The following is a 48,575-nucleotide window of genomic DNA, read 5'->3' on the forward strand; positions in this document are numbered from 1 at the left end:
GGCCGTCAGGCCGCCCATGCCGAGGCCCTGGACGACGCGCGCGCCGAGCAGCTCGGGCACGTTGCGCGAGAAGCCGGCCACGACCGAGCCCACGACGAACACGACGATCGCCGTCTGGACGAGCGCCTTCTTGTTGAACAGGTCGGACATCTTGGCCCAGATGGGCGTCGACACCGTCATGGCGAGCAGCGACGCGGTGATCACCCACGTGTACTGGGTCTGGCTGCCCTCGAGGTCGCTGATGATGGTCGGCAGCGCGTTGCTGACGATCGTCGAGGACAAGATGCCCGTGAACAGCGCCGCGAGGAGGCCGACCAGGACCTCCAGGATCTGCCGGTGCGACATCTCCGGCTCTGCGGTCGACACCGGCGGCGGTGCCGTGGTGGTGGTGCTCATCGTGTTCCTTCCGTGGCGCCCGGGGGCGCAGGTCGTGCGTGGTTCGTGGGACGCGGCGCTCAGACGAGCGCGGGCGTCGGGGGTTCTGCGGCGTGGGCGTCGGTGCCCTCGGCGAGGCGGTCGGCGAGGTGTCCGACGAGGCGGGCGGCGCCGTCGAGGTGCTCGGCGTCCCAGTCCTGCAGGATCTCGGCGAGGCGGTCGTTGTAGTACGCCGTCATCGCGTCGAGGCTGCGGGCGCCCGCGGAGGTCAGGGAGACCAGGCCGGCGCGGGCGTCGGCGGGGTCGGCCCGCCGGGCGACGAGCCCGCGCTCCTCCAGGCTGGTCAGCTGGCGGCTGATCACCGAGGCGCTGAGCCCGAAGCCGCAGGCGATGTCGCCGGTGCGGGCCTCGCCGTGGCGCTCGATCCAGCGCAGCACGCCGACCTCGGTGCGCCCGAGCTCGACGCCGGCGGCGTCGGTGCGGAAGCGTCCGGACTTCAGGGCCCGGGTCAGGCGCATCAGCGCCTCGAGCAGGTGCTCGGTCGACCTCTCCTGCTGCTCCACGTCACGTCTCCGTCCACTTGGTTGCTGAACACAACGATAGAAGCGTTGTGTTCAACACGCAACCAATACTGCGGTGAGACGGTTCACACCGCACGCCGGGAGGCGGCGGGAGGACTCAGACGTCGAGGGTGTCGACCCCGAGGGTGTCGATCACCGGCGACGGCAGCGGGACGGGGCCCGCCGAGCGCGACAGCTTGGCGTCGGAGTGGGCCCCGCAGCCGTGGTCGAGCGCGACGACGCGGCCGTCGTCGTTGGCCATGCCGTTGGCGCAGACGCCGAACTCCAGGCCGAGCGGGCCGGCGAGGCGGACGGTGAAGCCGCAGTCCGAGCACCGGCCGGGACTCTGCTGGGCCAGCGGGACGTCGGGGCCCTGCTCACCGTCGTGCCAGCGCTGGGCGGCGAGGTCGCGTCCCTCGAGCGACAGCACCCACGCCCGTCCCATGCCGACCTCGTCGGCGACGGAGCGGACGGCCGAGGTGTCGACGAGCGGCTCGGTGGCCGGGTCGCCCGCCGTGAAGCCGGGCACCAGGCGCAGGTCGTCGGCCTCGGGGGGCAGCAGGTCGCCGGGGCTGAGGTCGCCCGGGCGCACGCGCTCCTTGTAGGGGGTCCAGGACGGGGCGACGATCGCCTCGTCGCCGGGGAGCAGCACGATCTCGCAGACGGTGACGGTGCGCTGGCGCGAGGCGCGCGCGACGGTGACCGACCACGTCCAGCCGCGGTACCCGGCCTGGGTGGACGCGAACACGTGGGTGACGAGGCGCTCGCCCTCGCGGCGGATGGCCAGGTGGTCGCCCACGACGTCCGCACCGACCTCGTCGACGAGGTGCTGGCGCGCGATCGGGGCGGCGTCGGCGCACGCGGCGTCGACGCGCGGGTCGCGCGTGGGGGTGGTCGGGTCGGCCATGACGCGATTGTCGCGCACCGCGCCAAGCAGGCGCCACCGGGGCGCGTCACGCCGGATCGGTCGTCGGTGCGGCAGGATGTGCCCGTGGACGAGCAGCCCCCTCCCCCGCGCTCGGACGGGCCCTCGGACCCGCCCGGACGCGCGAGCCGCGCCGTCCGCGCCGGAGGTCGGGCGGCCCGGTCGGTGGGACGCGCGTCCACCGGCACCGTGCGCCAGGCACGTCGCTTCACGCAGGCCAAGGGCGCGGGCGAGAGCGGCCTGTCGCGGCTGCTCGAGATGCACGCGTTCAACACCGCAGGAGACGCCGCCGTCGCGGTGTCGCTGGCCGGCACCCTGTTCTTCACCGTCCCCACCGGCGAGGCCCGCGGCCAGGTCGCGCAGTTCCTGCTGCTGACGATGCTGCCGTTCGCGATCGTCGCCCCCGTGATCGGGCCGTTCCTCGACCGGTTCCGTCGCGGGCGTCGATGGTCGATCGGCACCACGATGGCCGTCCGCGCGTTCTGCTGCTGGGTGATGTCGACCGCCGTGCAGGACGGCTCGTACGCCCTGTTCCCCGCCGCGCTCGGCTGCCTGGTGGCGTCCAAGGCCTACGGCGTGACGCGGGCCGCCGCGGTGCCGCGCGTGCTGCCGCGGTCGTTCACGCTCGTCAAGGCCAACTCCCGGATCTCGCTGACGGGCACCATCGGCGCGGCGGTGTCGGCACCGCTCGCCGTGGGCGCCGCGGCGATCGGCGCCGAGTGGGCGCTGCGGTACGCGTTCGTCCTGTTCGTGGTCGCGACGGTGCTCGCGGTGCTGCTGCCGTCGCGCGTCGACTCCTCGGCGGGCGAGGAGCCGGTGGCGATGTCGTCCCTGCGCGGCGACAGCGACACCCGGCGCCGCCTCGGCATCACGTTCGCCGTCGTGCACGGCCTGCGCTGCAACACCGGGCTGAGGTTCCTGTCGGGCTTCCTCACCATGTTCATGGCGTTCGTCCTGCGCGAGTCGCCGTTCCCCGGGTGGCAGCCCACGGTGCTGATGGGGCTGGTGATCGGCGCGGCCGGCGTCGGCAACACCGCCGGCGTGCTGCTCGGGTCGGTGATGAAGTCACGCCGGCCCGAGACCACCGTGCTCGTGGTGCTGGCCGTCGACGCCGCCCTCGTCACCTTGGCGGCGGTGGTGTGGGCGCTGCCCACGGCCGTCCTGCTCGGCCTGACGGTGGGCGTCTGCCAGTCGCTGGGCAAGCTCAGCCTCGACGCCCTGATCCAGCGCGACGTCCCCGAGGCCGTGCGCACCAGCGTCTTCGCCCGCTCCGAGACGCTGCTGCAGCTGGCCTGGGTGGTGGGCGGGTTCCTCGGCCTCGGCATCGGCCTGCAGACCCCGCAGCTCGGCCTCGGGGTCACCGCCGTGATCCTCGTCGTCTGGTTCGGCCTCGTCGCCAAGGGCTCGCTCGGGCGCATCGACGCCGACGCCCCGCGGCGCGTCAGCTAGCCGTCCTGCCCTCCCCCGCGTGCGCGGGGCGGTGGGTCAGGCCTCGAGCTCGTCGGCGAGGGCGCGCAGGAGCGCGGCCGTCGGCTTGGCGGTCTTGGTGTCGGGGTGCCGGCCGTGGCGGTAGCCCTCGCCGAGGCCGTCGAGCAGGCCGATCAGGTCCTCGACGATGACGACCATGTCCTCGGGGGCCTTGCGGCGGGCCTTGGCCTGGGTGCGCGAGACCGACGGGGCGCGCTCGAGCAGCCGCACCTGGAGGGCCTGGTCGCCGCGGCGACCCTGCGCGATGCCGAACTCGACGCGCGTGCCGTTCTTCAGCGTGGTGACGCCCTCGGGCAGGGCGTCGGAGCGGACGTAGACGTCACCGCCGTCGTCCTGCGACAGGAAGCCGAAGCCCTTGTCGCCGTCGTACCACTTGACCTTTCCGGTAGGCACCGCTGACCCTCGTCTCCGCTCGTCGTCCCGGCGCCACGTCGGCGCCGACCCTCACCCTATCGACTCCAGGAGCTCGGGGAGGTCGAGGAGGGAGTGCAGGACGACGTCCGCGCCTGCGCGCTGCAGCTCGACCCCGCTGCAGGGCCCGGTGGTGACGCCCACCGCCGTGACCCCGGCGGCCAGCGCCGCCTCGACGTCGTGCACGTGGTCACCGACGTAGGCCGTGGCACGCTCCCCGCGCAGCGCGACGGCCTTGCCCTCGCGCCACAGTCGCCCGTGGACGGCGTCGAGCTCGAGCCCGAGGTGGTCCAGGTGCCGCCGGGCGGCCGGCGCGTTCTTCGCGGTGACCAGCACCGTGCGTCCCCCGAGCGCGCGGACGGCGGCGAGCGCCTCGTGCGCGCCGGGCATCGTGCCCACCGCCTCGACGGCCAGCTCGGGGTACAGCTCGCGGTAGCGGTCGGCCAGCGCGGGCACCTCGTCGGCCGGGAACCAGTGCGCCAGCTCGGACTCCACCGGCGGCCCGAGCCGCGAGGTCACCAGGTCGACGTCGATCGCCACCCCGGTCTCGGACGCGAGCCGCTCGTACACGGCGCCGATCCCGGGGCGGGAGTCGATCAGGGTCATGTCGAGGTCGAAGCCGACCACCAGGGGCGCTGCCACGCCCCCGACCCTAGACGCGGCTCACGGGCGCTTGGCGCGCTCCTCCTCGCGGTCGCGCTGCGTGCGCCGGACGGCGAGCAGCTCGGCCAGACGGACGCGCGCCGCGCGCCGCCGTCGGACGGACAGGTCTGCATGGCTCATCGAGGCCCCCCGCGATGACTCGGTGTGGGTTCGACCCTAGGACGTGCCCGGGTCAGGTTCGGTTGCATCGGCTGGCGGGTCGTCATGCCGTCCTCCGGACGAGCACGACGCGGCTGCGGACGGCGAGGCCGGACACCAGCGCCGCGAGCGCCGGCACCCCGAGCGCCACGAGGGCGAGGAGCGGCCAGGGCACCACGTGCACGGTCGTCCCGACGTCGCCCGTGCCGTACCCCTGGGTGAGCGACGTGGCCGCCACCCAGCCCGGCACGATCCCGAGCACCACGCCCAGTGCCGCACCGACCGTGCCGACGACGAGCGCCTGCGCGGCGGCCACCGCCCGGCGGGTGCGCGGCGCGGCGCCCACGGCCGACAGCGTCGCGAGGTCGGGCCTGGCGTCGCTCAGGGCGAGCCCGGTCGCGGTCAGCGTCCCGATGAGGACGAGCAGACCGCCCGCGACGCCCAGGCTGAGGAACTGCAGCGTGTAGGTCTCGGTGAACCCGCGCTCGACCAGCATCGACTCCGAGACCGGGTCGCCGTCCACCTCCAGCGCGCCCAGCGCCCGCACGTCGGCCGCCGACAGGGGGCCGTCGCGGACGTCGGTGACGACCGACTGCGGCACGGCGGTGATGCCGAGCGACGCCGCCTCGGCGCGGGACACGACGCCCGTCGCCACGACCGGCCGGTGCCCGCGCGGCACGTCGACGACGGCCGTGAGGTCCGCCCCGGCCGCGGGCGCGACCACCCGGCGCTGGGTGGCCCGCGAGCCGTCGCCGCGGTAGACGTCGGCGACCAGCGTCACCTGGTCCTCGCCCCCGAGCGAGCCGCGGGGCACGAGCACGCGTCCGGCCTCCAGCGCGTCCGTCGACGTGGCGTCGAGGCGCACGCCCATGGCGGCGAGGTCGTCGGCGTCGGCCACCAGCACTCCCCGGTCGCCTCCGCTGCCCGCCGCGTCGTCGCCGTAGAGGTAGGTGCACTCGGCCTCTCCACGGCAGGCACCGCGGGCGACGCTCCACGTGGTCTCGGTGGTCTCGTCGTACCGGGACGCGGGCGTCACCGCGACCAGCCGGCGCCCGGGCAGCGCCCGGCCGGCCTCGGCGACCAGCGGCCCGCTCGCGACGTCCCCGTCGGACAGGCTGATCTCCGCCTGGCCCGACGGCAGGCTGTAGACGTAGTCGCGCTCGTTCTGGGCGAAGTCGCTCGCCGACCCGATGGCCAGCGCGGTGATGCCCGCGACCACCGCCATCACGGCGGCGACGGCCGGTGCGCTGCGGGCGCGCTGGCGCGTCGCGTCGCGGACGGCGATGCGCAGCGCGAGGGGCAGTCGTGGGGCGAGGCGTCCGACGGCGCCGATCGCCAGCGGGACGAGGAACACCGCGCCCACGACGAGGACGACGGTGCCGAGCGCGACGGTGATGCCCCGGTCGCCGGCGAGTGCGGGGCCCGCGACCACCAGGCTGAGGCCGACGACCACCATCGCCACGCCGAGCACCGGCCATCCCGGCGCGGGGCGCGGGTCGTCGGGGCGCTCGGTGAGGGCGGCGACGAGGTCGCGCCGAGCAGCCTGCCGTGCGGGCACGACGGCGGCGACGAGGGCGGCCACGACGCCGAGGACGACGGCGAGGGTCGCCCACCCCCACGGGACGTCGAACGGACCGCGGACGGTGTCGACGAAGCGGTACGCGACGGTGAAGGCGAGCGGGGTCAGGGCGACGCCGAGCACCGCACCGAGCACCGCGGCCACGCCACCCAGCACGAGCGCGCCGGCGAGGACGACGCGGCGCAGGTCGGCCGGCGATCCGCCGCCGGCGGCGACGAGGGCGAGCTGGCGACGCTGGTTGCGGGCGCCCACGGCGAAGGCGGGTCCGGCGAGCAGGGCCACCTCGATCACGATGCAGGCCACCACGAGCCCGTTCACCGTGTCCTGGGCACTGCTGCTGTACCCGTCCGAGGGGTCGGCGACGCCCGACGGCGGGTCGAGCACGACCGCGCGCGAGGTGACGACGTACCCGTCCTGGTTGAGCGACTGCACGTCCGCCCAGGTGACCGGGGCGGACCGGCCGACGAGCAACCCCTGCTGGACCGGGATCCCGGGGTCGGCGGGCACGGTGATCGCGTCGAAGGTCGGCTCGGTGACCACCACGCCCGCCTCCGGCACGTACCGGGGTCCGGTGACGCCCACCCCGACGACCCTCAGCTCGCGGTCGCGCACGGTGAGCGTCGAGCCCGGCTCGTGGCCGGCGCGCGCGATCGCGGGCGAGACGACGACCTCGTCGTCGGCCCGGGGCAGGCGGCCGCTGTCGAGCTCCACCATGCCGCGCGTCAACGGGTCGGCCAGGTCGGTGGCGAGCACCTGGACGTAGGTCGTGCCGCCGTCGCGGCCGGCCCCAACGATCTCGGAGTCACCCACGTGGACCGGCACGACGTCGGCGTCGAGCCTGCGGCCGAGGTCGGCCGCGGACTGCTGGGCCGTCCGGTCCTGCTGGTCGCTCGCGATCGCGGCGTCGCGACCGTCGGGGCCCTGCGAGACCGGTCGCACCGACCCGTTCGTGCTGACGTAGGCCTGCGACGCGCCCACCGTGAGGGGGAGCGCCTCGCGGGCGTCGACGTCGATGGTGCTCGCGACGGTGGCGAGCCCGACGGCGAGCATCACCGGCAGCCCGACCATCAGGACGACGAGCAGGCTGCGGGCCTTGTGGCGCAACGCGTCGCGCCGGGCGATCCGCAGCGCGGCGCCCCAGCGGCTACGCATCGTCGCCCCCGGCGAGCTCGGCGGCCAGCACCTCGTCGGTGAACACCGGCTCGACGACGTCGCCGGACTCGTCCACGATCGCGCCGTCGCGCAGGAAGACCACCCGGTCGGCCCACGCCGCGTGCCGCGGCTCGTGCGTGACGAGGAGTCCGGCGGCGCCGGCGTCGATGCGGGAGCGGAGGACGCCGAGGACGACGTCGCCCGTGGCGGTGTCGAGGGCGCCGGTGGGCTCGTCGGCGAGCAGGATGCGGCGGGGCCCGACGAGGGACCGCGCGATCGCGACCCGTTGCTGCTGGCCGCCCGACATGTCGTCGGGGAAGCGGTCGGCGAGCGCCTCGATGCCGACGCCCTCCAGCGCCTCGACGGCCTGACGGCGGGCGTCGCGGGCGCGGACGCCGTCCAGCTCGAGCGGCAGGGCGACGTTCTCGACGGCGGTGAGCGAGGGCACCAGATTGAGGTCCTGGAAGACGTAGCCGACGTGTCGGCGTCGCATCGCCGCCCGCTCGCGGGCGTTGGCCCGGGCCAGCGAGCGGCCCTCGATGACGACGTCACCGGAGGTCGGCACGTCGAGCCCGCCGGCGAGCGCCAGCAGGCTGGACTTGCCCGACCCCGACGGCCCCATGACCGCGACCAGCTCACCGGCGTGGACGCTCAGGCTGACGCCGGCGAGCGCCCTGACCTCGGAGGCGCCGCTGCCGTGGACGTGGGTGACGTGGGCGATCTCGAGCACGACCTCGCTCATCGGGACTCCTTCGACGCGACGGGCAGCGGGTGGACGGTGAGCAGGGCGTCGACGTGGTCGAGCCAGCGGACCTCGGCCTCGGCGGCGAACAGGAGCCGGTCGAGGACCAGCTGCCAGGCCCGGTCGCCCTCGGCGGACGCCTTGCGCTTGAGCCGGTTGAGCCCCTGCAGGTGCGACAGCGTGCTGCGTCGCTGCGCCTGCAGGAGACCGGCGGCGTTGACGCCCGGCAGCGTCACGGCCAGGGCGATCTTGATGGCGAGCTCGTCGCGCGGGTCGCTCGCGTGGTCGATCGGGTCGGCCCACCAGCGGTCGACCTCGGCGTGCCCGGCCTCGGTGATCTCGTAGAGGATGCGGCCCTCGTCGTCGGCTCCCCCGCCGCCGACGACAAGGCCGTCCCGCTCGAGCCGCGACAGCGTCGTGTAGACCTGCCCGACGTTCAGCGGCCAGGTGCCCCCCGTCGCCTGCTCGAACTGCGAGCGCAGGCGGGCGCCGTACATCGGCTCCTTCGCCAGCAGCGCGAGTAGCCCGCGCCTGACTGCTTGTGCCGACATCGGCGTCCCCCTGCATACTCGGTATTCATCCTGCTGGAGGCAGGTATACCGGGTATGAGGGTGGGTGGCAAGCACCTCCCTCACCGCTTCTGCCGCAGGTGCTGCTCGCGCGACGAAGAGCGCGCCTACGGACGAGGCGCGCGGTCGCTGCTCGTCGCAGCCGGCCTCGGATCTCGAGGGGTGGACGGCCGGTGCACGGACCGTGGCACATGGTCGCCGACCGTGGTGGCTTCACCGTGGTTCGCACCTCTTTGCCGTGGTCGGTGTGACTGCTGGTGACCGTGGTGGCTGACCGTCCACCCACCGAGACGCACCCGGCCACGGTGGGCCGGACACGCCCAGCCGTCCGTCGGTGCCTGTCGGCGAGCACCCCGACGGCGCCGCACGCGCGACGCGTCAGGCCGGCACGACCACCGCCGTCCGCACCACCGCCCCGTCCACCTCCCACCGCCCGGCCCAGACCACCCCCGGACCACCACCGGGAGAGGTCACCCGCGCCGTGAACGACCCGTCGGCCGCGAGGTCCACGTCGGCGTGATCGAACTCGATCCAGGTGCCGCGGAGGGGGTGCCAGGCCTTGAACACGCTCTCCTTCGCGCTGAAGAGGACGAGGGCCGCGGTGTCGTCGTCGAGGCCGGACGACGCGAGCCGTGCACGCTCGTCGGCGCTGCGGACGAGCGCGGCCACCTCGGGCGGCAGCACCCGCAGCGGCTCGACGTCGATGCCGAGGGCGGCGACGTCCGTCGCGTGGGCGACCGCCGCGGCGACCTCGCCGGCGCCGTGGGTGATCGAGCCCACCACGCCCGCCGGCCAGACCGGTCCGCGCCGCTCCCCTACCGCCACCGGCCCGCCCGGGATGCCGAGGGCGGCCAGCGCCTCGTGGGCGCACCCGCGTCCGGCGACGAAGTCGCGCACCCGTGACGGCACCGCGCGGGCCACGGGGGCTCGCTCCACGTCGCTCACCAGCGCGTCCCAGCGCGGGTCGTCGACGGCGCCGGCGCGCAGCACGACCACGTCCGGGAGCAGGTCGGCGAGGCTCATGGTCCCGCGGACCGGTCAGGCGTCGCGGCTGAGCCGCAGCGTGGGCTCGGGGTCGTCGGGGTCGCGACGCTCCGGGCCCTCGGTGGCGTCGGGCAGGGCCACCAGGTGGGGGACGTCGGTCGTCCGCTCGCCGTCGCCCTCGACGTCGGCGGGGTCGGCCTTCGTCTCGTCCGGGCGCGGGTCGAAGGTGATGCTGATCGACTCGAAGCCCTTGTGGCGCTGGGCCTTGGCGTACTCGGCGTAGGCGCGGCGGTCGGCGTCGGTGAGGTCGACGTTGTCGGTGAACGGCGTCAGCAGCGCCCGCGGGTACAGCTTCTTGGCCAGCACGACGTTGACCTCGATGCCGAAGATCGCCATCAACGACGCGATGTAGATGACGCCGACGAGACCGAGCACCAGGCCGAAAGTCTGGTTCATCGACGACGTCTCGACGAGCACCCGGTTGACGTAGATCGCACCGATCACCTGCAGCCCCTGCCACAGGACGGCCACCACGACCGCGCCCGGCAGCGCCCGCCAGAAGCTGTGGTCTCGCGCGGCCGCGAGCCGGAAGAGCATCGCGAACACCACCGCGACCAGCAACGTGGTGACGCCGGTGATGATCCACTGCAGCGTGGCGTCGATGCGGGCACCGAACACCTGCGCGTTGCTGCCGGCGACCGACACGGCGCTGACGAGGAGCACCGCGATGCCGGCGGTGATGAGCAGCAGCAGGCTGCGCGCCCGTCCGAGGAACGGGTTGGGGCGGCTGTTGCGCGGCACCGCCCAGGCGATGTTCATCGCGTTCTGGCTGGCCTGGCCGAGGCCGAGCGCACCGTAGAGCGCGACGATCGAGCCCAGGACCACCGCGCCGAGGCTGCCCTGCAGGCCCTCGGGACGTCCGAGCTGGTCGCCGATGATCGGGAACTGGCTCAGCGCGGAGTTGAGGATCGTCTCCTGCAGCCCCGGTCTGCCCTGCAGCAGGAAGCCCAGGATCGACGACCCGAGCAGCAGCAGCGGGAAGATCGCGATGAACGCGTAGTAGGTGACGATGGCGGCCAGGTAGTTGCCCTGGTCGTCGAAGAACTTGTAGAACACCGACAGGGGCATGCCCACGACGGGATGACGCCGCTGGAAGCGGTCGACCCCGTCGATGACCTTGCCCACCGTCCAACGGTACCGCTGGACCCGTCCGGCCGGACGGTCCGACGCAGGTTCAGGCCGTGGGGCCCGACGCCCGCAGCCCGAGGACGCGCGCCGACTCCTCGCGCATCTGCACCTTGCGGACCTTGCCGGTGACCGTCATCGGGAACTCCTCGACGACCATCACGTAGCGCGGCACCTTGTGGCGCGCGAGCCGTCCGTCGCAGAACGCCTTGACCGCGTCGGCGTCGAGCGGGGTGGCGCCCTCGCGCATCCGGACCCACGCGCAGAGCTCCTCGCCGTAGCGCTCGTCGGGCACCCCGACCACCTGCACGTCGGCGATGTCGGGGTGGGTGTAGAGGAACTCCTCGATCTCGCGCGGGTAGAGGTTCTCGCCCCCACGGATGACGAGGTCCTTGATGCGGCCGACGATGTTGGTGTAGCCGTCGCTCCTCATCTCGGCGAGGTCGCCGGTGTGCATCCACCGCGCGCGGTCGATGGCCTCGTCGGTCTTCTCCTCGTCGGCCCAGTAGCCGAGCATCACCGAGTAGCCGCGGGTGCACAGCTCGCCCGGCGTTCCGCGCGGGACCGTCAGCCCGGTGAGCGGGTCGATGATCTTGACCTCCAGGAACGGGTGGACGCGGCCCACCGTGGACGTGCGGCGCTCGACGTCGTCGTCCGGACGGGTCTGCAACGACACCGGCGACGTCTCGGTCATGCCGTACGCGATCGAGACCTCCTCCATGTGCATCTCGCTGATGCACCGCTTCATCACCTCGACCGGGCACGGCGAGCCGGCCATGATGCCGGTGCGCAGCGTCGACAGGTCGTAGTCGGCGAAGTCCGGCAGGTTCTGCTCGGCGATGAACATGGTGGGCACGCCGTACAGCGCGGTGCACCGCTCGTCCTGGACGGCCCGCAGCGTCGCCGCGGGGTCGAACGCGGGCGCCGGGATCACCATCGCGGCGCCGTGGCTGGTGCAGCCGAGGTTGGCCATCACCATGCCGAAGCAGTGGTAGAAGGGCACCGGGATGCACAGCCGGTCCTCGTGGGTGAAGCCGATCGTCTCGGTGGTGAAGTACCCGTTGTTGAGCAGGTTGTGGTGGCTGAGCGTCGCGCCCTTGGGGTAGCCGGTGGTGCCCGAGGTGTACTGGATGTTGATCGGGTCGTCGGGGCTGAGCGCGGCCATCGCGGTGGCGACCGCGTCGGCCGGCTGCCGCTCCCCCGACGAGAGCAGCGCGTCCCACGACTCGTCGTCGAGGTAGACCACCTGCGTGAGCTCGGGGCAGTCGCCACGGACCTCCTCGACCATCTGCCGGTACTCGCTCGTGCGGAAGGTCGTGGCGCTGACGAGCATGCGCATGCCCGACTGCCGGATCGCGTAGCCCAGCTCGTGGGTGCGGTAGGCCGGGTTGACGTTCACCAGGACGACGCCGATCTTCGCGGTGGCGTACTGCACGAGCGTCCACTCGGCGCGGTTCGGGGCCCAGATCCCGACCCGGTCGCCCTTGCCGACGCCGGCCGCGAGCAGGCCGCGCGCGACGCGGTCGACGTCGGCGTCCAGCTCGGCGTACGTCCAGCGGCGACCGGTCTCGACCTCCACGAGCGCCTCGCGGTCGCCGTGCGCGGCCACCGTCCGCTCGAGGTTCTGGCCGATCGTGTCGCCCAGCAGGGGGACGTCGGCGGGCCCGGCGGCGTAGGAGGGCAGGACGGACGTGGGTGTGACCTGGGTCATGCGCGGAGTCTAGGCACGCGCGCGTCGACCGGCCAGGGCCCGGGACGGGCATGTTGACTATGGTTCGGCCATGACTCTGGACGACCTGCGTGGCACCCGCCAGGTGACGTTCTCCTCCGGCGGGTGGGGCGTGACGGCTACCGACCCGCTGCCCACCCGGTACGACCTCAAGGAGCTGCCCGACGGCTACTCGCTGCGGGCGCCCGGGCGCACCGAGGTCGCCCAGTTCCACCGCACGGACTTCGAGCAGCCCTTCGGCGACCACTGGTCGGTGTGGACGCCCGACCACGTCCACCTCGGCGACGTGCAGCGCGCCGGGCCGCGCGACACGTTCGCCCTGTTCTCACCGGCCGGCGAGCCGATGGCCTGGTGCGGGCCGCAGGCCTCGCTCGAGCAGCTGCGCACCCCGCTGCCCGACGCCGAGGGCACCGTGGGCACCGCCGTCTGGTCGTTGCTGCGCCTGGAGCTGCGGGTCGACTTCACCCCGGGCTACCAGGGCTCCACCTACGACGACCTGACGATCGCCGACCCGCAGCTCACCGCGCTGAGCACCGCCACGCGCAAGCGCAAGCACTTCGGCCTCGGCAACGACTACAACGTCGACCTGTCCGAGCTGCCCGACTTCGTCGACAAGGCCCTCGTCCTCGCGGTCATCGCGTACGAGAGTCGCTGACGGCCGCGTCCTCGAGCACGCGGTCGTGGTCCAGCGAGCTGCCGCTCGTCTCCCTGCTGAGCAGCACCGCCGCCAGCGTGATCACCGCGGTGATCGCGATGTAGACGCCGACCGCCGACGTGTTCGGGTCGTCGACGTCGCCGAGCAGGCGCAGGGCGATGATCGGGGCGAGGGCGCCGGCCAGGATCGACGCGAGCTGGTAGCCGATGGACGCACCGGAGTAGCGCACGCTGGTGCCGAACAGCTCGGAGAAGAAGGCCGCCTGCGGGGCGTACATGAACGAGTGCAGGAGCAGCCCGAGCAGGACCGCGCCGGTGATGACCAGCGCCGAGCCGCTCTCGAGCAGGTCGAAGAAGAAGAACGTGTAGACGCCCACCCCGACCGCTCCCACCAGGTAGAACGGCTTGCGGCCGAACCGGTCGGACGCGAGCCCCACCAGCGGCACGAAGGCCAGCTGGAAGGCCGAGCCGATCAGCAGCGCCTGGGTGCCGACCTTGCCCTCGTAGCCCGCGTACTGGGTGAGGTAGGTCAGCGAGATGACGGTGAAGATGTAGTAGCTGGTGTTCTCGGCCAGGCGCATGCCCATCGCGAGCAGAATCTCGCGCGGGTAGTGCCTGACCACCTCGAGCAGCGGCATCTGGCGCTCGGCGCCCTGCTGGGCGAGCGCCTCGCGGGCCTGGGCGAACACCGGCGACTCCTCGACGCTGAGACGCACCCACAGGCCGATCAGCACGAGCACGCCGCTGAGCACGAACGCGATGCGCCAGCCCCACGACTGGAAGTCCTCGGGCGACTGCACGGTCTGCAGGACCCACAGCACCGCTGCGGCGAGCAGGTTGCCCGACGCGACGCCGGCCTGCACCCACGACGTCCAGAAGCCGCGGTGGCCCGCGTCGCCGTGCTCGGCGGCCATCAGCACCGCGCCGCCCCACTCCCCGCCCACGGCGAAGCCCTGGAACAGGCGGCAGAGCACGAGCAGCACCGGGGCGAGCACGCCCACCTGGCCGTAGGTGGGCAGCAGGCCGATGGCGACGGTGGCGCCGCCCATCAGCAGCAGCGACAGCACAAGCATCTGCTTTCGCCCGACGCGGTCGCCGAAGTGGCCGAACACGATGCCACCGAGCGGACGGGCCACGAACCCGATCGCGTAGACCATGAAGGCGTAGAGCGTGCCGGTCGTGCCGCCGAGCTCGCCGAAGAAGACGTCGCCGAACACGAGCGCGGCGGCCGAGCCGAACAGGAAGAAGTCGTACCACTCGACGGTGGTGCCGACCATCGAGGCGCTGACGACCTTGACGATGCCGGTGCGCGGAGGCGGGGTGCTGCTGTCGTTCGCGGTGGTGCTCATCGGTGCTCCTAGCTGGCGGTCCATCCGCCGGTCATGTCGTGGGTCGCGCCCGTGATCGAGTCGGTGCCGGGGCCGCAGAGGAAGCCGACGAGGCGGGCCACCTCGTCGGGCTCCACCAGGCGCTTGACGGCGCTGCGGGCCAGCAGGACGTCGGCGACGACCTGGTCCTCGTCGATGCCGTGGGCACGGGCCTGGTCGGCCACCTGCCCCTCGACGAGCGGCGTGCGGACGTAGCCCGGCGCGACGGTGTTGGAGGTGATCCCGTGCGGCGCGCCCTCCAGCGCGAGCGACTTGGAGAAGCCCTCCAGCCCGTGCTTGGCGGTGACGTACGCGATCTTGTACGGCGACGCGCGGTGACCGTGGACGCTCGAGACGTGCACGAACCGGCCCCACCCGCGCTCGCGCATGCCGGGCAGCACCGCCTGCGCGATCGCGAACGGCGCCCGCAGCATCAGGGTGAGGATCTGCTCGAAGGTCTCGGCGGGGAACTCCTCGACCGGCGCCACGTGCTGGAAACCCGCGTTGTTCACCACGACGTCGGCCTCGAGACCGAGGTCCGCGATCGAGGCGGGGTCGAGCAGGTCGACACGGGCCGTGAGGGCCCCGGTGTCGGCGGCCAGCGCGGCGAGCCCGTCGGCATCGCGGTCGAGCCCGAGCACGTCGTCGCCGAGCGCCACGAAGTGCTCGACGCAGGCGCGGCCGATGCCGCTCGCGGCGCCGGTGACGACCACGCGACGCGTCTCGGGAGGAGTCACGCACGTCACACTAGGGCGGCACCATCGCCCCGGCGACGTGCTCGTCCCACACCTCAGGCGCCGTCCGATGTGCCCATCCGCCACACCCGCAGGGCGAGCTGGACGTCGAGCAGGGCGGCCGGGTCGCGCCACCCGGGCCCGATCAGCGACGCGACCCGGTCGAGCCGTTGGGTGACCGTGTTGGTGTGGACGTGCAGGAGGCGGGCCGCCCCGGCGGCGCTGCCCGACGCGGCGCACCACGCCTCGACGGTGCCGACGAGGTCGGTGCCGCGCTCGGCGTCCCAGGCGAGCAGCGGGCCGAGGGTGGTCTCGACGAAGCCGGCGACGTCGCCGCGGGACGTCTGGCCGAGCAGCAGCCGCGCGAACCCCAGGCCGGCCGGGTCGGCCACCTCGCCGTCGCGTCCCAGGGCGACCAGCGCGCGGGCCGTCGAGCGTCCCTCGACGAGTGCGGCGGCCGTGTCCGTCACGGCGTCGGCCAGGGCGACCGCGCCGACCGTCGCGGCGACGTCGTCCTCGGCCAGGACGTCGTGGAGGCTCCTCCCGGCGGCCACGGCGTCGTCGCCGGGGACCAGCGCGACGAGGTCGGCCTCGCGCACGGTCACCAGGCCCTGGCGCGCCCGGGCCCAGCCGTCGAGGCGGCGGCGCGCACGACCGCGGTCGCCCTGCGCCAGCACCGCGACGAGCAGCGAGTGCGGACCGTCCGGGTCGACGTGCTCGCGGCGGAGCCGGCTCCGGGCGCGCTCGACGTCGTCGGGGCCGTCGAGCAGCTCGTCGAGGAGGTCCTCGCGGGCCCGCCCGTCGGCGACGGCGACCGTCCGCTCGAACGAGAGCACCACCGCCAGGCCGAGCGCCGCGCGGTCGAGGGTGCGTCGCTCGGCGTCCGCGAGGGCGCCGGAGCCCAGCACCACGAGGGAGCCGAGGTGCTCGCCGCCGGCGGCCGCGGCGGCCACGTACGCGCGGTGGTCGCCGAGGGGCACCGACCGGCCCGCGGCCACCGACGCCTCGACGACGGGGCCGAGCTCGGCGGCCGACGGCAGCGCGTCCGCGTCGGTGCCGACGGCGGCGCGCACCCGTCCGTCGACGTCGAGGACGCAGACCGCGGCGTCGAGGTCCTCGGCCACCACCTCGGCCAGGCGCGCGAGGTCGCCGCCGCCGACGAGGGCGGCGGTGAGCCGGTCGTGCGCCCGGGCCGCGCGCTCCATCGCCGACGAGTGGGCGGCCAGGCGCGTCGTCGCCTCCTCGGCCTCGGAGAACAGGCGCGCGTTCTCGAGCGCGATCGCGGCGTGGGCGGCGAACGACGAGAGCAGCTCGACCTCCTCGGTGGAGAAGGGCCGGGGCGTGCGGTTGGCCGCGAGCAGGGCGCCGATGACCTCGCCCTTGACCTTCATGGGCACGCCGAGGATGGCGTGGATGCGCTCGTCGTCGACGGCGTCGTCGATGTACTCGCGGTGCGCGAACCGCTCGTCGGCGTGGTAGTCCGGCGTCGCGTACGGGACGCCGGTGCCCGCGACGAGGCCGAGCAGGCCGGTGCCGAGCGGCATCCGCAGGTTGCGGAACGACGCGCTGACGGCGCCGTCGGTGACGCGGATGCAGGTGGCGTCGTCCTCGACCAGGCCGAGGTAGCTGATGTCGGTGCCGATCAGCTGGCGCGCGCGTCCGACGATCGCCTCGAGGATCTCGCCGACGTCGCGGATCGCGGTGAGGTCGTTGGCGGTGGCGTACAGCGCGGCGAGCCGGGCCTCGCGCACGCGCAGCCGCTCGACCGTCGCGAGCAGCTGCTCGACCGACTCCTCGGCCACGGTGGCCTCAGTGCAGCCGGGCGACGGCCGCGGCGACCTCGTCGAAGACCGCGCGTCCGAGCACGGCGCCCTCGCGACGGACGGCGTCGGGGTCGACGGTGATCAGCCGGTCGAGGCGCACCTCGCTGGGGCGGCGCTCGCGGTCCCAGTCGCCCGAGCCGATGTCGAGCCAGTACCGGCCGTGACGCTCCTCGTCGGCCTGGTCGCGGTCGTGGTCCTTGCTCGTGAGCATCAGCGCGACGAGGTCGTCGTCGTCGGTCCGCGCGACCAGGAGCACCGGACGGTCCTTGCCCTGCTGCGGGTCGTCCTCGTACGGCACCCAGGTCCACACGATCTCGCCCGGGTCGGGACGGCCGTCGGGCTTGGGGTCGTACTCCAGGTGCAGGCTCATGCCCGCAGGGTAGCGACGTCGCTCAGGCGTCGCGGCGGACGAACAGCCAGCCGGCGAGGGTCAGCAGCAGCGCGACGAACACGGTGAAGACGATGCCGCCGCCCACGGGGCCGAAGGGCCGGTAGCCCAGGAACTCGAACAGCTGGTTGATCGAGGTGCGGGTGTACATCTGGCCGCCGGCGTCGAACGGCAGGAACTTGAGGATCACGGTGATGCCGCCCTGGCCCTGGGGGTCGCCCGAGGCGGCCTTGATCGCGAGCACCACCGCCCGGATGATCTGCTCGGCGAGGGTCGGGATGAGGACGAGCATCGCCACGGCGGCCGTCTGGTTGCGCACGATCGCGGCGAAGGCGACACCGGCCCACGAGAACAGCACCGTGTAGATCACGAGCGCGAGCAGCAGCCCGAACAGGAACCCGTCGATGGGCAGGTCGACGCCGAACGACAGCCCGACCACCACGGAGATCACCGCGCAGCCCACCGTCGTGAGCACCGCCACGAGCGCCACGACGAGGAGCTTGGCCAGCAGCACGCGCAGGCGTCCGTGCACGCTGGTGAGCGTGGCGCGGACCATGCCGTGCCGGTACTCGTGGCCCATCGCGAAGACGCCCACGATGCCGACGATGTACGCGGTGAACAGCGGCGGGATGCCCGTCGAGGCGCCGAACGTGACGAGCAGCGACAGCGGCTCGCGTCCTCCGGCCAGCGGGCCGAACTCGGGCAGCTGCCAGGCGACGATGCCCGACACGACGAGGGTGAACGCCCAGGTGACGCCGACGAGCCAGTAGGTGGAGCGGATCGTGGTGACGCGGAACCACTCGTAGACCAGGGCGTCCCTCATCGCAGGTGCCCCCGGAACTCCTCGTCGGCGCCGGTGGCGTCCAGGAACGCCTCCTCGAGCGTGGCCTCGACGTCGACGAGCTGGTGGACGCGCGCCGCGGCGTCGCGGGCGGCGTCGCCGACCTGGGCGGAGGTGAGGCCGCGGACGGCCCAGGTGCCGTCGGGCTGCTGCTGGGCGTGGCCGCCGAGCGAGGCGATCACCGGCCCGAGCTGCGACATGTCGGGGGTGGTGACGAGCACGTGGTTGCGCGCGCTGGTGCGGGTGAAGTCGGCGACGGCGCCGTTGGCGATCATCCGGCCGCGGCCGACGACGACGAGGTGGTCGGCGAGCACCGCCATCTCCTGCAGGAGGTGGCTGCTGACGAACACCGAGCGCCCCTCGGCGGCGAGGCTGCGCAGCAGGCCGCGGAGCCAGGTGATGCCCTGCGGGTCGAGGCCGTTGGACGGCTCGTCGAGGATCAGCGTGTGCGGGTCGCCGAGCAGCGCCGCGGCCAGGCCGAGCCGCTGGCCCATGCCGAGGCTGAACTTGCGCGGACGGCCCCGCGCGACCGACTCCAGACCGACGACCGCCAGCACCTCGTCCACGCGCGAGCGGGGGATGCGGTTGGCCGCGGCGAGCATCCGCAGGTGGTCGCGGGCGCGGCGGGTGGGGTGGAACGGGTTGGCCTCCAGCAGGGCCCCGACGTGGCGCAGTGGCTGCTCGAGCTCGTCGAACCGTCGGCCGTCGAAGGTGGTGCGCCCGTGGCCGCGGTCGAGGCCGAGCATGAGCCGCATCGTCGTGGACTTGCCCGACCCGTTCGGCCCCAGGAACCCGGTGACGGTGCCGGGACGCACGACGAACGACAGGTCGGCCACGGCGACCTTGGGGCCGTACTGCTTGCCGAGGTGCTCGGCGACGACGAGGGCCACCCCGCCAGCATGGCACGGGGTGCGCCGGCCGTCCGGTATCGCGCGGCCCCGCCACCGCGCCTCGGATACCGTGGGTCCGATGGCCACCCGCGCGAACCAGAGGGCGCCGCGCACCCTCGCCGAGGACCTGCGCGGCCGGAGCGACGACGCCCTGACCGCCCTGTTCACCGCGCGTCCCGACCTCAGCCACCCCACGCCCACCGACATGACGCAGGTCGCCTCGCGCGCCGCGTCGCGCACCTCGGTGACGTGGGCCGTCGACCGTCTCGACCTCGCCACCATCCGGGTGCTCGCCGCCGTGGCCGCCGACGACACGACGACCCCCGCCGCCGTGCGGGCCGCCGTCGACGCGCCGGCGTCGCGCGTGGACGGCTGCCTGGCGCGGCTGCTCGAGGTGGCGCTCGTCTGGGGCTCCGACGACGCGTTGCACGCGGTGCGTGAGGCGGCCGAGGTCGTGCGGGCGGTCGAGGACCCGCTGCCCGAGGCGCCGGTCGGGTCGCCGCCGGCGCTGACCCCGCGTCCGTCCGACGGTCGCCGCCTCGACGCCCTGAGCGCGGGTGCCGCGACCGAGCTGGTGCAGCGCGTCGACGCGCTCCTGGCCTCGTGGAGCGCCAACCCGCCCAGCGTCCTGCGGTCGGGCGGGCTCGGCGTGCGCGACGTGCGCGCGGCCGCGTCCCTGCTGGGCGTGAGCAGCACCGAGGTCGACTTCCTCGTCTCACTGGCCCGCACGGCCGGCCTGCTCGCCCGCGGCGACGGCGGCGGCGACGAGGCCTGGATGCCCACCACCGCCTTCGACGGCTGGCGCCAGCAGGGCGTCGGCGAGCGCTGGGCCGTGCTGGCCGAGGGCTGGCGCGACTCCCCCGGCCGCGCCGTGCGGCGGCTCGTCCTGCGCGTGCTCGCGAGCGTGCGTCCCGACGGGTTCGAGGACCCCGACGACGTGCTGCGCGCCGTCGCCTGGCACGCCCCGCGCGTCGGCGACCACCGCGAGCCCATGGCGCTGCAGGCCCTCGCCGAGGGCGCCCGTCTCGGCGTCGTCGTCGACCAGACGCTGAGCGTCCCCGGCGAGGCGCTGCTCGGCGACGGCGCGGCCCGCGCGATGGCGGCGCTGATGCCGCCGCCCGTCGACCACCTGCTGCTGCAGGCCGACCTGACGGCCGTCGCGCCCGGCCCGCTCGAGCCGGCGCTCGCCCGTCAGCTCGAGGAGGTCGCCGACACCGAGTCCACCGGCGGCGCCAGCGTCTACCGCTTCACCGACGGCTCCGTGCGACGCGCGCTCGAGCTCGGCTGGCCCGCCGCGCGTATCCACGCCTTCCTCGCCGACCACTCGCGCACCCCCGTCCCGCAGCCGCTCACCTACCTCGTGGACGACGCCGCGCGCCGCCACGGGCAGGTGCGGGTGGGCCGGTCCGCCGGCTACCTGCGCTGCGACGACCCCACCGAGCTCGACGCGATCGTCGCCGACGCGACGTCGCTGGGTCTGTCCCTCCAACGGCTGGCACCCACCGTCGCGGTGAGCGAGCTGCCCGCCGACCTCGTCCTCGAGCGCCTGCGCGGAGGCGGGCACCGGGCCGTCGGCGAGGGCTCGGACGGGTCCATCGAGAGCGCGCGGCCGCGTCCCCGCCGGGCGCGTCCGCCCGAGGTCGAGGTGCGGTCCGGTTCGGACCCCGCCGGCGTCGTCGCGGCCGTCCGCGCAGGCGACGCGGCGGCGCAGTCGCGTCCGGTCGACGCCGTGCCGGCGGCCCTGGCGCACAGCGGCTCGCTCGAGGCGGTCGCCGCGCTGCGCGAGGCGGCCGAATCGCGGGCCAGCGTGTGGCTGTCGTACATGGACCAGGCGGGCTCGGCCACCGAGCGCATCGTCGACCCCGTCCGCGTCGACGCCGGGTGGCTCACCGCCTACGACCACCGCAGCGGCCGGGTCCAGACCTTCGCCCTGCACCGCGTCGGCCGGGTCGCCCCCACCACCGCCTGACGTCCCCCACGTCCGCGATCTGAAGCCTTGTGGTCCCCATCCTGGGCAGATGAGCACCCGAAGGCTTCAGATCGCGGACGGGACGGGCAGGCGGTACTCCACCGACGCGACGCCCCACGCGTGCGCGACCTCGCGGTGCAGGCGCATGCCGACCCGCTCGGCCATGCGCCGCGACGGGACGTTGTCGGGCGTGGTGATCGCGACGACCGGACGGTCGGTGCCCGCCGCGAGCGTCGCGTCGATCGCGGCGCGCACCGCCTCGGTGGGCACGCCCGCGCCCCACACCCCGGGCGAGAAGCGCCAGTAGGTGTTGAGCAGGGCCTCGGGCTCGACGCCGGGCAGGATCGACGACGGCGCGTCGAGGCGTCGCTGGCCGGTGAAGCCGACCAGCTCGCCGTCGTGCTCGACCATCCAGTAGCCCAGGCCGTCGTCGGCCCAGTCGGCCAGGTGCGAGGCGAGGTAGGCGTCGGAGCGCTCACGGTCCATCGGGCCGTCCGGTCGGAAGCGGGCTGTGCGCGGGTCGCCCTCGATCGCGAGGACGGCGTCGGCGTCGTCGAGGCGGGGCCGTCGCAGCAGCAGCCGGGGGGTCGTGATCTCGGCGGGCATCGCCTCACCTGTAAGAGTCTCCATGGTCGGTGATCATGACACCTCAGGGCGTCCGACGTAAGGTTCAGAGGTGGACCTGACCCGCTACAGCGAGCGCGCGGCGCACCTGGTCAACGCGCGTCTGGACGACCTCGACGACCTGCGCGCGTTCCTGCGCAGCCCGCTGAGCCTCGGCGACCCGTCGGGCGACGAGCCCGGCCGCGGCTGGCTGGCCGCCCGCGCCACCCGTCGCGACCTCGCCGACCTGCGGGCCTTCGCCGACGACCTGCGTCCCGTCTTCGTCGCCGCCGGCGCCGGTCGTCAGCACGAGGTGGTCCGCGGGCTGAACGCCCTGCTCGAGCAGCACCCCGTCAGCCCGCGCATCGTGGGCGACGGCCCGGACAGCTGGCACCTGCACGTCGCGGGCGCGCGCCGTCCGGCCGAGCTCGTCGTGGCCGAGGCGCTCTTCGGCCTCAGCACGCTCGTCTGCGACCGCGGCACCGGACGCCTCGGCGTCTGCGCCGGCAGCGGGTGTGACCATGTCTACGTGGACACCTCCCCCAACACCTCGCGTCGCTACTGCACCGACCGGTGCGCGTCGCGGGCCAACGTCGCGGCCTTCCGGGCCCGCAAGAAGGCGAGCCTGTCGTGACCGACGGACCCCTGATCGTGCAGTCGGACAAGACCCTGCTGCTCGAGGTGGACCACGACCAGGCGGGCGCGTGCCGGCGCGCGATCGCCCCGTTCGCCGAGCTCGAGCGCTCGCCCGAGCACGTCCACACGTACCGCATCACGCCGCTCGGCCTGTGGAACGCGCGCGCCGCCGGCCACGACGCCGAGCAGGTCGTCGACGCGCTGATGGACTACTCGCGCTACCCGGTGCCGCACTCGCTGCTCGTCGACGTGGCCGAGACCATGGCGCGCTACGGGCGCCTGCGCCTGGAGCGCCACCCCGTCCACGGCCTGGTGCTCATCACGACCGACCGCGCCGTGCTCGAGGAGGTCGTCCGCAGCAAGAAGGTCGCGCCCATGCTCGGCGAGCGGATCGCCGACGACACGGTCGTCGTGCACTCCTCCGAGCGGGGGCACCTCAAGCAGCAGCTGCTCAAGGTCGGCTGGCCCGCCGAGGACCTCGCGGGCTACGTCGACGGCGAGGCCCACCCGATCTTCCTGGCCGAGGACGACTGGCACATGCGGCCGTACCAGGCCGAGGCCGTCGAGTCGTTCTGGCACGGCGGGTCCGGCGTCATCGTCCTGCCCTGCGGCGCGGGCAAGACCATCGTCGGCGCGGCCGCGATGGCGCAGGCCAAGGCCACCACGCTGATCCTGGTGACCAACACCGTCTCGGCACGGCAGTGGAAGGAGGAGCTGCTCAAGCGCACCTCCCTGACGCCCGACGAGATCGGCGAGTACTCCGGTGCCGTCAAGGAGATCCGGCCCGTCACCATCGCGACCTACCAGGTGATGACGACGCGCCGCAAGGGCGTCTACCAGCACCTCGAGCTGTTCGACGCGCGCGACTGGGGCCTGGTGGTCTACGACGAGGTGCACCTGCTCCCCGCCCCGATCTTCCGGATGACCGCCGACCTGCAGGCGCGCCGCCGGCTCGGACTCACCGCCACCCTGGTGCGCGAGGACGGGCACGAGGGCGACGTGTTCTCGCTCATCGGGCCCAAGCGCTTCGACGCGCCGTGGAAGGACATCGAGCAGCAGGGCTACATCGCCCCCGCCGACTGCGTCGAGGTGCGGGTGACGCTGAGCGAGGGCGAGCGCATCGCGTACGCCACCGCGGAGTCCGACGTCCGCTACCGCCTCGCCGCCTCCTCCCCGCGCAAGATCGCGGTGGTCGAGGAGCTGGTCAAGAAGCACGCGGACGAGCCCACGCTCGTCATCGGGCAGTACATCGACCAGCTCGACGAGCTCGCTGAACGGCTGGGCGCGCCCGTCGTCAAGGGCGACACCACCGTCAAGGAGCGCGAGCACCTGTTCTCGGCGTTCCGCACCGGCGAGATCTCGCTGCTCGTGGTGAGCAAGGTGGCCAACTTCTCGGTCGACCTGCCCGAGGCGAGCATCGCGGTGCAGGTGTCGGGCGCGTTCGGCTCCCGCCAGGAGGAGGCCCAGCGCCTCGGCCGCCTGCTGCGCCCCAAGGGTGACGGCCGCACCGCCCACTTCTACGCCGTGGTCGCCCGCGACACCGTCGACGCCGAGTTCGCCCAGCACCGCCAGCGCTTCCTGTCCGAGCAGGGCTACGCCTACACCATCACCGACGCGGCCGACCTGGCCTCCTGAGTCAGCCCAGCAGGTCGGCCAGGGCCTCGGGGTAGACGTCCTCGGTGGTGGTGCGGAGGTCGTGGACGCTCCACCAGCGCCAGCCCTCGAGCGTGTCGCGCTCGAGCGGGGTCCAGCCCGAGCTGACGGGCTCGAACGCGTCGACGTCGAGGCGGAAGAAGTGCTCCTCGGAGCAGAACCAGTCGCCGGACAGCCAGAACCGCGAGCGGCGGCAGTAGACCACCGGGCCCAGCTCGCCCACCACGATGCCGGTCTCCTCCCACGCCTCGCGACGGGCGGCGTCCTCGAGCGACTCGCCCTCCTCGACGCCGCCGCCGGGGGTGAACCAGTAGCGCGGCACGTCGGGATCGCCCGGGTCGCGACCGCCGAGCAGCAGCACCCTGCCGTCGCCGTCCACCACCAGCAGCCGCGCCGAGCGGCGCCACGAGGTCACCCGTCGTCGCCCGTCCGGCGGTGCTCGCTCGTGGGGCCGGGGTCGGGCAGCGCGGGCTCGGTCACCCCGGCCCGCAGCGCCTCGAGCTGGGCGGCGAGCGCGACGCCGAACATCAGCGCGATCGACGTCAGGTACGACCACAGCAGCAGCGCCATGACGCCCGCCAGCGGGCCGTAGACGTCGCCGAACGACTCCCCCACCCGCACGTACAGGGCCAGCAGGCCCGAGGCCACCATCATCAGCACGACGGTGACGCCCGCGCCCAGCGCCAGCCAGCTGAACCCCGGCTGACGACGCCGGGGCGCGTGCTCGAGCAGGACGCCGACCGCGGCCGTCGTCACGGCCAGGCCCACCGGCCAGCGCAGGATCGCGAACACCCGGCTCGTGGTGTCGGACCAGTCGTAGACGTCGCGCATCGCGTCGCCGAAGGCCCCGCCCGCGACGAGCAGCGCGAACCCCAGCCCGACCGGCACCACCAGCACCGCGGTCATCACCGCCGCCCGCAGGTACTTGGCCAGCGCCGGACGGTCGCGCTCGATGCCGTAGATCCGGTTGCTGCCGCGCTCCACCTGCGCGAAGGCCGTCGTCATCGACACCAGCGCGAAGAGCAGGCCGAGCACCAGCACCACCTCGCCGACGTCCTCGCCGCCGTCGCCCTGCTGCAGGGCCGACGCGGCCGCGTCGCCGCTGCCGGTGCCCGGCGACACCGCGCCCACCGTCGACGCGATCACGGTCGACACCTTCTCGGCGTCGATGTCGGCGGCCAGGCCGGTGAGCGCGATGAGCAGCGGGACGGTGGCCAGCACCAGCTGCAGCGCGAGCGCGCGGCTGTGGCTGAAGCCGTCGCCGTACCGGAACCGGACGAACGCCTCCGCCAGCAGCGACTTGACCCCGTGGCTGCGGATCGTGTGCCAGGCGTCCTCGGCGTCCAGCTCGTCGCCCGACATGTCCGAGGTGACGGGCACCTCCGTCGCGGTGGTCACGCGCGGCAGGCCGGCAGCGCGTCGGCGAGGCGGCGCACGTCGTCCAGGTCGGTGTACGGGCCGGCCGCGACGCGCACGTACGGCTCGCCGCCGAACCACTGCGGCGCCACCTCGACGCCGTGGTCGTCGCTGAGCGCGCGGTAGACGCGGTCGACGTCCTCGGGCCCGGTCAGGACGCCGGCGGGCGGCCGCACCAGGCGCATCGTCGGCGCGGGGACGACGGGCAGGCCGTCGAGCGAGGTGCCCCAGGCGTCGGCGAGCAGCGCCTGGGCGTCGGACGCGACGGCCGTCATCGCGTCCACCTTCGTCCAGCCGCCGAGGGACTCCCAGACGTCGAGGCCGTCGCCGACCGCGAGCCACCCCGAGTAGTCGCCGGTGCCCGGGTGGTCGAACCACGCGCCCCGCGGGCCGGCGAGGTTCCAGCTGAGCACCAGGGGGTGGACCGGTGGCGCGGACGGCGAGGTCCACAGCACCGCGGTGCCGCGGCTCGTGTGCGCCCACTTGTGCAGGTTGCCCGCCCAGTACGTCGCCCCGCTCGCCCGCACGTCCACCGGGGCCGACCCCGGGACGTGCGCCGCGTCGACGAGCACCGGCGCGTCCACCGCCGCCACGACCCCGGCCACGGGCAGGACGGTGGCCGTCGGGGAGGTGATCGCGTCGACCACCACGAGGCGGGTGCGGGGCGACGTGGCGTCCGCGTACGCCGCGACCACCGTCGTGTCGTCCGCGCCTACGTCGAAGGCGGCCTCGACGAGCACCGCCCCGCGCCGCTCGACCCAGTGCTCCACGGCGAGGCGCACGGCCCCGTACCCGTGGCTGCACACGACCACCTCGTCGCCCTCGACCAGGTCGAGGGACGCGAGGACCGTCGAGACCGCTTCGGAGATGTTGTGCACCAGCGCGGCCTCGTCGGGCGGCACGCCGACGAACGCGGCGGCACGCTCGCGGGCCGTCGCCATCAGCGCGGGCAGCCGCACCCGGTGGAAGTGGTGGGGGTTGCGCTCGGCCTCGTCCTGCCAGCGGCGCTGGGCGTCACGGACGGCGCGCGGCACGGTGCCGAAGGCCCCGTGGTTGAGGTGGGCGGTGTCGGGGTCGAGCCCGAACAGGTCGGCGACGTCGGTGAGCACGACACCACCCTAAGAACTCCCTCACCGATTCCTCACCGAGCCTTCACCGGCCGTCGACAGAGTCCTCCTCAGACGCACCGCACCGCACCCACCTCGTCCTCACCAGGAGCTCCCGATGTCCTTCCTCACCACCGCCCGCACCGCCGTCGCCGCCGGCTCGGTCGCCGTCCTCACCGCCGGCTCGCTCGCCCTCTTCGCCAGCCCCTCCCAGGCCGCCACCCCCACGTGCAACGGCCTCACCGCCACCATCGTCGGCACCGCCGCCTCGAACGAGATCGAGGGCACCGCCGGCAACGACGTCATCGTCGGCCTCGCCGGCCACGACGAGATCGACGGCAACGGCGGCAACGACGTGATCTGCGGCGGCACCGGGAACGACGAGATCTCCGGCGACGGCGGCAACGACAAGATCTTCGGCCAGGCCGGCAACGACGACGTCGACGGCGACTCCGGCAACGACCGCATCAAGGGCGGCGCCGGCAACGACGACATCGACGGCAGCAGCGGCGCCGACGTCGTCTGGGGCGACTCCGGCCGCGACCGCATCGACGGCGAGAGCGGCCGCGACGTCCTGCGCGGTGGCGCGAACAACGACCGCATCGAGGGCGGCTCGGGCAAGGACCGCATCTCCGGCGGCTCGGGCAAGGACCGCATCGCCCAGGGCTCCTTCGCCGACCGTGACGACGACGGCGACGACGACTGACCTCCCCCGCACCGACCCACGCCGGTCCGCGGCCCGATCTCGGGTCGCGGACCGGCGTGTTCGTTCATAGCCTGGAGCGGTCAGGGGTCGATCGTCAGGGGGCTGTGGTGCGCACGTCGTGGCAGCTCGAGCTCGGTCGACGGTGGACCGAGCCGCACCGTCGTCACCACGGCATCGACCACCTCCGCGAGGTGCTCGACGCCCTCGACGTCCTCGCCTCCGACGGCCTGGTCTTCGACCGTTCGCTCGCCGGCGACGCCGCCTGGTTCCACGACGCGATCTACGACGTGCGCCGCGACGACAACGAGGAGCGGTCGGCCTCCCTGGCCCGCCGGCTGATCGGCGGCGACCGTGGCGACCGCGTCGCCGACCTGGTGCTGGTCACCAAGGCCCACGTGCTGCCGCCCGACGACGCCGAGGCCGTGGCGCTGTCGGACGCCGACCTGGCGATCCTCGGCGCGTCCCCCGAGCGGTACCACGAGTACGCCGAGGACATCCGTGCCGAGTACGCCCACGTCCCCCTCGAGACCTTCGAGGAGCGGCGGGCGCGGATCCTGGAGGACCTGCTCGACCACCCGAGCCTGTACGCGTCCGCGCAGGGACGTGACCGCTGGGAGGCCGCGGCGCGCGAGAACCTCGGCGCCGAGGTCGTCAGCCTGAGGGCCTCTTCCGGCGTCTGAGCCCCGCCGCGTGCAGCGCGGCGACGACCTCGCGGCTGCTGACGGGCCGCGCGCCGGCCTCGACCAGGCGTCCGTAGTACTCCTGCGGCACGTCGTAGTGGTCGCGCTCGAACCCGCGGGCGGGGATGCCGGCCGCCTCGGCGAACGCGTGCAGCTCCTCGGTCGAGGTGTCGCTCACCAGGTGCGACCACCAGCGCCCGTGGCCCGGCCAGTCGGGCGGATCGATGAGGATGGCCACGCCGCCAACGTATAACCGGTTGACAGAGGTGGCAGAGTCGCCTGGTGCCTGATTCCGCCGAGCTGCTGCACGAGAGGGACCACCTACGACGCTCGCGGGAGCGGCTGGCCGCGATGAGGCGCCGCACCGAGTCGCTCGAGGTGCAGGCCGGCGACGCCGTCTCGGCGGCCTACCTCGCCGGGGCGCTGTGGAAGCGGATGGTCGCGCTCGAGGACGACCCCGAGGTGCCGCTGTTCTTCGGCCGCCTCGACTACGCCGACGACGCCGCGGCGGGCACGCGCGCCGAGCGTCTCTACGTCGGGAGGCGCCACGTCACCGACGACGTCGGCGACCCGATGGTGATCGACTGGCGCGCCCCGGTGTCGCGGGCGTTCTACCGGGCGGGACCCGACGACCCGATGGGCGTCGAGCTGCGTCGCCGCTTCGGCTTCTCGCACGGCGAGGTCACCGCCTACGAGGACGAGCGGCTGCTCCACGGCGACGACGCCGAGGAGTCCGGCGGCGACATCCTGCGCGAGGAGATCGAGCGCCCGCGCACCGGCCCGATGCGCGACATCGTCGCGACGATCCAGCCCGAGCAGGACGCGATCGTGCGAGCCGACCTCGCGACGTCGGTGTGCGTCCAGGGCGCACCGGGCACCGGCAAGACCGCCGTCGGCCTGCACCGGGCGGCGTACCTGCTCTACGCGTTCGGCGACCAGCTGAGCCGGCAGGGCGTGCTCGTCGTCGGGCCGAACGACTCGTTCCTGCGCTACATCGGCGACGTCCTGCCCGCCCTCGGCGAGATCGGGCCGCGTCAGGCCACCGTCGAGTCGCTGCTCGACCACACGCCCGTGCGAGCCGTCGACGACGCCGACGTCGCCGTCGTCAAGGCCGCGCCGGTGATGGCCGACGTGCTGCGGCGTGCGGTGTGGGCGCACCTGGTGCCGCAGACCGAGACGCTCGTGGTGCCGCGCGGCTCGCGTCGTTGGCGCGTCCACGCGTGGGACGTAGAGGCGGAGGTGGCCGCGCTGCGCGAGCGCGGCGTGCGGTGGGAGGCCGGGCGCCGGATGCTCGCCCAGCGCCTGGCGCACCGCGTCCTGGTGGCGATGGAGGACGCCGGCGACTCCCCCGACGACCGCGTGCAGGACGCCGTCGCCCGCTCGCGCCCCGTCAAGGCCTACGTCGACGCGTGGTGGCCGCGGCTGCGCGCGGACGCGGTGGTGCACCGGGTGCTGGGCGACCCGGAGTTCCTCGCCACCGTCGCCGACGACCTGCTCGACGAGGACCGGCGGGCGCTGCTGCAGCGTCGTCCGGTCGGGCGCTCGCCGCGGTCGGCGCGCTGGTCGGTGCACGACGCGGCACTCGTCGACGAGGTGGGCGACCTGCTCGACCGCACGCCGAGCCAGGGCCACGTCGTGGTGGACGAGGCGCAGGACCTGTCACCGATGATGCTGCGCGCCGTGGCCCGCCGGTCGAGCACCGGCTCGCTCACCGTGCTGGGCGACCTCGCGCAGGCCACCACCCCGTGGGCGAGCACGACCTGGTCCGACGCGCTCGGCCACCTGGGCAAGCCGGGCGCCGTCGTGGAGGAGCTGACCCGCGGCTTCCGCGTGCCGGCCGACGTCATCGCCTACGCCGCCCGGCTGCTGCCGTCGATCGCGCCGTCGCTGAGCCCGCCCACCTCGGTGCGGCAGACCACCGGCTCCCTCGACGTCCGGCGCGTCGACGTCGCGTCCGCACTGGTGCCGGCCGCCGTCGAGCTCGCGGACCGACCCGGCACCGTGGGCGTGGTCGTCGCCGACGACCGCGTCCACGAGGTGCTCGCGGCGCTGCGTCCCGTGCTGCCGGACGTCGCGGTGCTGGGCGCCGACGACGACGTCGACCGTCGTGTGGAGGTGGTGCCCGCGAGCCTGGCCAAGGGCCTGGAGTTCGACCACGTGCTGCTGCTCGAGCCGGCCGACCTCGTCGAGGCCGAGCCCGACCGCACCACCGGCCTGCGCCGGCTCTACGTGTGCCTGACGCGCGCCGTCACGAGCCTGGTGGTGCTGCACGGCCGCGACCTGCCGTCCGAGCTCGACCGGTGACGTCCTTGATCGCGCCCCCTAGCGTGGATCGGGTGAGCGAGACGATCGACGGCCCCCTGCTGCGGGCCCGTGCCCTGGTGCTGCACGACCTCCAGGCCCGCGGCCTGGCCGACGCCCCGGGCGTCTCGGCCATGGAGGAGAGCCTCAGCGAGCGCACCTGGTGGCTGGAGCAGTGGCCCGACGGTGCCGCGTTCGTCCCCGGGCTCGTCGCCCAGGACGTCCAGGACTCGATGCTCGACGGACGCGGCCGCTGGCCGCTGTGCCACGGCTGCGACGTCGAGCACGCCCTGGCCCTCGAGCCGCCCCTCGGCGAGGAGCCGCACTGGGTCTGCGAGCCGACGGCCACCGTCGTCGCGCCGCTCGGCTCCCTCTAGCCCGGGACTCCTGCAGAGTTGTCGGTGCGTGGTGAGGGCATCACCAGGCACCGACAACTCCCGGGTCAGCTGGCGGGGGCGGGCTGGAAGCCGTAGGACTCCAGCACCTTCTGCCCCTCGCTGCCGGTGACGAGCTCGACCCACGCCTTCGCGAGCTCGGGGTTCTCGGCGTTCTTGAGCACGACGATCGGGTCGAGGTTGACGGCCTGGTCGGCGCCGTCGGGCACGACCACGTCGACGTCGTCGCCCGCCGCCTTGGCGTCGGAGGCGTAGACCAGGCCGGCGTCGACCTCGCCCTGGGTGATCTTGGTGAGCACGCCCTTGACGTTCTGCTCCTCGGTGGCCGGCTTCGCGGTCACCGAGCTCACCTCGAGCAGCTTGGTGGACGCGGCGCCGCACGGGGCGGCCGGGACGCAGACGGCGAAGGTGGTGCCGTCCTTGCCGAGGTCCTGGATGCTCTCGATCTTGCCGGGGTTGCCCTTCGGGGTGGCGATGACGAGCGTGTTCGACGCGAACACCGTCGGCTCGCCTGCGGCGAGGTCGGCGTCGGTGACCCTCGTCATCGTCTTCTCGTCGGCGGTGGCCAGCACGTCGGCGGGGTTGCCCTGGACGACCTGCTCGGCGAGCACCGAGGAGGAGTCGAACGACAGGTTGACCGTCGCGCCGTCGTTCTGCGACTCGAAGGTCGTCTTGAGCTCGCCGAACGCCTCGGTGAGCGACGCGGCGGCGAGCACCGTGATCTCACCGGTGGGGGCGGTGGACGTGGCGTCCGACGACGCCGAGCCGCTGGTGCCGTCGTCACCCCCGCCGCAGGCCACGAGGGCGGTGGACAGGACGAGGGCCGACGCGAGGGCGGCGAGACGACGAGGACGCATGGCGTCACCTTCCGAGGAGGGCGTGCAGAGGGGGCGTCCGCGTGTCGCGAACGCCCCCGCAGCATGTCATGTGCGCCGCGTGTGCGGTACCCGAGGCTCCTCAGGACCGCAGACGCGACGTCACACCTCCTGACCCTCCAGCGACCGCGCCTCGTCGTCGGTGAACAGCCGCGAGCGGATCAGGAACCGCTTGCCCGTCGGCCCCTCCAGCGAGAAGCCCGCTCCCCGACCCGGGACGATGTCGATCGTCAGGTGGGTGTGCGACCAGTACGCGAACTGCTCGCGGCTCATCCACACCGGGACCGGCTCGGGCAGCCCGGCGTCGAGGTCGCCCAGGTGGACGTCCGCGTCACCGGTGAGGAAGTCGCCGTCGGGGTAGCACATCGGCGACGACCCGTCGCAGCAGCCGCCGGACTGGTGGAACATCAGCGGGCCGTGCTGCTCCCGGAGGCGGACGAGCATCTCCACCGCCTCCGGGGTCACCGCGACACGCTCGACCATCAGAAGAAGCCCTGGGCGTTCTGGCTGTACGACACCAGCAGGTTCTTGGTCTGCTGGTAGTGGTCGAGCATCATCGCGTGGTTCTCGCGTCCGATGCCGGACGACTTGTAGCCGCCGAACGCCGCGTGCGCCGGGTACTGGTGGTAGCAGTTGGTCCACACGCGTCCGGCCTGGATCTCGCGGCCGGCGCGGTAGGCCGTCGAGGTGTCGCGCGACCACACCGCGGCGCCGAGGCCGTAGAGCGTGTCGTTGGCGATCTGCATGGCGTCGTCGTAGCCGTCGAAGCCGGTGACCGAGACGACGGGCCCGAAGATCTCCTCCTGGAACACGCGCATCTTGTTGTGGCCCTGGAAGATCGTGGGCGCGACGTAGTAGCCGCCCGACAGGTCGCCGCCGAGGTCGACGCGCTCGCCGCCGGTGATGATGCGGGCGCCCTCCTGGGTGCCGATGTCGAAGTACGACAGGATCTTCTCGAGCTGGTCGTTGCTGGCCTGCGCGCCGAGCATCGTCTCGGTGTCGAGCGGGTTGCCCTGCTTGATCGCCTTGGTGCGCTCGGTCGCCGCGGGCAGGAACTGCTCGAGGATCGAGTTCTGGATGAGGGCACGGCTCGGGCAGGTGCAGACCTCGCCCTGGTTGAGCGCGAACATCGTGAAGCCCTCGAGCGCCTTGTCGTAGAACGCGTCGTCCTGGGACGCGACGTCCTCGAAGAAGATGTTGGGGCTCTTGCCGCCGAGCTCGAGGGTCACCGGGATCAGGTTCTGGCTGGCGTACTGCATGATCAGCCGGCCGGTCGTCGTCTCGCCGGTGAAGGCGATCTTGCGGATCCGCTTGGACGACGCGAGCGGCTTGCCGGCCTCGACGCCGAACCCGTTGACGACGTTGAGCACGCCGGCGGGCAGCAGGTCCGCGATCAGCTCCATCAGCAGCATGATCGACGCCGGTGTCTGCTCGGCGGGCTTGAGCACGACGGCGTTGCCGGCGGCCAGCGCGGGCGCGAGCTTCCACGTCGCCATCAGGAGCGGGAAGTTCCAGGGGATGATCTGCCCGACGACGCCGAGCGGCTCGTGGAAGTGGTACGCGACGGTGTCGTCGTCGATCTGCGACAGCGAGCCCTCCTGGGCGCGGATGCAGCCGGCGAAGTAGCGGAAGTGGTCCACCGCGAGCGGCAGGTCGGCGGCCAGCGTCTCGCGGACGGGCTTGCCGTTGTCCCACGTCTCGCCGACGGCGAGCATCTCGAGGTTCTGCTCGATGCGGTCGGCGATCTTGTTCAGGATGTTCGCGCGCTCCGCGACCGCGGTCTTGCCCCAGGCGGGCGCGGCGGCGTGGGCGGCGTCCAGGGCGAGCTCGACGTCCTCGGCGGTGGAGGCGGCGACCTCGCAGAAGACCTTGCCGTTGACCGGCGAGGGGTTCTCGAAGTAGTTGCCCTTGACGGGCGCGACGTACTCGCCGCCGATCCAGTTGTCGTACCGCGGCTTGTACGTGACGACGCTGCCGTCGGTCCCGGGCTGGGCGTACACGGTCATGGAGTCTCCTCATCGACGATGCCGGGCCCGGTGCCCGGTCCTGGTCGTCGACGCTAGGACCGTCCCCGTTGCCGCCCGGTTGCCCGACCGTTGCGCAGCCGTTGCACCGAGGTGACCGGCGTCACGCCCCGGCGGTGCCTCACCCACCACCCCGCCGGCCCGAAGGTGCCCCACCCACCACCTCCGGTCGCGACGTGGTGGGTGAGGCGCCGCGGGTCGTGGGTCGCCCACCGCCCGCACCGGTCGGCGGCGGGCGACCCCGCGCACCCTCGTCGCGCCCTGGCACGCCCACGACGACGCGCGCCCCGGTGGCTCAGCGACCACCGTCGGTGTCGGGCCCACGACCTCGAGCCCAGTGGTGGTGGGTAGGACACCGCCGTCCAGCTCGGGTGGTGGGTGAGCCACCGCCGGACGGGAGCCGAGGGTCAGGTGAGGTCGGCGTCGAGGCGGGCGAGGTGGGCGAGCACCTGGGAGCGGCGGGGGGACGACGCGGGCATGGAGGCGAGGACGGCCTGCCACAGCTCGAGGTCGTCGCGGCCGTGCTCGGTGTCGGCGAAGCCGAGGAGGGCGTCGGGGTCACCCCGGTCGACCAGGACCGCGCGCAGCTCGTCGTGCAGCGAGCGCCGCAACCGGACGACGCCGGGTGCCTGGGAGTGTGGGAGGACGGGGCCGCGGTACTCGCTGACGGCTTGGCGCAGCTGGCCGTGGCGCAGGGACTCGCGCACGGCGTCGGCGTCGGTGCGCAGCGTGCCGGCCAGGCGGTAGGGACGGGACTGCATGTGCAGCGGCTTGATCAGCGACCGCAGGCGCGACAGCTCGGCGCGGACGGTGACCGGCGCGTGGTCGACCTCGCTGAGCTGGACGGCGAGCTCGGCCGACGACAGCCCGTCGGGGGCCGACGCGAGCAGCAGCAGCATCTCGCTGTGCCGCAGGCTGAGCCGGGACGCGCTGGAGCCGTGGCCGAGCAGCGCCGACCGTGCGCCGAGGACGCGCAGGGTGCTCGGCGGCGTGGGACGCGGCGCGCCGCTCGACCCGCCCGGGGTGTCGAGGCGGTGACGCATCAGGCTGCCGATACGCAGCTCGGACTCCACCGCGGCGACGGTGGCCCGGACCAGCGAGAGGCTCTGCGGGGCCGCCACCTCCGGCCCGCCGGTGAGGTCGAGGACGCCGAGGATGGCACCGGTGTCGGGGTCGTGGATCGGCGCGGCCGAGCAGCTCCACGGCGTGACGGGCCGCGCCAGGTGCTCGGCGCCGAAGATCTGGACGGGACGGTCGAGCGCGAGCGCGGTGCCCGGCGCGTTGGTGCCCGCGCGGGCCTCGCTCCAGTTGGCCCCGGGCAGGAAGGTCATGCCCTCGGCGCGCGAGCGCAGCGACGACGACCCCTCCACCCACAGCAGCCGTCCGACGGAGTCGCTGACGGCCACGAGCAGGCCGGCCTCGGTGGCGCTCTCGACGAGGAGCCGGCGGATCAGCGGCATCGTCGCGGACAACGGGTGCCCCGCGCGGACGGCCTCGAGCGCCGCCTCGTCGAGGTCGACGTCGGCCGGCGCCGACTCGGGGTCGACGCCCTCGGACAGGCACCGCCGCCACGACTCGACGACGACGTCGCGCAGCCCGGTGCTGGTGGCCCCGGTCTCGACGAAGAGGTCGTGGGCGTGGCTGAGCGCGCGTGCCAGCTGGTCCGGGTCGGAACCGTGCGGGAACGCGAGCTCGTGCGGCGGGGCGCTCGCCATGGGCCGAGCCTAGGTGTGATGCAGGCCACCTTCAAGCAAACGACCGAACGAGCACCCCGCCGACGTCAGCGCCTGACCAGACGCACCAGCACCAGGAGCACGACGAGCCCGATCCCCGCCGGGACCCCGTAGCGCTTGAGCAGCACCGGGAGCACCGTCGCACCGAGGTCGATCTCCTCGGCCTCGCGCGGCGGCGGCGTCGCACGACGCTGCCCCCCGCCCTGCGGCCCGGTGGGCGGGGCGGTCGCGGCCGGCCCGTCCCCGGGCGTCGGGGCCCCGCTGTCGGGCGCCGCGGCCGAGGCCGCCGGGGCGGGCTCGGGCTCGGGCTCGGCGTCCGGGCCCAGCTTGGTCGCGATGCAGTCGACGAACCGGCCGAGCAGCTTGTCGCTGACGTCCTGCATCACCCCGCGTCCGAACTGCGCGGGCTTGCCGGTGACCGCGAGGTCGGTGGTCACCTCGACCTTGGTGCCCTCGCCGTCGGCGCTCAGCTGGGCGACGACGGTGGCGCCGGCGGTGCCGTTGCCCCGCTTGTCCTTGCCCTTGGCCTCGATGACCGCGCGCCGGTTGGCCTCGTCGCGCTCGAGGAACTTGCCGGTGCCCCCGTACTGCAGGGCGATCGGCCCGAGCTTGACCTTGACGGTGCCGGTGAACTCGTCCCCGTCGACGCCCGTGAGGACGGCGCCGGGGAAGCAGGGCGCGATGCCCTCGAGGTCGTTGAACGCCGCCCAGGTCTCCTCGACGGAGGCCGGCACGGTGAACGTGTGGCTCAGGTCCACTCCCGCTCCCCTCAGGCGCCCGCGGCGGTGAGCACCGCACGCTTGGTCAGGACGCCCGCGAGGTGACGGCGGTAGTCGGCGTCGCCGTTGGTGTCCGACGGCGGGGTGGTGCCCTCGGCGACCGACGCCGTGGCCTCGGCGACCGCGGCCTCGTCCAGCGAGACCCCGACGAGCGCCTGCTCCACGGCGTTCGCGCGGATCGGCGTCGAGCCCATGTTGGTGAGCCCGATCTGCGCCTCGGCGATCGTGCCGCCCTCGACGCGGACGGTGGCGCCGACCGCGACGATCGACCACTGCTGCGCGACCCGGGTGAACTTCTTGTAGCTCGAGCCCCAGCCGGTGTGCTTGGGGATGCGCACGTGGGTGAGGATCTCGTCCTCCCCCACCGCCGTGGTGAACAGGTCGACGAAGAACTCCGACGCCGGCACGGTGCGGGTGCCGCCCGGTCCGGCGACGACGAACTCCGCCCCCATCGCGAGCGCCGGCGCCGGCAGGTCGCCGGCCGGGTCGGCGTGGACGAGCCCGCCGCCGAAGGTGCCGCGGTGCCGCACCTGGGGGTCGGCGACGGTCTTGCTCGCCGCCGCGATCAGACCGGCGTGCTGCTCGACCAGCGGGTCGTGCGCGACGAGGTGGTGCGGCGTCATGGCCCCGATCACCAGCGCGTCGCCGTCCTCGCGGATGCCGCGCAGGTCCTCGATCTTCCCGAGGTCGATCAGGACCTCGGGCCCGGCGAGCCGCAGCTTGAGCACGGGGATCAGGCTCATGCCGCCGGCGAGGATCTTGCCCTCGTCACCGGCCTGGCCGAGCAGTCGGATCGCGTCCTCGACGCTCGTGGGCGCCTCGTACTCGAACTTGGTGGGGATCACTGCACGTCTCCTGTCGGGAGGGAGCCACTGGAGTTGGAGCCGCTCGCGGCCTGCTCGGGGCTGGTGGTCTCGGGGACGGCCGACTCGGCGCCGCCGCCCTTGGCCGCCAGGCCGCCCTTGCCGGCGTTGTTGATCGCCGTCCAGACGCGGTGCGGGGAGCACGGCATCAGGATGTCCTCGACGCCCAGGTGGCGGACGGCGTCGATCACGCCGTTGACGATCGCCGGGGTCGAGGCGATGGTGCCGGCCTCGCCGACGCCCTTGACGCCGAGCGCGTTGGTCGTCGCCGGGGTCTCGGTGCGGTCGGTGATGAACGACGGCAGGTCGGCCGCGCTCGGCACCAGGTAGTCGACGAACGAGCCCGACACGAGCGTGCCGGCGTCGTCGTGGACGGCCTCCTCGAACAGGGCCTGCGCGATGCCCTGCACCAGCCCGCCGTGCACCTGGCCCTCCACGATCAGCGGGTTGACGACGTTGCCGATGTCGTCGACGCAGACGTACTTGCGGAGCGTCACCTCACCGGTCTCGGTGTCGACCTCCATCGCCGCCAGGTGGGTGCCGTGCGGGTAGTTGAAGTTCTCGGGGTCGAAGGTGGCGTCGGAGTCCAGGCTGGGCTCCATCCCGTCGGGCAGGTCGTGCGCGGCGAAGACCGCGAGCGCCGTCTGCGCGATGTTGACCGACGCGTCGGTGCCCTTGACCGTGAAGTCGCCGCCGGCGAACTCGACGTCGTCGGGGTTGGCCTCCATCATGTGCGCGGCGACGGCCTTGGCCTTCTCGATCACCTTGTCTGCGGCGGCCACGATGGCCATGCCGCCGACGACCAGCGAGCGCGAGCCGTAGGTGTCCAGGCCCTTGTGCGAGCTGGCCGTGTCGCCGTGCAGCACCTCGATGTTGTCGAACGGGACGCCGAGCCGGTCGGCGACGATCTGGCTGAACGCCGTCTCGTGGCCCTGGCCGTGGGCGCTGGCGCCCGTGACGACCTCGACCGAGCCCGTGGGCAGCATCCGGACGGTGGCGTGCTCCCAGCCGCCGGCGCCGTAGTTGAGCGAGCCGAGGACGCGCGACGGCGCCAGGCCGCACATCTCGGTGAACGTCGAGATGCCGATGCCCAGCTGGACGCGGTCGCCGGACTCACGGCGCTGCTTCTGCTCCGCGCGCAGCTCGTCGTACCCGAACAGCTCGAGCGCCTTGGCCGTGGCGGCCTCGTAGTTGCCGGTGTCGTACTCCAGGCCCGCGACCGTGGTGAACGGGAACTCCTCGTGCTTGATCCAGTTCTTCTCGCGCAGCTCGAGCGGGTCCATGCCCAGCTCGGCGGCGAGGTCGTCCATCAGGCGCTCGATGCCGAACGTGGCCTCGGGACGGCCCGCGCCGCGGTAGGCGTCGGTCCAGGTCTTGTTGGTGAACAGGTTCGTGGTCGAGAACCGGTAGGCCGGGAACTTGTAGATCGAGTTGAACATGAACGCGCCGAGCACCGGGACGCCCGGCGTCACCAGGCCGAGGTAGGCGCCCATGTCGGCCAGCAGGTCGACGCTGAGACCGGTGACGATGCCGTCCTTGGTGGCGCCGATCTTGAGCCGCTGCAGCTGCGCGCGGCCGTGGTGGGCGGCCATCAGCGACTCGCTGCGGGTCTCGGTGAGCTTGACGGGCTTGCCGAGGCGGCGGGCCGCGAGCAGCGTCACGACCTCCTCGGGCGTCACCTGCAGCTTGCCGCCGAACCCGCCGCCGACGTCGGGCGCGATCACGCGGACCTTGCCCTCGGGGATGCCGAGCGTCATCGCCAGCATCAGGCGCAGGATGTGCGGCACCTGGGTGGCCGACCACATGACGATCTGGTCGCCGGTGGGGTCGACGAGCGTCGAGCGCGGCTCCATGAACGCCGGGATCAGCCGCTGCTGGGTGTAGGTGCGCTCCACGACGACGTCGGACCCGGCGAGCGCCTGGTCGACGTCGGTGCCGGTGCCCGCCTCGGCGGAGTCGAAGACCCAGGTGGCGGACTTGTTGGTGCCGAGCGACGGGTGCGCCAGCACCGTGTCGGTGAGCGCGTCCTCCAGGCCGAGGACGACCGGCAGCTCGTCGTAGTCGACGTCGACGAGCTCGACGGCGTCACGGGCCTGGGCCGCCGTGCGGGCGACCACCACGGCCACGATCTCGCCGGCGAAGGCGACGTGGTCGACGGCGACGGCCGGGTGCGGCGGGGCCTTCTGGTCCTCGGTGATGGGCCACGCACACGGCAGGCTGCCCTGCTCGTCGGCGAGGTCGGCGCCGGTCAGGACGCTGACGACGCCCGGGGACGCCTTGGCCTCGCTGACGTCGATCGCGGTGATGGTGGCGTGGGCGAAGGGGCTGCGCACGCAGGCGATGTGGAGCATGCCGGGCAGCGTCATGTTGTCGGTGTAGCGGGTGCGGCCGGTGATGAGGCGCTGGTCCTCCTTGCGGAGCCGGGCGCTGCCGATCTCGGTGACGGTCATGCCGCCCCCTCCTCGCTGTGGGTGGCGGACGCCGTGGCGCCGGCGGCGGCCTGCACGGCCGCGACGATGTTCTGGTAGCCCGTGCAGCGGCACAGGTTGCCCTCGAGGCCGTCCCGCACCTCCTGCTCGGTGGGGTTCGGGTTCTCCTGGAGCAGCGCGATCGACTGCATGATCATGCCGGGGGTGCAGAAGCCGCACTGGAGCGCGTGCTTCTCGTGGAACGCCGTCTGCATCGGGTGCAGCTCACCGTCCTGGGCCAGGCCCTCGATCGTCGTCACGTCGTGGCCGTCGGCCTGGACCGCGAACATCGTGCACGACTTGACGCTCTGTCCGTCGAGGTGCACGGTGCAGGCGCCGCAGTTCGTGGTGTCGCACCCGATGAGCGTCCCGGTCTTCCCGAGCTGCTCGCGGAGGTACTGGACGAGCAGCGTGCGCGGCTCGACGTCGTCCTCGTAGGTGACCTGATCGACCGTGACGCTGATCGGCTTGTTCGCCATCGTGTCTCCCGACTGTCGTGAGGGGTCGAGGACAGCACGGACGTCCCGTGGACCTCGTCCCTCCTGACTACCGGGGTGTGACGGCCGCCACAATCGTTGCAGCAACGTTGCAGCCGCATCCGCGGCGTCACGCGCCCACCGCAGCCGCAGGTGAAAATAGGGGCGCCAGAAGTAGGCAAATCTGCCGCGGGCGCGTGACCCGGCCGCCGACCGCGGCGTCAGTCCTCCGACGGCGTGCGGTCGAGCGCGGCGGCGAGCAGCGTCTCGAGCAGCACCACGCCGACCGCACGACCGGCGGCGTCGGTGACCAGCAGCGGCGACCACCGCTGCTCGGGCCGGCGGGCCACGGCGCGGTCCACGGCCTCGCGCAGGGTCGTCGTCGGGGCGAAGGTCGTCACCGGGTCGAGGTGGTCGTCGCTGCGCCAGCGTCCGAGGTCGTCGCGGCGGAACCCCTCGTCCACCGGGAGCATGAGCGCGGCGAGCGAGTCGGCCGAGTGCCCGGTGACCACGCGGTCCGCGATCGTCGCGGGGTCGTCGAGGCCCACCCACGGCGCGGCGGGGCGGCCGAGCAGCCAGCCCTGGGCGAGCGGGACGCCGAGGCGCACCAGCGCGTCGAGCTGGGCGACCGTCTCGACGCCCTCGGCGACCACCCAGGCGTCGAGGGTGCCGCACAGGTGGCCGAGCGAGCGGACCATCGCCTCGGCCGCGGGGTCGTGGCCGAGGTCGGCGATGAGCTCCTTGTCGAGCTTGACGATCTGCGGGCGCAGGCGCATCAGCTGGTTGAGGCTGGCGTACCCCGCGCCCACGTCGTCGGCCGCGATCAGTGCGCCGCGCGACCGCAGGGCGTCCAGGCCCTTGGTGACGCGCTCGCGGTCGTCCGGCCACGCGTGCTCGGTGACCTCGACGACCAGGCGGGCCAGGCAGTGCCGGTCGAGCATCGGGTCCATCACCTCGGGGACGCCGACGTCGAGCGGGTCGACGTTCACGGTGAGGAACGTGTCGTCGGGCAGCCGGTCGAGCAGGTCGAGCGCGCGCCGGACCACGACGGACTCGAGCCGGCTCGACAGGCCGTGCTCGCGGGCGGCCTCGAAGATCGGCTCCGGGCCGATGCCCCACGCGGTCGGCGCGCGCGACAACGCCTCCCAGCCCGCGACGGCACCGGACGCGAGGTCGACGACGGGCTGGACCACCAGCCGCAGCAGCCCGGGGTCGTCGCAGAGCGCGAGGACGGCGGCGAGCGGGTCGGGCGCCGTCGTCGGGGGCACGGCCCGGGCGGTCACAGCGGCTGCATCGCCCCGCGCACGGCGGTGACGACGTGGTCGGGCACGACGCTCAACCCGTGGTCGCGCGCGGCGTGGTGGGCCACCTGCGTGAGGATCTCGTCCTCGGTCCCGGTGAAGCGAGCGGTGCAGCCGGGGACCACGTCCCCGCAGCGGAACTTCTTCATGTCGTCCTCCCCGAGTCGACGCCGGCCGAGTCGTGCGTCGTTCGGCACCATCCTGGGTTCGGACGTCCCGGCCGCCCAGGGACCTGATGATCTCTGCGGTCAACCTTGAGACTCTTCAGGTCTGCGGGAGGGGTGCCGGCTCCTCGTGGTGGATGCGGCCGTCGCGCTCGCTGAGGCGGTTGCCCTGCCCGCCCCACCGCAGCGCGATGATCTCGGCGGCGATGGAGACCGCGGTCTCCTCGGGCGTGCGGGCACCGAGGTCGAGGCCGACGGGGCTCGACAGCCGGTCGATCTCGTCCTCGGCGAGGCCGGCCTCGCGGAGTCGTGCCAGGCGGTCGTCGTGGGTGCGGCGCGAGCCCATGGCGCCGACGAACGCGGGCCGCTGGTCGTCGGGCAGTCGCAGGGCCACCTCGAGCAGCGGCACGTCGAACTTGGGGTCGTGGGTGAGCACGCAGAGCACGGTGCGCTCGTCCAGAGCCTTCACGTCGGCCTGCTCCTGCAGGTATCGGTGCGGCCACGCGACGACCACCTCGTCGGCGTCGGGGAACCGGGCCTTCGTGGCGAACACGGGACGCGCGTCGCACACCGTCACGTGGTAGCCGAGGAACACGCCCTGCCGGGCGACGGCGGCGGCGAAGTCGATCGCGCCGAACACGATCATCCGCGGCTTGGGGGCGTAGGACGCGACGAAGACCTGCATGCCCTCGCCGCGGCGCTGGCCGTCGGGGCCGTAGGTGAGCACGGCGTTGCGTCCGGCGGCGAGCAGCCCGCGGACGTCGTCGGCGACGGCGTGGTCGGCCCGCTCGGAGCCCATCTCGCCCTCGACGCGGTCGCCGCGGACGACGAGGCGTCGCCCGACCCAGGCCGGGTCGGGGTGGGCGACCACCGTGGCGACGGCGACGGCCACCCCGGCCTCGACGTCGTCGGCGATCGCCCCGAGCTCGGGGAACGTCTCCTGCGAGACCGGCTCGACGAAGACGTCGAGGATGCCGCCGCACGTGAGCCCGACGGCGAACGCGTCGTCGTCGCTGACGCCGTAGCGCTGCAGCACCGGGGTGCCGTCGGCGACGACCTCCTGCGACAGCTCGTAGACCGCGCCCTCGACGCACCCGCCCGACACCGACCCCGCGGCCTCGCCCGCGGGCGAGACCACCATCGACGCGCCGGCCGGGCGCGGGGCGGAGCGGAACGTCTGGACCACCGTGGCCACGCCGGCGGTGCCGCCGTCGCGCCAGGTGCGCAGGATCTCGGGCATCACGTCTCGCACGCCGTCAGCCTACGCGCCGGTGTGACCTGGACCTCCTCGTCCTGTTCACCTCGGCCCCGTCCGGCGTTCACCGGCGCTCCCTAGCGTCGCGGCGTGATCCCGACCCGCCACCTCCTCGCCCTCGTCGCGACGCTCCTCCTGCTCGGCACCGTGGCCGCGCCGGCCGGGGCGCACCCCCGCCCGGAGGACCGTCCCGAGCACCGGCCCGGCTCGACCCTGGTGCAGATGAACCTGTGCCTGTCGGGCCTGGCCGGCTGCTTCGGACGCACGGCGTACCCGGCCGTCCTGGACGAGGCCGTCGCCCGCATCGACCAGGCGCGGGCCGACGCCGTCACGCTCAACGAGGCGTGCAGCGGCGACGTCGCGTCCGTGGCCCGGCGCACCGGCCTGCACGCCCGCTTCTCGACCGTCCTCTACCGCGGGGCGCCGCTGGAGTGCCGCACCCCCACCGGGCGCGGCGTGTTCGGCAACGCCGTGCTGACGCGCGACCCCGTGGTGGCCTGGGAGGACCGTGCCTACGAGGCGCAGGCCGGCGTGGAGGAGCGGCGCTGGGCGTGCGCGACGACCTCGCACCGACGCACGACCTGCGTCACCCACCTCAGCACGGCCGGCGCCGGGGAGCCCGCGGCCGCCAACGAGGCGCAGTGCGTCGAGCTCGGGCGCGTGCTCGAGCGTCGGGCCCGGGCGGGCGAGCGGGTGTGGTTCGCCGGCGACGTCAACCGTCGCCCGAGCTGCGCCCCGCGGGGCTTCACCACCCTCGACGACGCCGCCGCCACCCAGGCACCCGGCATCCAGCACGCGTACGTGCACCGCTCGCGTGGACGCGCCACCGGCACCGTGGTCGCCGCCCGGTACACCGACCACGACGTCCTGGTGGTGCGGGCGCGGCACTGAGGCGTCTCAGTCGCGCCCGACGACCTCGGCGACGGCCGCGAACGCCGCCATGGAGTGCCCGGCCACGAAGGCGTCGACGAACGGCAGCGCCGCGGCGATGCCGCCCTGGACGGGGGCGTAGCCGACCTTGCCGCGGTGGGGGTTGGACCAGACGACGCGGTGGCCGAGGCGCTGGAGGCGCTGCACCTGGCGACCGAGCAGCTCGGGGTCGCCCCGCTCCCAGCCGTCGCTCGCGATGACGACGACGGCGCCGCGGGCCATGCCGCGCTGGCCCCAGCGGTCGACGAAGGCGCCCAGCACCTCACCGAGGCGGGTGCCGCCGGACCAGTCGGGCACGACCTCGCCCGCCGCGGCGAGCGCCCGTTCGGGGTCGCGCAGCCGCATGGCCCCGGTGACGCGGGTGAGCCGGGTGCCGAGCGTGAAGACCTCGGTGCTGCGGGGCGCCGCGGCCACCATCTGGTGGGCCAGGCGCAGCAGGCTGTCGGCGTACGGCTCCATCGATCCCGACACGTCGATCAGCAGCACCACGCGACGCGGGCGCGTGCGTCGTCGGCGGTGCTTGAGCGGGCCGGGCTCGCCGCCGCGACGCAGCTGGTCGCGCAGGGTGCGGGACGGGTCGACGTCACCGCGCCGGTGGGGCCCGCGGCGGGGGCTGCGACGCGTGGGCGGGTGCACCTCCAGGCGGGCGAACATCCTGGCGAGCCGCTTGCGCTCGGCGGTCGACAGCGTGGCGACGTCGCGGTGCTTGAGCGCGTCCTCGTCGCTCGCGATCATCGCGACGGTGCGGTCGTCGCCGTCGGACTCCCCCTCGGCCTCGCTGTCGCCGAGGTCGGCCTGCTGGACGACGCGCGGCGCGGGGCGGCTCGGACGGGTGCGCGGGTGCTCGTCGGCGAACCAGGTGTCGAACGCGCGGTCGTAGGCGCGGAGGTCGTCCGGCCCCGCGAGCAGCGTGGCGCGTCCGGCCCAGTACACCGCCTCCCGGTCACCGGCGCCGACGCACGCGACGGCGGTGAGGAACGACTGCGTGCGGTCGAGGGTGACGTCGACGGCGGCGGCGCGCAGCGCGTGGCAGAACGCGACGAGGACCTCGTCGGCGTCGTTCCCGGCGGCACCGTCGTCGATCACGACGCGAGCATCCGGTCCAGGGCGACGCGGACGCGGTCGGTGTCCTCGCGGTACTTGCAGACCGCGCCGATGGTGGCGGCGGCGGACTCCAGGTCCATCTCGGTGCGGCCCAGCTGGTGCAGGGCCCGCGCCCAGTCGAGCGTCTCGGCGACGCCGGGCGGCTTGAGCATGTCCTCGGCGGCACGCAGGTGCTGCACGGTGGTGACGACCTGCTCGGCCAGCGCCTGCGACACCTCCGGCAGCCTCGCCCGGACGATCTCGACCTCGCGCTGCAGGCCCGGGTGGTCGATCCAGTGGTAGAGGCAGCGGCGCTTCAAGGCGTCGTGCAGCTCGCGGGTGCGGTTGGACGTGAGGACCACGACCGGCGGCGTGCCGGCCTCGATCGTGCCGAGCTCGGGGATCGTGACGCGGTACGTCGACAGCACCTCGAGCAGGAACGCCTCGAACTCGTCGTCGGCGCGGTCGATCTCGTCGACGAGCAGGACCGCGGGCGCCTCGCGCAGCGCCCGCAGGATCGGGCGGGCCAGCAGGTAGCGCTCGTCGAACAGGGAGGCCTCGACGTCGTCGGTGCCCTGCCCCTCGTCGACGCCGTGGGTGGCCTCGAGCGTGCGCAGGTGCAGGATCTGCCGGGTGAAGTCCCAGTCGTAGAGGGCCTGGCTCGCGTCGATGCCCTCGTAGCACTGCAGCCGGATCAGCGGCACGCCCGCGGACGCCGCCACCGCCTCGGCGAGCGCGGTCTTGCCGGTGCCGGGCTCGCCCTCCAGCAGCAGCGGGCGCTGCATCGCCAGCGCCAGGTAGGTGACGGTCGAGAGGCCGTCGTCGGCGAGGTAGCCGCTCGCCTGGAGCCGTTGGGCCACGTCCTCGGGGGATGTCGCGTCGATCACACGGCCACCCTAGGTCGTCAGGTCGACGGGGGCGTGTCGACGTCGACGCCGCTCGCGAGGTCGGAGCAGTCCACCTCGGTGACGTCGTGCGCCCCGAGGTAGTCGCGCGCACCGCGGTCGCCGTCGGCCGAGGCCAGGACGCCCCGCCAGTGCTCGCGGCCGAGCAGCACGGGGTGACCGGGGCCCGACGTCGCGAACGACGCCCGGGCCAGCGAGGCGGGCGAGGCGTGCTCGACGACGCGCGCCACGACGTCCGCGCCGACGTCGGGCAGGTCGACCAGGTGCACCAGCGCCGCGTCGGCGTCGCACCCCGAGCGCACCAGGTGCTCGAGCCCGGCGCGCAGCGACGCGCCCATGCCCTCGTCCCAGTGGGGCGACTCCACGAGCGAGACGGGCTCGTGCGTCAGCAGCCCGCACACCGTCGCGGCGTCCGCGCCCACCACCACGACGACGGGCTCGCAACCGCCCTCGGCGAGCGCGCGCGAGGCCGACACCGCCCACGGCGTGCCGTCCGCGCCCTCGACGAGCGCCTTGGGCCGTCCCATCCGACGCCCCGCGCCGGCGGCGAGCAGCAGGCCCACGACTCCCACGGCGTCAGCCCAGGAAGGGCAGGTAGGGGACGAGCAGCTTGCGCAGCTCGTTGACCGCGAGCGCGATGAACAGCGCGGCGCACAGGCCCATCAGCGAGTTGGACAGCCAGCCGTTGCGGTGCTCGCGGGGCACCTCGGTGTGGGGCAGGGCGCCGTCCTTGCGGCGGTTGAGCAGCAGCAGGAGCGTGACGGCCAGGAACGGCATGAAGAACGCGCCGAGCACGCCGTAGGCGAGGACGAGCCCGACGGGCTGGTCGAGGAACAGCAGGCCCATCGGCGGGATCGTCAGCCAGAGCATGTACCAGCGGAAGTACTTGCCACCCGTGCGCGTGTCGGGGTGGCCGGACTCCAGGCCCTTCAGGTTGCCCACGTAGTCGGCGAACATCAGGCTGACGCCGCTCCACACGCCGATCAGCGACGAGAACGACGACGCCCAGAACCCCACCAGGAACAGCGTGCCGAACCACTGGCCGTAGCGGTCCTGCAGCACGTCGGCGAGGTCGAGCAGGCCGCGGTCGCCGGTGGCGACGGCGATGTTGGCCGAGAACAGCAGCTCGGCCCCGACGACCAGCATCGCGACGACGAACAGCCCGGTCATGCCGTACGCGACGCCGTTGTCGAGGCGCATCACCTTCATGTAGCGCGGCGTCGACCAGCCCTTCTCGCGCAGCCAGTAGCCGTACGCCGCCAGGGTGATCGTGCCGCCGACGCCGCCGGCCAGGCCGAGGACGTAGATCAACGAGCCGCCCGGGATGATCGGCCGGAAGCCGAGCACGATCTCACCGAGGTTCGGGACGGCGACGATCGCCGCGCCGATCACGGTGACGAACATGATGCCGACGAAGACGGTGATGACCTTCTCGAAGGTCGCGTAGCTGCCGAACCACACCAGCGCGAGCCCGAGCAGGCCCGAGACGATCGCGACCACCCGCAACGACAGGTCGGGGAACAGGGTGACGATCGGCAGCGCGGACGACGACATCGCCGTCGCGCCGTAGACGAAGCCCCAGATGACGATGTACGGGGCGAAGTACCAGGTGGTCCACGGCCCGAGGCTGCGCCAGCCCTCGAAGATCGTGCGGCCGGTGGCCAGGGAGTAGCGTCCGGCTCCCTCGACCAGGATCACCTTGAGGATCGCGCCCAGCACGGCCACCCACAGCAGCGTGTAGCCGTAGTTGGCACCGGCGACGAGCGTCGCGACGAGGTCGGCCGCGCCGACGCCCGTCGCCGCGACCACCAGGCCGGGCCCGATCACCTTCCACCGCGGCGGGCCGCTGGTCTCGTCGGTCTGGGGCGAGGCGTCCTGGCTCATGCCGGGCGGGCTCCTTCGTCGGCGTCCGGGGAGGAATGTCCGGTGATCCTCGCGTGAATCCCCCTGCGGATCAAACCCGCGGGCTGCGGCAGACTGGCCGCATGAGCGACCCCACCGAGACGAGCGACCTCGCCGCACGCGTCCTCGACGCGATCGACGAGGCGCAGATCGCCGCCGACCTCGCGACGCTCGTGTCCTACCCGAGCGTCGACGGCACGGACGCCGAGAACGACGTGCAGCAGTGGTGCGCCGGGCGTCTCGGCGAGCTCGGTCTCGACGTCGACCACTGGCCGATCGACCTCGCCGCCGCCCGTCAGGACCCCGAGTTCCCGGGCATGGAGACCGAGCGCGAGGAGGCGTGGGGCTGCGTCGGGTCGTGGTGGGCCAAGGACTCCGCCAGCGACGACGACCCGTGGCCCGCGCTCGTCCTGAACGGCCACGTCGACGTCGTCCCTCCCGGCGACCTCGAGCTGTGGCCCAACCACGACCCCTTCACGCTGCGCCTCGACGGCGGGCAGTGGTGGGGCCGCGGTGCCAACGACATGAAGGGCGGCGTCGCCGCGATCATCGGCGCGGTCGCGGCGCTCAAGGCCGCGAAGGTGCCGCTGCGCCGCTCGCTCGCGGTGCACACCGTCATCGGCGAGGAGGACGGCGGCCTCGGCACCTACGGCACGCTCCAGCGCGGCCACACCGGCGACATGTGCGTCATCGCCGAGCCCACCGCCCGCGAGGTCGTCGCGGCGAACGCCGGCTCGCTGACGTTCCGCATCGGCATCCAGGGCGCCTCGACGCACGGGTCGACGCGGCTGGCGGGCGTCAGCGCGATCGAGAAGTTCGAGGTCCTGCACCGCGCGCTGCACGACCTCGAGCGGCACCGCAACGCCGACAGCCACCCGCTGTTCGCGCACCTCGACCTGCCGTGGCCCATCTCGGTGGGCACGATCAGCGCCGGCGACTGGGCGAGCACCGTGCCCGACCGCTGCGTCGTGGAGGGCCGCTACGGCGTCATGCCCGGCGAGTCGGTCGTGGAGGCGAAGTCGGCGTTCTTCGCCGCCCTGATGGAGGCCTGCATGGGCGACCCGTGGCTGCGCGACCACCCCGTCGACCTCACCTGGCCCGGCGGGCTGTTCGCGCCCGGCCAGCTGGTCGAGGGCCACCACCTGCTGCCCGACG

At 73.7% G+C, this 48,575-nt stretch carries 48 protein-coding genes; 11 read left to right on the forward strand and 37 right to left on the reverse strand.

From position 1 onward, the window contains the following. From ACI6PP_RS11675 to ACI6PP_RS11685, 3 genes are all read right to left on the reverse strand, one after another. On the reverse strand, positions 1–396 hold a 396-nt coding region (locus ACI6PP_RS11675), incomplete at its 3' end, for an MFS transporter (RefSeq protein WP_421111756.1). Between the two features lie 59 nt (positions 397–455). Beyond that, entirely contained in the window at positions 456–938 is a 483-nt protein-coding gene (locus ACI6PP_RS11680; protein WP_421111757.1) for a MarR family winged helix-turn-helix transcriptional regulator, read from the reverse strand. A gap of 115 nt (positions 939–1,053) precedes the next feature. Next, complete coding sequence (locus ACI6PP_RS11685) at positions 1,054–1,842, reverse strand: DUF3027 domain-containing protein (RefSeq protein WP_421111758.1); 789 nt, start codon at positions 1,840–1,842, stop codon at positions 1,054–1,056. 84 nt (positions 1,843–1,926) lie between these two features. On the opposite strand from ACI6PP_RS11685, the gene ACI6PP_RS11690 reads away from it, so the two are divergent. Further along, positions 1,927–3,309 carry an MFS transporter gene (locus ACI6PP_RS11690; RefSeq protein ID WP_421111759.1) on the forward strand — a complete coding sequence of 461 codons (1,383 nt, stop codon included), beginning with the start codon at positions 1,927–1,929 and terminating at the stop codon, positions 3,307–3,309. A 36-nt stretch (positions 3,310–3,345) separates the two neighbouring features. Here ACI6PP_RS11690 and ACI6PP_RS11695 read toward each other — a convergent pair whose 3' ends face one another. The 8 genes from ACI6PP_RS11695 to ACI6PP_RS11730 all read right to left on the reverse strand — a co-directional run bounded on the left by ACI6PP_RS11695 (position 3,346) and on the right by ACI6PP_RS11730 (position 12,482). Continuing rightward, positions 3,346–3,741: a cold-shock protein gene (locus ACI6PP_RS11695; RefSeq protein WP_421111760.1), complete on the reverse strand. Its 396-nt coding sequence runs from the start codon at positions 3,739–3,741 to the stop codon at positions 3,346–3,348. A 51-nt stretch (positions 3,742–3,792) separates the two neighbouring features. Then, positions 3,793–4,401, reverse strand: a complete 609-nt coding sequence (locus tag ACI6PP_RS11700) for an HAD family hydrolase (RefSeq protein WP_421111761.1) — start codon at positions 4,399–4,401, stop codon at positions 3,793–3,795. Positions 4,402–4,624: 223 nt separating this feature from the next. Further along, on the reverse strand, positions 4,625–7,291 hold the full coding sequence (locus ACI6PP_RS11705) for an FtsX-like permease family protein (protein WP_421111762.1): 2,667 nt from the start codon (positions 7,289–7,291) through the stop codon (positions 4,625–4,627). Beyond that, positions 7,284–8,033, reverse strand: a complete 750-nt coding sequence (locus tag ACI6PP_RS11710; RefSeq protein ID WP_421111763.1) for an ABC transporter ATP-binding protein — start codon at positions 8,031–8,033, stop codon at positions 7,284–7,286. Before ACI6PP_RS11710 ends, ACI6PP_RS11705 begins: the two co-directional genes overlap by 8 nt. After that, positions 8,030–8,584 (reverse strand): PadR family transcriptional regulator, encoded by a 555-nt coding sequence (locus ACI6PP_RS11715; protein ID WP_421111764.1) that lies wholly within the window; start codon positions 8,582–8,584, stop codon positions 8,030–8,032. Before ACI6PP_RS11715 ends, ACI6PP_RS11710 begins: the two co-directional genes overlap by 4 nt. A 396-nt stretch (positions 8,585–8,980) precedes the next feature. Next, a complete protein-coding gene (locus ACI6PP_RS11720) occupies positions 8,981–9,625 on the reverse strand; it encodes a 4'-phosphopantetheinyl transferase family protein (protein WP_421111765.1) in 645 nt (214 codons plus the stop codon). Positions 9,626–9,640: 15 nt separating this feature from the next. Next, positions 9,641–10,771: a YihY/virulence factor BrkB family protein gene (locus ACI6PP_RS11725; RefSeq protein WP_421111766.1), complete on the reverse strand. Its 1,131-nt coding sequence runs from the start codon at positions 10,769–10,771 to the stop codon at positions 9,641–9,643. Positions 10,772–10,820: 49 nt separating this feature from the next. Beyond that, positions 10,821–12,482, reverse strand: coding sequence for an AMP-binding protein (locus ACI6PP_RS11730; protein WP_421111767.1), 1,662 nt, complete (start codon positions 12,480–12,482; stop codon positions 10,821–10,823). A gap of 70 nt (positions 12,483–12,552) precedes the next feature. On the opposite strand from ACI6PP_RS11730, the gene ACI6PP_RS11735 reads away from it, so the two are divergent. Further along, positions 12,553–13,155: a hypothetical protein gene (locus ACI6PP_RS11735; protein ID WP_421111768.1), complete on the forward strand. Its 603-nt coding sequence runs from the start codon at positions 12,553–12,555 to the stop codon at positions 13,153–13,155. Here ACI6PP_RS11735 and ACI6PP_RS11740 read toward each other — a convergent pair. From ACI6PP_RS11740 to ACI6PP_RS11765, 6 genes are read right to left on the reverse strand one after another with little or no spacing between them, the layout of a single operon-like run. Further along, complete coding sequence (locus ACI6PP_RS11740; protein ID WP_421111769.1) at positions 13,133–14,503, reverse strand: MFS transporter; 1,371 nt, start codon at positions 14,501–14,503, stop codon at positions 13,133–13,135. The genes ACI6PP_RS11735 and ACI6PP_RS11740 overlap by 23 nt on opposite strands. A gap of 8 nt (positions 14,504–14,511) precedes the next feature. Next, positions 14,512–15,258 (reverse strand): SDR family oxidoreductase, encoded by a 747-nt coding sequence (locus ACI6PP_RS11745; protein WP_421111770.1) that lies wholly within the window; start codon positions 15,256–15,258, stop codon positions 14,512–14,514. Between the two features lie 53 nt (positions 15,259–15,311). After that, positions 15,312–17,057, reverse strand: coding sequence for a helix-turn-helix domain-containing protein (locus ACI6PP_RS11750; RefSeq protein ID WP_421111771.1), 1,746 nt, complete (start codon positions 17,055–17,057; stop codon positions 15,312–15,314). Between the two features lie 7 nt (positions 17,058–17,064). Next, a complete protein-coding gene (locus ACI6PP_RS11755; RefSeq protein ID WP_421111772.1) occupies positions 17,065–17,448 on the reverse strand; it encodes a type II toxin-antitoxin system PemK/MazF family toxin in 384 nt (127 codons plus the stop codon). Between the two features lie 22 nt (positions 17,449–17,470). Continuing rightward, the gene (locus ACI6PP_RS11760; protein ID WP_421111773.1) at positions 17,471–18,289 is read right to left on the reverse strand and encodes an ABC transporter permease; all 819 of its coding nucleotides are present in this window, start codon (positions 18,287–18,289) and stop codon (positions 17,471–17,473) included. Continuing rightward, positions 18,286–19,197 (reverse strand): ATP-binding cassette domain-containing protein, encoded by a 912-nt coding sequence (locus ACI6PP_RS11765; RefSeq protein ID WP_421111774.1) that lies wholly within the window; start codon positions 19,195–19,197, stop codon positions 18,286–18,288. The genes ACI6PP_RS11760 and ACI6PP_RS11765 overlap by 4 nt, the downstream gene beginning before the upstream one ends. 79 nt (positions 19,198–19,276) lie before the next feature. Between ACI6PP_RS11765 and ACI6PP_RS11770 the strand changes: the two genes are divergently transcribed. Next, positions 19,277–21,166 carry a helicase-associated domain-containing protein gene (locus ACI6PP_RS11770; protein WP_421111775.1) on the forward strand — a complete coding sequence of 630 codons (1,890 nt, stop codon included), beginning with the start codon at positions 19,277–19,279 and terminating at the stop codon, positions 21,164–21,166. A 66-nt stretch (positions 21,167–21,232) separates the two neighbouring features. Here the strand turns inward: ACI6PP_RS11770 and ACI6PP_RS11775 are convergent, their stop codons facing one another. Next, positions 21,233–21,772: a GNAT family N-acetyltransferase gene (locus ACI6PP_RS11775; RefSeq protein WP_421111776.1), complete on the reverse strand. Its 540-nt coding sequence runs from the start codon at positions 21,770–21,772 to the stop codon at positions 21,233–21,235. Between the two features lie 70 nt (positions 21,773–21,842). Between ACI6PP_RS11775 and ACI6PP_RS11780 the strand changes: the two genes are divergently transcribed. Continuing rightward, positions 21,843–22,403, forward strand: coding sequence for a CGNR zinc finger domain-containing protein (locus ACI6PP_RS11780; RefSeq protein WP_421111777.1), 561 nt, complete (start codon positions 21,843–21,845; stop codon positions 22,401–22,403). Beyond that, positions 22,400–24,040, forward strand: coding sequence for a DNA repair helicase XPB (locus ACI6PP_RS11785; RefSeq protein ID WP_421111778.1), 1,641 nt, complete (start codon positions 22,400–22,402; stop codon positions 24,038–24,040). Before ACI6PP_RS11780 ends, ACI6PP_RS11785 begins: the two co-directional genes overlap by 4 nt. A gap of 1 nt (position 24,041) precedes the next feature. Here the strand turns inward: ACI6PP_RS11785 and ACI6PP_RS11790 are convergent, their stop codons facing one another. Genes ACI6PP_RS11790 through ACI6PP_RS11800 form a run of 3 tightly spaced genes read right to left on the reverse strand, consistent with a single transcriptional unit; the run spans position 24,042 to position 26,583 of the window. After that, complete coding sequence (locus ACI6PP_RS11790) at positions 24,042–24,473, reverse strand: NUDIX hydrolase (protein ID WP_421111779.1); 432 nt, start codon at positions 24,471–24,473, stop codon at positions 24,042–24,044. Next, complete coding sequence (locus ACI6PP_RS11795) at positions 24,470–25,456, reverse strand: YihY/virulence factor BrkB family protein (RefSeq protein ID WP_421111780.1); 987 nt, start codon at positions 25,454–25,456, stop codon at positions 24,470–24,472. Before ACI6PP_RS11795 ends, ACI6PP_RS11790 begins: the two co-directional genes overlap by 4 nt. Further along, positions 25,453–26,583: an aminotransferase class V-fold PLP-dependent enzyme gene (locus tag ACI6PP_RS11800; RefSeq protein ID WP_421111781.1), complete on the reverse strand. Its 1,131-nt coding sequence runs from the start codon at positions 26,581–26,583 to the stop codon at positions 25,453–25,455. The genes ACI6PP_RS11795 and ACI6PP_RS11800 overlap by 4 nt, the downstream gene beginning before the upstream one ends. A gap of 115 nt (positions 26,584–26,698) precedes the next feature. Between ACI6PP_RS11800 and ACI6PP_RS11805 the strand changes: the two genes are divergently transcribed. Both ACI6PP_RS11805 and ACI6PP_RS11810 read left to right on the forward strand, forming a co-directional pair. Beyond that, a complete protein-coding gene (locus ACI6PP_RS11805; protein WP_421111782.1) occupies positions 26,699–27,286 on the forward strand; it encodes a calcium-binding protein in 588 nt (195 codons plus the stop codon). A 107-nt stretch (positions 27,287–27,393) separates the two neighbouring features. After that, complete coding sequence (locus ACI6PP_RS11810; RefSeq protein WP_421111783.1) at positions 27,394–27,966, forward strand: HD domain-containing protein; 573 nt, start codon at positions 27,394–27,396, stop codon at positions 27,964–27,966. Here the strand turns inward: ACI6PP_RS11810 and ACI6PP_RS11815 are convergent. Further along, entirely contained in the window at positions 27,938–28,204 is a 267-nt protein-coding gene (locus tag ACI6PP_RS11815) for a DUF4031 domain-containing protein (protein WP_421111784.1), read from the reverse strand. The two genes, ACI6PP_RS11810 and ACI6PP_RS11815, sit on opposite strands and share 29 nt — an antisense overlap. Positions 28,205–28,248: 44 nt before the next feature. Here ACI6PP_RS11815 and ACI6PP_RS11820 point away from each other — a divergent pair, with 44 nt between their 5' ends. Further along, positions 28,249–30,270, forward strand: a complete 2,022-nt coding sequence (locus ACI6PP_RS11820) for a HelD family protein (RefSeq protein WP_421111785.1) — start codon at positions 28,249–28,251, stop codon at positions 30,268–30,270. Between the two features lie 32 nt (positions 30,271–30,302). Continuing rightward, entirely contained in the window at positions 30,303–30,644 is a 342-nt protein-coding gene (locus ACI6PP_RS11825; RefSeq protein ID WP_421111786.1) for a hypothetical protein, read from the forward strand. A 65-nt stretch (positions 30,645–30,709) separates the two neighbouring features. Here ACI6PP_RS11825 and modA read toward each other — a convergent pair whose 3' ends face one another. The 11 genes from modA to ACI6PP_RS11880 form a co-directional block, all read right to left on the reverse strand. Next, positions 30,710–31,519 carry a molybdate ABC transporter substrate-binding protein gene (gene modA / locus ACI6PP_RS11830; protein ID WP_421111787.1) on the reverse strand — a complete coding sequence of 270 codons (810 nt, stop codon included), beginning with the start codon at positions 31,517–31,519 and terminating at the stop codon, positions 30,710–30,712. Between the two features lie 120 nt (positions 31,520–31,639). Further along, a complete protein-coding gene (locus tag ACI6PP_RS11835) occupies positions 31,640–32,002 on the reverse strand; it encodes a DUF779 domain-containing protein (RefSeq protein WP_476712934.1) in 363 nt (120 codons plus the stop codon). A 17-nt stretch (positions 32,003–32,019) separates the two neighbouring features. Continuing rightward, entirely contained in the window at positions 32,020–33,543 is a 1,524-nt protein-coding gene (exaC, locus tag ACI6PP_RS11840; RefSeq protein WP_421111789.1) for an acetaldehyde dehydrogenase ExaC, read from the reverse strand. A 425-nt stretch (positions 33,544–33,968) separates the two neighbouring features. Next, positions 33,969–35,276, reverse strand: a complete 1,308-nt coding sequence (locus tag ACI6PP_RS11845; protein ID WP_421111790.1) for a sigma-54-dependent transcriptional regulator family protein — start codon at positions 35,274–35,276, stop codon at positions 33,969–33,971. A gap of 65 nt (positions 35,277–35,341) precedes the next feature. Beyond that, on the reverse strand, positions 35,342–36,052 hold the full coding sequence (locus ACI6PP_RS11850; RefSeq protein WP_421111791.1) for an SRPBCC family protein: 711 nt from the start codon (positions 36,050–36,052) through the stop codon (positions 35,342–35,344). A gap of 11 nt (positions 36,053–36,063) precedes the next feature. Beyond that, the gene (locus tag ACI6PP_RS11855) at positions 36,064–36,918 is read right to left on the reverse strand and encodes an FAD binding domain-containing protein (RefSeq protein WP_421111792.1); all 855 of its coding nucleotides are present in this window, start codon (positions 36,916–36,918) and stop codon (positions 36,064–36,066) included. Beyond that, positions 36,915–39,386, reverse strand: coding sequence for a xanthine dehydrogenase family protein molybdopterin-binding subunit (locus tag ACI6PP_RS11860; RefSeq protein ID WP_421111793.1), 2,472 nt, complete (start codon positions 39,384–39,386; stop codon positions 36,915–36,917). Before ACI6PP_RS11860 ends, ACI6PP_RS11855 begins: the two co-directional genes overlap by 4 nt. Then, on the reverse strand, positions 39,383–39,883 hold the full coding sequence (locus tag ACI6PP_RS11865; RefSeq protein ID WP_421111794.1) for a (2Fe-2S)-binding protein: 501 nt from the start codon (positions 39,881–39,883) through the stop codon (positions 39,383–39,385). Before ACI6PP_RS11865 ends, ACI6PP_RS11860 begins: the two co-directional genes overlap by 4 nt. A gap of 218 nt (positions 39,884–40,101) precedes the next feature. Continuing rightward, complete coding sequence (locus tag ACI6PP_RS11870) at positions 40,102–41,148, reverse strand: EAL domain-containing protein (protein ID WP_421111795.1); 1,047 nt, start codon at positions 41,146–41,148, stop codon at positions 40,102–40,104. Between the two features lie 11 nt (positions 41,149–41,159). After that, positions 41,160–41,330 carry a DUF1059 domain-containing protein gene (locus ACI6PP_RS11875; protein ID WP_421111796.1) on the reverse strand — a complete coding sequence of 57 codons (171 nt, stop codon included), beginning with the start codon at positions 41,328–41,330 and terminating at the stop codon, positions 41,160–41,162. Positions 41,331–41,445: 115 nt separating this feature from the next. After that, positions 41,446–42,597, reverse strand: a complete 1,152-nt coding sequence (locus tag ACI6PP_RS11880) for an XdhC family protein (protein ID WP_421111797.1) — start codon at positions 42,595–42,597, stop codon at positions 41,446–41,448. Positions 42,598–42,690: 93 nt separating this feature from the next. Here ACI6PP_RS11880 and ACI6PP_RS11885 point away from each other — a divergent pair, with 93 nt between their 5' ends. Beyond that, positions 42,691–43,491 (forward strand): endonuclease/exonuclease/phosphatase family protein, encoded by an 801-nt coding sequence (locus ACI6PP_RS11885; RefSeq protein WP_421111798.1) that lies wholly within the window; start codon positions 42,691–42,693, stop codon positions 43,489–43,491. Between the two features lie 6 nt (positions 43,492–43,497). Here ACI6PP_RS11885 and ACI6PP_RS11890 read toward each other — a convergent pair whose 3' ends face one another. Genes ACI6PP_RS11890 through ACI6PP_RS11905 form a run of 4 tightly spaced genes read right to left on the reverse strand, consistent with a single transcriptional unit; the run spans position 43,498 to position 47,402 of the window. Next, positions 43,498–44,616: a vWA domain-containing protein gene (locus ACI6PP_RS11890; protein ID WP_421111799.1), complete on the reverse strand. Its 1,119-nt coding sequence runs from the start codon at positions 44,614–44,616 to the stop codon at positions 43,498–43,500. After that, on the reverse strand, positions 44,613–45,500 hold the full coding sequence (locus ACI6PP_RS11895) for an AAA family ATPase (RefSeq protein WP_421111800.1): 888 nt from the start codon (positions 45,498–45,500) through the stop codon (positions 44,613–44,615). The genes ACI6PP_RS11890 and ACI6PP_RS11895 overlap by 4 nt, the downstream gene beginning before the upstream one ends. Positions 45,501–45,517: 17 nt before the next feature. After that, on the reverse strand, positions 45,518–46,090 hold the full coding sequence (locus ACI6PP_RS11900; RefSeq protein ID WP_421111801.1) for a nucleotidyltransferase family protein: 573 nt from the start codon (positions 46,088–46,090) through the stop codon (positions 45,518–45,520). Between the two features lie 4 nt (positions 46,091–46,094). After that, positions 46,095–47,402, reverse strand: a complete 1,308-nt coding sequence (locus tag ACI6PP_RS11905) for an Nramp family divalent metal transporter (RefSeq protein WP_421111802.1) — start codon at positions 47,400–47,402, stop codon at positions 46,095–46,097. Between the two features lie 101 nt (positions 47,403–47,503). Between ACI6PP_RS11905 and ACI6PP_RS11910 the strand changes: the two genes are divergently transcribed. Continuing rightward, positions 47,504–48,575 (forward strand): M20/M25/M40 family metallo-hydrolase (locus tag ACI6PP_RS11910; RefSeq protein WP_421111803.1); only part of this gene is annotated, 1,072 nt, incomplete at its 3' end.

It is taken from the genome of Solicola agrisoli, assembly GCF_049059935.1.
GTDB lineage: Bacteria > Actinomycetota > Actinomycetes > Propionibacteriales > Nocardioidaceae > JAURVT01.

Excerpts from the sequence above, each read along its gene's own strand:
- ACI6PP_RS11720 (WP_421111765.1), bottom strand. The coding sequence starts at position 9,625 with ATGAGCCTCGCCGACCTGCTCCCGGACGTGGTCGTGCTGCGCGCCGGC.
- ACI6PP_RS11775 (WP_421111776.1), bottom strand. The coding sequence starts at position 21,772 with ATGCCCGCCGAGATCACGACCCCCCGGCTGCTGCTGCGACGGCCCCGC.
- ACI6PP_RS11715 (WP_421111764.1), bottom strand. The coding sequence starts at position 8,584 with ATGTCGGCACAAGCAGTCAGGCGCGGGCTACTCGCGCTGCTGGCGAAG.
- ACI6PP_RS11755 (WP_421111772.1), bottom strand. The coding sequence starts at position 17,448 with ATGAGCCTGCACCTGGAGTACGACCCCAAGCCCGACGGCCGTCCCGAC.
- ACI6PP_RS11905 (WP_421111802.1), bottom strand. The coding sequence starts at position 47,402 with ATGAGCCAGGACGCCTCGCCCCAGACCGACGAGACCAGCGGCCCGCCG.
- ACI6PP_RS11865 (WP_421111794.1), bottom strand. The coding sequence starts at position 39,883 with ATGGCGAACAAGCCGATCAGCGTCACGGTCGATCAGGTCACCTACGAG.
- ACI6PP_RS11875 (WP_421111796.1), bottom strand. The coding sequence starts at position 41,330 with ATGAAGAAGTTCCGCTGCGGGGACGTGGTCCCCGGCTGCACCGCTCGC.
- ACI6PP_RS11760 (WP_421111773.1), bottom strand. The coding sequence starts at position 18,289 with ATGAGGGACGCCCTGGTCTACGAGTGGTTCCGCGTCACCACGATCCGC.
- ACI6PP_RS11860 (WP_421111793.1), bottom strand. The coding sequence starts at position 39,386 with ATGACCGTCACCGAGATCGGCAGCGCCCGGCTCCGCAAGGAGGACCAG.
- ACI6PP_RS11730 (WP_421111767.1), bottom strand. The coding sequence starts at position 12,482 with ATGACCCAGGTCACACCCACGTCCGTCCTGCCCTCCTACGCCGCCGGG.
- modA (WP_421111787.1), bottom strand. The coding sequence starts at position 31,519 with ATGCGTCCTCGTCGTCTCGCCGCCCTCGCGTCGGCCCTCGTCCTGTCC.
- ACI6PP_RS11805 (WP_421111782.1), top strand. The coding sequence starts at position 26,699 with ATGTCCTTCCTCACCACCGCCCGCACCGCCGTCGCCGCCGGCTCGGTC.
- ACI6PP_RS11845 (WP_421111790.1), bottom strand. The coding sequence starts at position 35,276 with ATGGCGAGCGCCCCGCCGCACGAGCTCGCGTTCCCGCACGGTTCCGAC.
- ACI6PP_RS11685 (WP_421111758.1), bottom strand. The coding sequence starts at position 1,842 with ATGGCCGACCCGACCACCCCCACGCGCGACCCGCGCGTCGACGCCGCG.
- ACI6PP_RS11705 (WP_421111762.1), bottom strand. The coding sequence starts at position 7,291 with ATGCGTAGCCGCTGGGGCGCCGCGCTGCGGATCGCCCGGCGCGACGCG.
- ACI6PP_RS11735 (WP_421111768.1), top strand. The coding sequence starts at position 12,553 with ATGACTCTGGACGACCTGCGTGGCACCCGCCAGGTGACGTTCTCCTCC.
- ACI6PP_RS11770 (WP_421111775.1), top strand. The coding sequence starts at position 19,277 with ATGGCCACCCGCGCGAACCAGAGGGCGCCGCGCACCCTCGCCGAGGAC.
- exaC (WP_421111789.1), bottom strand. The coding sequence starts at position 33,543 with ATGACCGTGTACGCCCAGCCCGGGACCGACGGCAGCGTCGTCACGTAC.
- ACI6PP_RS11710 (WP_421111763.1), bottom strand. The coding sequence starts at position 8,033 with ATGAGCGAGGTCGTGCTCGAGATCGCCCACGTCACCCACGTCCACGGC.
- ACI6PP_RS11740 (WP_421111769.1), bottom strand. The coding sequence starts at position 14,503 with ATGAGCACCACCGCGAACGACAGCAGCACCCCGCCTCCGCGCACCGGC.